The following is a 57,671-nucleotide window of genomic DNA, read 5'->3' as shown; positions in this document are numbered from 1 at the left end:
CTGCGCGTCACCGGCCTGCAGGTACGCGTCACGGGCCTCGGCGAGCTTGCCCTGGGCGAGCAGGGCCTCGGCGTCGGCGAAGGCGCGGGCTCCCTCGAGGGCCAGCAGCAGCTCCTCGTCGGGAGGGGCCGGAGGCGGCAGGCCCCCGGAGGAGAAGCGCAACCGCAGGCCCGCGCTGCTCACCTCGGCGGAGGACAAGCGCGCGGTGTCCAGCACGGGCATCTTGAAGCCCCGGCTGACGGCGGCCTTCTGGCAGAGCGCGGGCAGCACGCGCGTGGAGAAGCCGGTGGCGCCGCGCACCTCCACCTCGGGCAGCAGGCCCAGCTCGGTGACGGTGGCGGCGATCAGGCCGGGCACCTGCACCGACGGCGTGGACGCGAAGCCGTACAGGCGCACGTCATAGAGGTAGAGGGCGAGCCGCTCGCCATCCGCGTCGAAGGCCACCTTGAAGGTGAGCGGGGTGCGCTCCGGGGCCTGGAGGAAGGCCTGGCCCTCGAGGTAGCCGGGGCGGAAGTGCAGCTTGAGGCCCTCGAGGCCGGCCACGCGTCCGGCCAGCTCCGTCACCTTGCGCGCCACCAGCTCCGCGTCGACGTGCAGCTCCAGGAAGCCGAAGAGGAGCTTCTTGCGCTGGTAGCGCGAGGGGCCCGCGCTGACGTTGAAGGGGAAGGTGACGTCGGGAATCTGCAGCGCGAAGTCCGCGATGGACAGGCCGGGCGCCAGCTCCAGGGGCGGAAACCCCACGAAGGCGCGCCTGTCCAACAGGCGCAGCTCGGGGGCGGCGGCTTGCGCTTCGGACGCGGGCTTGGGGGAGTCGCTCTCGGTGGCCATCGGGGGGGCTGCTGTCGAGCACGGGAAGGTACCACGTGGTCCAACCCCCCGGAATTTTTGCTGTTCCCCCGGCCGGAGGGCAGGCGGCGGGCCCTCACGTCCGCTCGCGAGCTGTGCCAGAGTCCGGCCTCCTCTGGAGGTCGTTCCATGGAGTCGCTGTCCCCCGCCCCACCGCCCGAAGCCACCGAGGCGCGCTGCCCCGCCCATCCCCAGAAGCCCGTGCTCGGCGCCTGTGCCCGCTGCGGCACCTTCTTCTGCGAGTACGACCGGGAGACCGTCGACGGCAAGGACTACTGCGACACCTGCGCCGAGCACCCCGACGTGGACTACCTGGAGGCCTTCCGCCTCAAGTACTGGGGCAAGCGCGACGCGTGGGCGTGGCTGGTGGGCTTCGGCGCCCTCTTCAACTTCTTCGCCGGGGCCATCATCCTGGCCAATGAGGTGGTGAACAAGGACACGGGCAACGCCGGGTTGCTGCTCGGGTTGCTCGCCCTCGTGGGCGGCTGCGTGGGCGCGTGCTTCTGGATGGGAATGCCGTTCGCCCGTCTGGCGCTGTGCTTCGTGCCCATCGCCTCCCTGTTCGTCTCGGGCTTCACCGCGGGGGCGGAGGCCGTGGGCCGTGGCATCTGGCCCGTCATCATCACCCTCGTCATGTACAACAACACGCGCAACAAGCTCTTCTTCAAGGAGGAGGTGTCGCGCGAGGCGCTCCAGAAGGCGTGGCACCTCTACTCCAACAACACGGTGGCGCGCGCCGGCTTCATGCTCAGCTTCATCGGGCTGCTCTTCGCCCCGTTGGCGCTCATCTCCCTGCTGTGCTCCATCATCGGCCTGCGGAACGTGAACCCCGCGGCGACCCCGCCCGTCGGGCGCAAGGGGCAGGCCATCGCGGGCATCGTGCTCAGCGCGGTGAGCATCGTGGGGTGGGGCATCTTCTGGACGTTCAAGTTCGCCCACCTCGCGAAGTAACCCTCACCCCCCAGGAGTCTCCGCACCGATGAGCTCGACGATCGCGACGTTCCTGATGTTCGAAGGCAAGAAGGCCGAGGAGGCGATGACGTTCTACGTGTCGCTCTTCAAGGACGCGAGCATCACCCACATCCAGCGCTACGGCCCGGGCGAGCCCGGCACCGAGGGCTCGGTGATGCAGGCGTCCTTCACGCTCAACGGCCAGCGCTTCATGTGCATCGACAGCAGCATGAAGCACGGGTTCACCTTCACGCCCGCCACGTCCATCTTCGTCACCACGGATTCGGAGGCGGAGCTCGACACGCTGGCCGCGAAGCTGGGCGAGGGCGGGCAGGTGATGATGCCGCTGGGCGAGTACCCCTTCAGCCGGAAGTTCACCTGGCTCGCCGACCGGTACGGCGTGTCCTGGCAGCTCAGCCTCAAGACGGCCTGAGCGTCTTCCCCCCATTCCAGGTTTCACACAAAGTCCCTGGAAAAATATGATATGGGTGATGCCGAGCCTCCGGTCCTCGCCGAGGCCCCCCATCCGCTTTCCCTGGAGCACCCCCATGCCGCGTCATCTCTCTTCACTCTGTGTGCTGCTGTCCGGTCTGCTGCTGACGGCCTGCGGCGGTGTCGTCGACCTCCCCGAGGAGGGGGAGCCACTGGGCACCGCCGAGCTGGCCATGTGCTCCAGCTCGGCCGTCACCCAGCTGACCATCAGCGGCGTCAGCACGTACCAGGGCGAGATGGCGGGCAGCGGAACCTGGACGGTGTCCTACCCGGCCAACGCGGTGCGTCTGGAGTTCCGCATCAACAACGTCCTGCAATCCACCTCCGAGCTCCCCGGCACCTCGGGCACCTGGTACTTCAGCAGCTCGGGCCTCTCCTGTGGCTCGTACCTCTTCAACGTGAAGGCCGTGCCCATGGTCATCGACAGCGGCGGCGGACGCACCACCTGCTGGGCCAACACCTCCAAGTCCGTCTCGCGCTACGCCGACGACCCCTGTCCGACCTTCTGCGGTGACGGCGATTGCTCGTTCGACGAGGACGCCTTCAGCTGCGCCATCGATTGCTGCCAGGGCCGTTGCAACAATGGCGCGTGCTGCTCCGCGTCCAACTACTGCACGGACGGCAGCTACTGCCTCCTCTATTGAGCGGCTCCACTTCACGGCCAGAGGATGTGGTTGAATAACCCACATTCCGCCGGGCCCGGTGGGCGGGCAGCCGAGCCGCCTCGCGTCATGAGAGGCCCCTGCCCGCGGCACCCGTTTCCGGCGAAGATGCGGCGCCCGTGATCGATACCGGTACCCTTGTCCTCGATGGCCGCTTCCGTGTGCTCCAGCTCCTCGGTGCAGGCGGCATGGGCGAGGTGTATCTCGGTGAGCAGGTGTCGCTGGGGCGCCGCGTGGCCATCAAGGTCCTGCACGCGGACCTGATGGTGCACCCGAGCATGATCGAGCGCTTCAAGCGCGAGGCGCGCCTGCTGTCCGCGGTGGAGCACCCCGCCGTGGTGCACGTCATCGACTACGGCCAGGCGGAAGTGGGCGCGTGCCTGGTGATGGAGTACGTGGAGGGCGAGAACCTCTATGACGTGCTGCAGCTGGGGGCCATGGCGCCGTCGCGCGCGCTGCCCCTGATGTACCAGCTCGCCGAGGGCCTGGCGGCCATCCACGACAAGGGCATCATCCACCGCGACCTCAAGCCGGAGAACGTGCTGCTCACCAAGGGGCTGCGCGGGGAGCAGGCGCGGCTGCTGGACTTCGGCATCGCCCGGCTGGTGGAGCCGGACGCCTCCAGCAGCAACCTCAGCCAGGTGGGGCTGGTGGTGGGCACGCCGGAGTACCTCTCGCCGGAGCAGGCCGTGGGCGCGCCGGTGGATCCGCGCAGCGACCTCTACTCCTTCGGGGTGCTCGCCTACCGCATGTTGTCGGGCCAGCTGCCCTTCCCCGGGCCCGGGCCCACGCAGTACGTCGCCCAGCACGCCGCCGCCCCGCCCATGCCCCTCATCGAGGCGGCGCCCACGCTCGCCGGCCACCCCGCGCTCGTCGCGCTGGTGATGCAGCTGCTGCAGAAGACGCCCGCCCACCGCATGCCGAGCGCCCATGCGCTGGTGGATGCGCTCGGCGCGCTGGCGGCCGCCGGAGCCCAGGCCGCGGTGGGCATGCCCCTGGCCATGGCCGCGGGCACGGCCTCGCCGAGCATCTCCGCCTTCCTCGTCCCCGACGCCCCCGCCCAGGGCAGCGGAACGGCCGCCTTCGCCTCGCCCCAGGCCGCGCCGTCCCCCGTGCCCCCGGAGAAGCCCGCCGGGTCCCCGGCCTCGGGCACCGCCGCCTTCGGCGCGCCCGTTCCGGTGGCGACTCCCGCGAGCAGCGGCCGCTCCCCCTCCCAGGCACCCACCCGCGCCGCTCGGAGCATGCCGCTGCCCGAGGGGGCCTCCTCGCCCTCGCGCGCGCCCACCCGTCCCTCCCAGTCCGCCCTGGCGGCCGTGGTGTACGAGAAGCACGTGGTGCGCGCCGGCACCGTCGTCCCCGCCCCGAAGCCCGCGGGCACGGTGGCCCCCATGGGCAGTGGGACGCTCTCGGGCGGCAAGCCGCAGAACCTCACGGTGATGCTCACCGACCTGGAGGGCTACACCGAGCGCACCTCGCGGCAGACGCACGAGCAGAACGCGCGGATGCTGGAGACGCACGACGGGCTGCTGCTGCCCCTGGTGCGCCAGTACGGCGGGCGCCTGGTGCAGAAGCGGGGTGACTCGCTGCTCGTCACCTTCGCCTCGCCCACCCACGCGGTGCTGTGCGGCATGGCCATGCAGGACCGGCTGTGGCGGCACAACCAGACGTGCGGCCCGGACGAGCACCTGCCCGTGCGCATCTGCCTCCACACGGGCGAGGTGCTCGTCACGCGCGACGCGGTGCTCGGCGAGCCGGTGGAGGTGGTGAAGGCCGTGGAGCAGGTGGCCCAGCCCGGCGAGGTCATCTTCACCGAGTCGGTGAACCTGGCGCGCAACCGCGTGGAGGGAGACGCCGAGCCCTGTGGCAGCGTCCCCATGCCCGGCAATGGCGAGCCGCTGCGCATCCACCGTTGCCGCCGCGCCCCCGAGGGCCTGCCCTTCGGTGGCCAGGACGAGGTGTCCCTCTCTCCGCCCATCGAGGAGCAGCTGGGCCCGGTGATGAAGCCGGTGCGGGCGGCGCTGGAGCTGGCGCGCACGGGTGCCGAGCGCGCGGTGGCCTTCGTGAAGGCGTGGCCGCGCCAGACGGCGGTGGTGGGCCTGGGGCTGGTGATGGGCATGAGCCTGGGCGCGTACGAGGTGTCGCGCCGCAATGACCCGGTGTACCAGGCCCGGGAGCTGATGGAGGCGGGCCAGCTGAAGGACGCGCTCGAGCGCCTGTCGGACCTGCCGGCGGAGGCGAAGAAGGACGCGGGCGTGCTCCAGCTGCGCGCGCGGGTGCTGCACGGCCTGGAGCGGCACGAGGAGGAGCACACGGTGCTCGCCGGGCTGGACGCTCCGGCGCGCGAGGCCCTCGAGACGCAGGTGCTGGACGGGCTGGCCGAGGACTTCGGCGAGGACGAGTCCGACAGGGGCCTGCGCAAGCTGATGGGCATGCTCTCCGAGGAGCAGGTGAAGAAGCACTTCGAGGAGCTGGCGGACGAGGAGCCCACCACGCCGAGGCAGTGGGGCGCGCTGCGCTACCTGGAGGCGGAGCACTCCACCGCCGAGTTGGACCTGGTGAAGCTGTACATGCGCGCGCTCGAGTCGAAGAACTGCGGCGTGCGCGCGCGCTCGGCGCGGCGGCTGGCGGGCCTGGGAGACCCGAAGGCCGTGCCCGCCCTGGAGCAGCTGAGCAAGCTGCCCAGGGACAAGACCACCCCCGGCTCGAAGAACTGCGGTCAGGACGAGGCGAAGGACGCCCTCGCGACGCTGTCGAAGAAGTGAGCGTCCCCCGTCCCGGCCTACAGCGTGGGGGAGGCGAAGCCGACGAAGAGCTCGCCGGTGAGCCAGGCGCGCTGGCCCTTGGCCGCGGCGCGCAGGAAGTCATTGAGGACGGGCCCGCTCTGGCCCGCGCGGTGGGTGCGCGGGAAGAGCAGGTTCATGCGCGAGCGGGCGATGCCCTTGCTGCCCCGGTGGATGAAGGTGATGGTGCCGTCCAGCTCGACGGTCTCCACGACGGCGATGTGGGTCATCCCATCGTTGCGCTTGCCGTCGCGGTTTCTGTCGTACGTCTCCTGGAAGAAGACGAGGTCCCCGGGACGGGGACGGTGCTGGTGGAGGGCGCCCCGGTCCTTCGCGCGGCGGTAGATGGCGGTGACGGCGTTCTCGCCGTTGAGGAAGCCATGGTTGACCAGGTCGATGCCGGCCCCGAGGTAGGCGAGCCGCACCAGGCCGGAGCAGTCATCCGGGACGCTGCGGTCCACGCGGCCGAGCTGCTTCACCCCCACGAGCCGTACCGCCCGCTCGACGATGAGGGCCGCGGCGCGCGAGGGCGCCCCCGGGAACCCCAGGTGCGAGGCACGCAGGCTGGAGGCCCCGGACACACGCCGCGCGACCTCCACCGTGGTGCTCAGCGCCCGCGCCACCTCGTCCGCCGGCGCGGCCCCGGACTCCTCCACTTCGGCCCGGGGAACCTGCTCGGAGACCGCCGGAGCGGCCGGAGCCGGAGCCGATTCCGGAACCGGGGCGGCCGGACGGAGCGCGGACACGGAGCCGGCGCAGGCGACGAGGAGACACACCGGAACGAGGAGCACACAGCGCATACGCAGTTCCCTGGCTGACGAAGGGGGGGCGACATTATCCACCTCCGCCCCCGCCTGCACCCTCTCCGTCCAGGCATGTGTGTCTGATCGGCCGGCCCTCAGCCCGCCTGGAGCCGCGAAGGCAGCCGGAAGGTGAAGGCACTTCCCTTCCCCAGCTCGCTCTCCACGGAGAGATCGCCTCCGGCCTCCTGGAGGATGGTGCGCACCACCGGCAGGCCCAGGCCCGTCCCCCGGCCCGGGGGCTTGGTGGTGAACCACGGCTCGAAGATGGCGGAGAGCTTCTCCTGGGGGATGCCCACCCCGGTGTCCTCCACCCGGCAGCAGATGAAGCCCGACGCACGGTCCTCGAAGAGCCGCACCCGCACCTCCGCGGGCCGGTCACGCACCACCTCCACCGCGTCGGCCGCGTTGCTCACCAGGTTGAGCAGCACCTGCTCCACCCGCGTCCGGCTCGCGTCGATCCACAGGGGGGACTCGGGCACCGAGGCCGACACCTTCACGTGCTTGATGATGCCCGCCGTGCGCAACATGGCCAGCGCGCCCGCCACCAGCTCCCGCAGGTCCATCCGCTCCACCGTCGAGCGCCCCGGACGGCCCAGGTCCATCAGGTGCCGGCCATGCGTGGCCACGTGCTCGCACGCCCAGCCCAGCTCCTCGAGCTCCTCGGCGTCGGGCGGCACGCCCCGCTCGGCACAGTCGCGGAAGGAGCTCCTCAGGCTGTTGAGCACGGTGGAGATGTTGCGCAGCTCGTGCCCCACTCCAGCCGCCAGCGTGCCCAGCGTCGCCAGCCGCTCCACCTGCAGCAACTGGTTGCGCGTGCGCTCCAGCTCCGCCTCCAGCATCTCGTGGTAGCGCACGCGCTCGGTGACATCCAACGCGAGCCCGGTGATGCCCGTGAGCGTGCCGGCCCCGTCGAACATCGGCGTGTAGCGCGTCTCGTAGTGGATGCCCTCGAACGTGATGTAGCCGGTGAAGGACTCACCGGCCAGCGCCCGCCGGGCCTGCGCGAGGATGTCCGGATGGCCGGCGTAGATGTCGAAGATGGAGTGGCCCACCACCCACCCCGGCTCGAGGCCCAACGATGCCAGCGCGCCCCCATCCGCGAAGGTGAAGAGGCCCCGCGCATCCAACCCCCAGAGCGTCATCTGCGCGCCGCGCACGGCCGTGCGCAGCCGCATCTCGCTGAGCGCCAGGGCCCGCTGCATGAGCTCGCGCTCGGCCACCTGCGCCTTCAGCATGCGATTGGCCGCCTCGCCCGCGGTGAGCGCCACCCGGAGCCGCTCCTGCGTCTCGCGCATCTCGGTGACGTCCACGAGGATGCCGAGCACCCCGAAGACGAAGCCCCGCTCATCCCTCAGGGGCACCTTGCTCGTCTGCGTCCAGCGCTGCACACCATCACTGCCCAGCACGGGCTCCTCGCACTCGGGCAGCGGCTGTCCCGACTCCATCACCTGTTGATCACAGGCGCGGTAGAAGTCCGCGTCCTCCTTGGGCCAGGGCAGCTCGTAGTCGGAGAGCCCCACCACCGCGTCGGGGCCCTCGCGGCCGGCGATCCTCGCGAACGCGGCGTTGCACCCGAGGAAGCGCAGGTCCCGCCCCTTCCAGAAAATAGGATACGGCAGTGCGTCGAGGATGTGCCGGAACAGCTCGGCCTCCTGCCGCACGGGTGCCTGGACGATGGCTTCGAGCGCCCGCATGGGTCCTCCCCCCCTGTCCCATGAGAAGCAGGGTCTTCGCGAAGATACCGGCTCGCTGGAAAGCATCACGAGGACACGATCCAAGGTGTTCGCCGCTGGACGTCTGGGAGCGGAACCATCCACGAACCTTGGACGGGCCCGGCGGCCCGGCGGATGAATGCTTTTGGGAGGAAGACGTGTGAATCGCCTCGTCGTTGGCCTGCTCGCGGGTGCACTCGGAGGTGTGACGGGCGCCTGGCTCACCCGGCGGGCGCGGCGACGCAACGGGCCGGAGGGCCCGGCCCTCCTGCGCGCGGAGGTGGGGGCCGCGCTCGCCCACCCGGGCACGCTCCACGAGATGCCCGAGGAGCGGCTGCGCCAGAGCGAGGAGCGCTTCCGGCTGCTGCTCGACTCCACCGGCGAGGCCATCTACGGACTGGATCTGGAAGGCCGGTGCACCTTCGCCAACCGCACCTGCGCGCGGCTGCTGGGCTACCCGGACGCCTCGGCGCTCATCGGGCGGCACATGCACGACACCATCCATCACAGCCGCGCGGACGGCAGGCCCTACCCGCGCTCGGAGTGCCTCATCTACGAGGCCACCACGCGGGAAGGCATCCACGACGACCAGGAGTGGCTGTGGCGGGCGGACGGCACGGGCTTCCCGGCGGAGGTCTGGTCCTATCCCATCTGGCGGGGCGACGAGCGGCTGGGCGCGGTGGTCACCTTCGTGGACGTCACCCGGCGCCGCGAGGCGGAGGCGGAGCGGGCCCGGCTGCTGCGCGAGACGCAGGAGGCGGTGCGGGCCCGGGACGAGTTCCTCGCCATCGCCTCGCACGAGCTGCGCACGCCCCTCACGCCGCTGCGGCTGGGGTTGCAGAGCGCCCAGCGGATGCTCCAGGGCGGGCCGTGCGCCCCGGAGGAGTTGTTGTCCCGGCTGGCGGTGACGGATCGTCAGGTGGTGCGCCTCACGCGGCTGGTGGAGAGCATGCTGGACCTCTCCCGGCTGACGCGGGGCACGCTCCAGCTCGACACGGCCCCGTGTGACCTGGCGGTGCTGGTGCGCGAGGTGCTGGAGCGCTCGCGCGAGGTGCTCGCCCAGGCGGAGTGCCCGCTGGACGCGCAGGTGGAGGGGCCGCTCCCGGTGCTCGGCGACCGGCTGCGGCTGGAGCAGGTGCTGGAGAACCTGCTGTCCAACGCGATGAAGTATGGAGCGGGCAGTCCGGTGCACGTGCGCTGCCGGGCCGAGCGGGGCCGCGCGCTGCTGAGCGTGGAGGACGAGGGCATCGGCATCTCGCCGGAGGACCAGCGGCGCATCTTCGGGCGCTTCGAGCGCGCCGCCTCGGTACGGCACTATGGGGGCTTCGGGCTCGGGCTCTACATCCTGAGGGAGATCGTCGAGGCGCACGGCGGGAACGTGTCGGTGCGGAGCGAGCCCGGCCAGGGGGCCTGCTTCACCGTGACGCTGCCGCTGCTGGACACCCCGGGGTGAGGCTCACGGGGCCTGCTGGGGTTGCACGCCCCGGGCGCGCAGCACGCGCACCACCTCATCGGCCATGACGCGATGGCCGGCCACGCTCGGATGGATGCCGTCCACGGCCAGCCCGTCGAGGAAGTGGTGCACGTTGTCCGGGGCGCGCGTCACCGCCTCGAAGTCGATGACGTCCGGCTGCTGGTGCTCGCGAATCCAGGTGTTCATCACCAGGCGGCTCGACTTCACCTGCTCGTACTTGCCGTTGTGGGCGTGCTCCTTGGGCAGCAGGGTACCGGTCCAGGTGCGGCAGAAGGGCTTCAGCCGCTCCGTGAGCTGGACCATGTCCGCCAGCAGCTTGCTGTCCGGGACGCCACTCAGGTCATTGGTGCCCAGCAGGACGATGCAGTCGGTGATGCCCGACAGGACGAGCGCCTCCCCGTCCAGCAGCCGCGACCCATCGTAGAAGCCCTGGCCGGAGACCCCGGCGTTGACGATGGGCACGCCGAGTCGCGCGCCCGCCTGGAAGGCCCAGGTGTCACGGATGTCGTCGTGGCCGTCGATGTAGCCCTCGGTGATGCTGTCTCCCAGGGCGACGAAGGCGCGCGCGGGAGGGCCCTCGACCTCCACGGTGGCCAGCCCCACCGGGACGGACCAGGGCGCACCGCCCAGCGGACCTGGCGTGGTGGCCCAGGCGCCCGGGCGCACGGCGCTGCCGGGGAGCAGCTCGATGGCACTGGCCGCCAGCGTGCCCTCCACCTCGAAGGACACGGCCAGCTCGTCACCGAAGTGGATGGGAAGGGACACGGGGTCGGACACCCCGCGCGTCCGCGTCGCCACGGAGAGACCGGGCGCGCCGGAGAACGTCACGGGCACCGGCGCGGAGGCCAGTGCGCCCTCGTCGCCCGCGTGGGCAACGGTGACCCGCCGCAACACGAGGGGCCCGTCTCCCGAGCGGAAGGCGAGCCGCACCCGCTGCCCCTCCCGGTTCACCGGCACGCGCAGCCGGAACGTGGTGAGACGGCCCACGGAATGGGACCAGCGCAGGGCCAGGTGGAAGCCCGGTTGGAACATGGGGGGCAGGGGCCGGGGCTGGCCCGGGTCGTGCCCGCCGCGCACCGGAGCCACCTCGAGCCCTCCCGATGGCGGCGCCTCGGAGGAGACCGGTGCGGAGTCCTCCGGTGGGAAGAAGGTTTCCTCCTCGTAGCCAGAGGATCCACACCGGAGCATCAGCAGTGCTCCCAGACATACCCGCAGTGCCACGCGCCTCCGACTCCCCATCACACCTCCCCCTCGTGGGGGAGGTATTGCACCTGTCAGGCCAGCTTGAGGGGGCATGGCCAGGGTTTTCTTTCTTCCGAGCCGCGCGACCGTTCACGCCTTCCGCCTGGAAGCCGGCTGGACCATCAAACGGAACAGCCCCCGCTCCTCCAGCGCTCTCTGCGTTCGCCAGGCGAGCGCCACGTGCTCCGGATTGCTGGGGGTGAGCCGCTCCGGGGTGAGTGTCACCAGCGTTCCCTTGTCACCCACGGGCTCAACGCGTACGGGCGCGGGGAGGACAGGCACCTCGCCCCGATCCCGCGAGAAGTACGTCATCCAGCCCACGAAGCATCCCAGCTGGCTGCCACCGGAGAGCTCCTTCCACAGTCCGTCCGCCGTAGCGACCGCCCATTCTGGCTCCCAGGCCACCGCAATGGCACGCATGGCGCCGGCGACAACAGGCTCCGTGACCAGGCGCTCGTGCCCCAGGGCCTCCCTCGGAAGGGAGAGCCAGAGGTAGTTCGGCGCGAACTCCGCCTTCGACCCACAACCGAGCATGACCGAGCCGCCCCGGCCCTGCTCCACGTGCCCTGTCCAGGCGCCGAACGCAAATCCGTCATCCAGAATCTGGTACTTCTCGCGGCCGAAGAAACTGATGAAGGTTTCGCGGGTGGGCTCAAAGCCGAGTTGCAGCGCCTTTCGAGCGGAGTTGCTTTTCTCGTACCACCGCGCGAATTCCGGATGGCACTCCCCAAGGAGGCGGAAGAACGTCTCCGCCCGCCGTGCGCACTCATCGGCCGGCTCTGGACGGTGCCCCCAATACGCTTTGATTTCGTAGCGTTCGCTCATGCTCGGTGGCCTCACTTCACCGGTGGTGTGTAAACCACCTCTATGGACTGAAGGCCCCGCTCATCAAAATACTTCCGAAGCACGGCCGCCATCCGAGGCTCGGCGACGTGCCAGCGGATTGGCAGCCCGCCTGCCATCTGGAGCTGACGTCGCGCTTGATTGAGCAGGTCCCCCAAGCCCTCGTAAAAGTCGAGCTTGGGCTTGAGGTCCTGGTCGAACCACTGAGCGTACCCGCGCGCCTTGCCTTCGAGTAGCACGCCCTCCGTCGGCTCGAAGCCGTCGTACTCGACACACTTCCCATTGCGGCACACCTTGTAGCACCAGCCTTTGGGGGCGCCAGTCACCTGGGCCTGATAGGCCCGTGCCTGCTCCGACATGCTCGAGGTGTCCTCCACCCACTGCCCAGGCCCCCCAACTGGAGGCCACCCACCTCCGCCTCCCGCGCCCTGGGCGCCAGTGTTGGCCATGTGCAGCACGTAGGTGGCGCTCAGCGTCGGCGCGGCCGCGGTGGCAACACTCCCCACGGGCACCGCCACCAATCGCACCGCCAGGAGCCCATCGCCCGTGAGCGACAGCAGCGGCACCGTGAGGCTCTGCAGCTTGCCACCCCAGGCCGCAACCTTCGCCGTGCCCGCACCGGCCGTGCCTACCGTCAGCACCGCGCCCGTGGCAAGCCGCGACACGGTGCGCACCTTCTCGGCGTAGGGCTTGTGACGAAACTCCTCCCACAACTGCGGCGAGTTCTCGTAGAGCTGCCTCACCGCGCCCGGCAGCTGCGCCAGACCCTCCAGCGTCTCGCCCGTGTAGAAGACCAGCCGGTAGAGGCCTTCCACCATGTCCATCACAGCGAGCACCGCCCCCTCGCCCACCGCAAGCGCCGGGTTGTCGTCGGGCGTGTAGAGGCCCGCGGGGCGCGCTCCTTTTGGAACCTCGAGCCTCGGGTCCACCAGGAAGAGGCGCTCGCCCTCGATGGCGTAGAAAGGGCCCACCTCGAAGCGGCCGGCCCGGAGCGCGCCATCCTCGGCGAGCACGACCTGACCGGCCTTCTGGACCGCGATTCCCGTCGTGGCCCTCACCAGGTATCCGTCCGGCCGTAGCACCAGCAGCCGCGAGAAGCGGCGCATGCGCGCGTGAAGCTCGTCTCTCGTCACCACCTCGCCACCCGCGGCCACCTCCAAGAGCAGGTGTGCCGCCATACGGCGCAGCCCGAAGTTGCCCAGTGTCAAAGGCGTGGAGAGCAGATGCGGCACCAACTCCATCGCCTGCTGAGGCGACAGCGTCCGCCCGTCCTTCGGCAACGCCGTACTGGGGACACCGGCCTGCGCGAGGAAGCCCTGGAAGTAGTCGAGCGTCATGGGCACCTCGAAGGGCCGTCCGTCGCCCACTCCATCCAGCCATCCAACGCCCTTCCCCTCCAGGACCGCCTCGTCGTCCCCCTCGCTCATGCGCCGCGCACGTTGGCGGGCCCACTCCGCCGCCCCAGCGACAGGGCCCGTGCCCGCCTCCACCGGCACACCGGCCTCGCGCTCCTCGGCTTGCGCGTCAGTGCCCTCCAGGCCCGCGACAGCCTCCCCGGTCATCGTTGCGGACACCGCCTGGGCCTGTCCCGCCATCTCCTGTGGCCTGGGACTCTCACGCTGTACCCGCCACCGATGGCGAGCGCCGCCAGCCACCATCCCCCCCATGGGGTAGCCCGTCGCGCACGCCGCCTGCAGCCCGAGGAGCAACAGCACCACCACGCACGACGGCCGCCACGGCCGGCCCAGCGCGCTCCGCCTGCCGTCGAGCTGCGTACCGCCGCCATCTCCCGTCCCAGGATTTCGGTACTTCTTCGCCATGATGCGGCCCTTTCCCCCAGGGGAAACGGCCCTGGAGGATATGGCCTTGTGCTCCTCAATGAACCTTGGAAGTCAGGGCAGCGCCGAGCGGCACCGCGTCCCACCCGCTACGGGATGATGACGCGGATGGCGTGGTTGAACGAGTCGCTCACGTAGATGTTCCCGTTCACATCGGTGGCGAGCCCCGTGGGCGCGACGATGTCCGCCACGTCTCCGGAGCCGAGGTTCGTCCCGAGCTTCCCCGAGCCCGCCACGGTGACGACCCGCGAGGACGTGGCATCGGCGCCGGGCAGCACCTTGCGGATGCGGAAGTTGCCCGTGTCGGCGATGATCAACCTGCCATCCACGGCCACCGACATGCCCATCTGGCCGCGGAACCGGGCCGCGGGTCCGTCTCCATCCGCGAAGCCAAACACATACCCGTCCCGCCGGCCCGCGACGGTCTCCACCTTGTACGGCGCCGAGAGCGAGACGCGGCGCACGAGCTGGTTGCCGGCCTCGAACACATACAACGCCCCGTCCTGGCCCATCACGAGCGCGGTGGGGTTGTTGAAACTGGCCTTGGTGCCGTTCTCGTCCACCCGGCCGCCCGCGCCACTGCCGGCGATCGTCACGACCTCGGACCGGTCCGCGCGCAGCATGCGGATGCGATTGCCCACCTGGTCGGCGACATAGAGATTGCCGGCGGAGTCCACGGCGAGCGACATTTGCCGCCGAAGTAGACTAGGCTCGTCTTCCCATCGGGGCGCTGGAGCAGCGCGTCCAGCTGGTCGCGCTCCTGCTCCGGCCAGTACTCGTCCTGCGCCGCGCTGACGAAGGCGCCAATGCCCTCCACGAAGTCGGAGAAGCGCACGAAGTCCAGCTGCGTGCCGTAGGTGACGTCGTAGCCATGCTTCTCCATCAGCTGGATGAAGTTGATGTCGAGGAAGAACGTCTTCCCGGCCCCGTTGGAGTCCTTGTACGGACGGTTGAAGGACACCTCACGCGCGCGGCCGAACGGCGTCGTCCACGCGGCGTCGAAGTAGAGGCTCGTGCCACCCCAGGTGTTGTAGGCCTGATAGGTGGTGAAGTTGGGCGTGTAGAGGATGTCCGCCGCGCGCCGGTCCCGGATGACGAAGGGGACGAAGCGCATCGTCCCATCGGCCCGGGTGAGCTTCACCACGTACAGCCCCGAGCGCCACGCGGAATCGATGGTGATGGAGAAGGTATCGGTCCAGTCGCACTCGATGCGCGCCGTCGTCACGTGGCGCTCGCACGTGGCCTGCTCGCTCGTGCGCCAGGGGCCGCCGCTCCACACCTTGCGGGCCCCCGTTCCACCGTAATAGCCCATCCGTAATAGCCCATCCGGAACAGCTCGGCGGTGACGGTGGTCTCCGTGCGGGTGGATACCTTCACCCCCACGTGCTCGCCCGCCTCGGCGGACTCGGTGGAGGTATAGGCCTCGAGCTGCCCCTCGGGAGCCGCCGCGCCGCCACGCCAGCGGGGATCTCCCGGCAGCCGGTTCTCCTCGGGAATGGGATTGGGCGCCGGCTCTCGCTGGATGAGCACGGGGCCAGAAGGCTCGCAGTCGGAAGTGCACCCGCCGCCGTTGTCACCACCGCCGTTGTGGCCGGACTGGGGGTCCTCGATCGAATCCAGGGAGGTGTCATGGCATCCGCCCCAGAGCACCCCCGCCAACACCAGGGTGCCCACCCACAAGCCCCATCCACGCCCTGCGCGCATGACCCGCTCCCACCACGGCATCCAACGGTCCACTCCGGCCCACGGTGAACCCATGCAAGGGAAGTTCCGTGCACCGGGAAGACCCCTGCCGTCGCGGGAGGTGAAGGTGGCGCGTGAAAGACAGACACCCGCCCCCCCAGGATGGGGAAGCGGGCGCCTCACACAGGGAAAGAAGTGACCCCTATGGGGAAGAAGCAGTCGCGGTGCACCCGGACTCGATGGCGCCGATGTCCGGAGCGGCCCCGCAGAACGAGAGGCCCACGTTCTCGCCGCGGTCGATGGCGGCCGCCGCAGGCACCAGGGTGGTGCTGTCGAGCAGCGAACTGGACTCGAGGGAGTTGGCGTCGAAGCCCTTGGCCTTCCACTGCGACAGGGTCGAGCCGTTGAAGGTGGCCCCGGGCCGGTAGAGGTTGCTGCCCATCTTCAGCCCCGGCGCCTGGGTGCCCAGCTTCAGGGCGTAGGAGGCGTCGATGATGTTGTTCTTCACCACCAGGTTCTCGGTGGGCCCGCCGTCACCGGTGCCCACGATGAGCGCCGGGCCCTGCAGGCGGGTGAAGGTGTTGTTGTACACCTTCGTCCCCGTGGAGACCGCCAGTTGCAGGCCTCCACCCGTCATGCCGTCCAGGGTGATCATGTCCCGGATGCGATTGCGGCGGATGACGATGCCCGAGGGGTACGGGCCCACGCGGTTGCCGCCCACGCCGATGGCCAGGCCCGCGTCGTAGAAGTCATTGTCCTCGATGAGGACGTTCTTCGCCGACATGTGCACCACCATGGCGCCATTGCCGCCCAGGGCCGGGTGGCGCCGGGCGAGGTGCATCTTGTTGCGGCGGACGGTGACGTTGTAGCAGGTCTTGATGTCCAACGACTGCTCGATGTTGCCGTACAGGTCGTTGCCCTCGATGAGGACACCATCGGCCGGGGCGTCGGAGCTGGAGCCATCCTCGCTGTAGCACTGGATGGAGTCTCCCGAGTTGTCGTGGATGACATTGCCGCGCAGGGTGATGTTGCGCGCCGTGGGCTGGATGATGACCCCGTGCGCGTCCTGCCCGCTGAGGAAGATGTGGTGGATGTGATTGTTCTCGAGCGTGGCCCCGGTGGCGCTGTAGTGGAAGCTCACGCCGGCGCCGTACTGGCCGTGGTGGATCTCCGAGTGGGAGAGCTTCGTCCCCAGCACGTTGCCGGTGAAGGCCACACCCAGGGCCTTGCGGTTCTGGATGTCGATGTTGAAGCCACTGATGAGCCAGTACGGCTTCTCCACCACCAGGAGGGCCCCGTTCACCGAGCCCAGGATGATGCGCGGATTGCCCTCGCCCTGGAGCGTGATGGGCGCGTCGACGGTGCCACCGCGCACGGAGCCGGAGATGAGCACGCGCTCGGTATAGGTGCCGGAGCGCACGCGGATGAGCTCGCCCGGGCCGGCCAGGGTGATGGCACGGCTGATGGTCCGCAGCGGCGCCGTCTCCGAGCCGCTCGCCGTGTCACTGCCCGACGTGCTCACCACCCACACCTTCTTGTACGTGGGCGTGGTGACCGGCGACTCCGCAGTGGTGGAGCCACCCGGCTGCTGGGCCGGAGCGGGAGGCCCCGTGTCCTCGTCCGAGGCGGGAGTGCCCGGCACCTCCGTGGCGGTGCCCGGAATCTCGGGAGCGGGAGTCACCACCACCGGCGGCGTTTGAGGCCCGCTCTCCTGGGCTCCACCCCTCTGGCCAGGGGATCCACAGGCAGTCACCAGACAGGCCAACAGGGAGGAAGAAAATGCGGTCCGCTTGTTGAAGGTTCTCACCGTGAACACCCTCCTGTGTTTGGGGTGTTCTCGACAGGGGTGGGCCCTTCCCTATTCCTACCCGACGCCTGCCTGCTCTCCCGGCGCCTGCTCGCCCGGCGGCTGCACCAGGAGGCGTGAGGGCTCGGGAGTCCGAGAGACATACCCGGTGGCTTCCTCGCACCAGTCCACGTGGCGCCGCACGGTGTGGGAGAGCTCGAAGGACTCGCAGGCCCGGTGGCGCGCCGCCTCGCCGAGCTGCCGCCTCAATACCGGGTCGTCCAGCAGGCGCCCGAGCGCGGCGGCGAAACCGGCCTCGTCTCCGGGCTCCACCAGCAGCCCGGTCCGGCCGTGCTGGATGAGCTCGGGGATGCCGCCCACGCGCGAGGCCACCACGGCGCAGCCACACGCCATGGCTTCCGCGACGGTGAGCCCGAAGGCCTCCGCCAGCGCGGGCTGGATGCAGATGTCCGAGGTGCCGAGCAACTCGTGCACGTCGTTGCGCAGGCCCAGGAACTCCGTCTGGTGCTCCAGGCCGAGCTGCACCGCGAGCGCGCGCAGGGACTGCTGTGCCGGACCATCTCCGACGACGCGCAGGCGCACCCGGGGCGAGCGCAGCCGCCCGAGCGCCCCCAGCAGGTGGTGCACGCCCTTGTTCTCCACGAGGTTGGCCACGGTGATGAACTCCACCGGCCCCCCGGACTGCGCGCGCGGGTGCGGATGGAAGCGCCGGGTGTCCACGCCATTGAAGATGGTGCGCGAGCGGTGGGGATGGAGCCCGAAGCGCCGGCCCTCCTTGACGCGCACGTGCTCGGAGACACCCGCGAGGCTGTGCACGCGGACCATGGTGGCCTGGTTCACCACCCAACGCAGGCTCCGGCGCACCAGGTCCTCGTCCTCGTCGATGTGGTCCGAGTGGGCCGTGTACAGCACCTGGGTGGGCCACGTCGCGTAGGCCGCCATCGCGATGCGGCTGCGCGGGGCCAGGAAGTTGAGGTGGATGACGTCATGGCCGGCCAGCCGCCGGGCCATGGCGACCGGCCCCGAGCGCTCGAACTCCGCCAGGTCCTCCACCCGCGCGCCCGTGGCCTTCAGCTCCGTGACGATGGACGGGAGCATGGGCTCGCGCAGCCAGGCATCCACCTGGTGACCGCGCCGCGCGGCCTCCCGGCAGAACGCGAGTATCCAATCCTCCAACGAGCCCTGCTTGCGTGGAGCCAGGCTCATCAGCAGAGCGATGCGAAGCCCCTTCGTCCCGAACAACCCACTCCCCATTCCCTTGTGATGAGGTCAGAGCGGGCGCTTCGCAAGGCCTCCTGACAAAAGACGTGCACTGACAGCCGGACTCCACCGCACCGATGTCCGGTCCCGCACCACGAGACGTTGCGCGCCGAGACGTTGCGCGCCGTGGGTTGGATGAGCACCCCATACGAGTCCCAGGGGAGTGACGAGAGGCCGTCAACCGGCATGCCTTGCGTCGTGAATGAAAGGTGCCGGAGGAGGAATCGCCTTTCGGACGGGAAGAGCCGGAGGTGATGGTGTCCACCGCGCGGAGTGCACAACGTGGGCGCGCGGTGTCAGCGAGTTGGCGAGGGAGAAGGTCCGGGGATGGGAATGGGAAGCAAGGCGGTGCAGAGCCAGGATCGCTGGGCCTTCGGCTTCCTGCTCGCGTTCCTGGCCGCCATCTACATCAGCCCCGGTGAGTGGATACCGGGACTCGCCCGGTTCCGCCCGGCCCTGCTGCTGTCGGCGCTGGCCACCGGCCTGATGCTGCTGGGGCGCGTGGGCCGCCGCGAGAAGCTGTGGGTGGACGGACAGCGCGGGGTGCTGCTGCTCACCTTCTGTGGCCTGGTGTTCGCCTCGCTGGGCTGGTCCCTGTACCCGGACGCCACGCAGTTCGCCGCGCTGGAGCTCCTCAAGTGGGTGCTCCTCTACCTGACGCTGGTGAACCTGGTGACGACGGAGCGGCGGCTGCTATGGGCCTGCCTCGCGCTCATCGTGGGCTCGCTCTTCACCTCGCGGGGCGTCATCGCCTGGCACCAGGCGGGGGTGGACATGGTGGAGGGCTACCGCGCGCGCTGGGTGGGCGTGTACGCGGACCCCAACCGCATGGCCATGAGCGTGGGCATCATCGTGCCCCTGGCGGTGGCCTTCCTCGTGCGCAAGCAGAGCGCCTGGCTGGTGCGGCTGACGTGCGGCCTCGCGGCGGTGCTGGCCATCACCGCCATGGTGCTGAGCTACTCGCGCGGAGGCTTCCTCGGGCTGGTGGCCGCCGCGGCCACGTGGGTGCTGCTGGAGCGCAACCTCACCCGCACGCTGGTGGTGGTGGCGGCGGCGGGGGCCATGCTGGTGCTCTCGCCCCAGAGCTTCTGGAACCGCACGCGCACGGTGGGCACCTATGAGGCGGATGCCTCGGCCATGAGCCGCGTGGAGGCCTGGACGGTGGCCTCGCGGGTGAGCGTGGAGCACCCGCTGCTGGGCGTGGGCGCGGGCACCTTCCCCTATGCGTGGCGGCTGTACGGGCCTCCGGGCGCGACGCGGGTGTACGCCGCGCACAACGTCTTCCTGCAGGTCATCTCGGACCTGGGCTTCGTGGGGCTGGCGCTCTTCCTGGCCTTCATCGGGGCGGCGCTCGGGCCGCTCTGGACGTTCGCACGGGACCGGGAGCGCGGCTGGCTGGTGCGGGCGCTCGCGGCGGCGGTGGTGGGCCACCTGGTGTCCTGCCTCTTCGCGGGCTTCCTGGTGGCCGTGCACTTCTACGTGCTGTTCGGGCTCGCGGCCTGCGCGGACCGCCTGGCCCGCGCCGCGCAACGGGTGCCCGTGGAGGGGGCGTCCGGACTGGCCCCGATACCGCCGTCCGCCGACATGCCTTCGGGCTGGACGCCCGGTGCGGAAACAGCGTCCGGCAGGATCTCCGGCCATCACCGGTGACGTCTGGCATCCTCTCTCTGGTTGGTCCACCAGGAGGAGAGCGCCCGATGATCGCCACCCCACCCGGGACACACATGGCGGAGCTGCCCGGCCCGCGCACGACGCCCCTGCTCGGAGTCACCGGCAACTACATCCGCTTCGTCGCGGATCAGCTGACCTGGCTGGAGAAGCTGAGCAGCTACGGCCCGCTGGTGGCGCTGTCGCGGGGCAGCACCCAGCACCTCTTCCTCTTCCACCCCGACTACAACATGCAGGTGCTGAGCAACCCGGCGCTCTTCCGCTCGCTGGAGCTCTGGCGCACGGGGCCCGAGGGCTCGTCGCTGCGCAGGCTGTGGACGGGGCTCGTCTCCATCAACGGCGAGGTGCACCGGCAGCACCGCCGCATGATGATGCCCTCCTTCCACAAGAAGAAGGTGGAGAGCTACCGCGACGCCATGGTGGCGCGCATCGGCCAGATGCTGAGCCGCTGGAAGCCGGGCGAGGTGCGCGACGTCTTCCTGGAGATGCGGCAGATGACGCTGCTCATCGTCACCCAGGTGCTCTTCGGGTTGGAGGATGACCAGGAGACGCTGCGGATGGGAATGCTGATGGCGCAGTGGCTGGAGCGCTACGCCTCGCCGGCCGTCCACCTCATGCCCTGGGACAAACCCGGGCTGCCCTTCCGCCGCCTGCTGCGGATCTCCGAGCGGGGCGAGGCCGCCATCCGGGGACTCATCGACCGGAAGCGCGCCCAGGGGGCGGACGGGGATGACGTGCTCTCCATGCTGCTGCACGCGCGCGACGAGGAGGGGGGCTCCATGTCCGACGCGGAGCTGGTCGGCCAGACGAACATCCTCTTCGTCGCCGGCCACGAGACGACCACCAACGCCCTCACCTGGACGCTCTTCCTGTTGGACCAGCATCCGGAGGTACACGCGGCGCTGGTGGAGGAGCTGGAGGGAGAGCTGAAGGGCGCGCCCCCCACCCTCGAGCAGCTCGAGCGGCTGCCCCTGCTGGACCGGGTGCTGAAGGAGAGCCTGCGCCTCCTGCCGCCCGTGCCGGCGGCCTTCCGCGCCAGCACCGCGCCCTTCGAGATGGGCGGCCACCGCTTCGAGGCGGAGACACATCTGTACTACAGCCCGTACATCACCCACCGGCTGCCGGACCTCTACCCCGAGCCGAAGCGGTTCCTCCCGGATCGCTGGTTGAAGACCGAGCCCACGGTGTACGGCTACATCCCCTTCAGCAACGGGCCACGCCGGTGCATCGGCGCCACCCTGGCGCTGCTGGAGATGAAGCTGCTGCTCTCCATGCTGCTGCCGCGCTTCCGGCTCTCGCTTCCGCCGGGCACACGCGTGGACCCGTTGGTGCGGGCCACGATGCGCCCGAAGGGAGGCCTGCCCATGCGCATCCACACGCAGGACAAGCACTTCGAGCGCCCGGAGGTGCGAGGCCGCATTCGCGACCTCGTGGCCCTGTCGTAAGGACCGCGCCCTACCCCTCCCAGGTGTCCATCATCGTGCGCACCCGCTCGTAGCGCTCCAGCAACTCGGCGCGCCTGGCGGTGAAGAGCACCATGAAGCCCACCACGCCCACGCCGAGCAGCGAGAGGAAGGCGGCGCCCATGCGGTGGTCCCGGATGCCGAAGCGCGCCAGGTTGGCGAGCACGCACGTCACCAGGAAGGCGCTGCCCAGGTACACGTAAGAGCGGATGCGCAACGCCATGCCGGCCGCCACACCCACCAGGCACAGCAGGACGCACAGCAGCATGGCCCGGCCGTCCTGGAACATGAGCGGCTTCCACGCTCCGGCCACGTAGACGAGCGTGATGGCCAGGGCGCGCAGCTTCGCCCGCGTGTCCGGCTCCAGCACCTCGTGGAAGACGCGCAGCAGCACCAGCAGCGAGAGGCCCGCGGGGATGACGTAGTACTGCGGCTCGCCGGCGCCGGTGCCCAGCCACACGAGGAAGAGCGCGGCGTTGAAGGCGCCCACCGAGACGAGCGAGGACATGCCCCGCTGCGACGGGTGCGCGGCGAGCGCGGCGAAGTGGGCGGCGTAGCCCACCAGCAGGGCCGCCACGTACAGCGGCTGGCCCCACGGCGCGGTGAGCAGGCCGGCCACGGGGAAGAGGTAGGCGGCCCACAGCGCCGGCCGGCGGAAGGCGGGCAGCCCCGAGCCCTCGCGCAGGGCGAAGACGTAGAGGCCGGAGAAGAGCGCCCCGCCCACCAGCGCCACGAGGCTGTCCGCCGTGCCCAGGCCCGAGGCCAGCGCGTGCAGACGCACCGACAGGTAGCCGAGCACCACCGTCCACACAGCGAGGAAGGCGGACGTCTCGTCCTCCTCGCGCACGGCGCGGCGCACCAGCGCGAAGAAGAGCACCGCCAGGCACGCGCAGTCGACGAGCGCCGCCACCACGACTCCGGCCGCCCCGGGCACCAGCACCAGGCCGCCGAGCACCTCCACCAGGGCCAGCACCGCGAAGGAGTGCCCCACGCTCCGGCGGATGTGGTCGCTCGCGAGGAACAAGGCCGCCGTGGCCAGCAGCGCGGTGAGCGCCCCGAAGAACGGGAGGATGAACTCCGCGCCCCGGCCGGTGGAGAACAGCGCGCCCACGTGTGCGAGCAGCGCGTGCAGCCCCACCAGCGAGGCCACCCAGCCCACCACCGCGCGCTCGGGGCGCCGGTACACCACCGCCCAGGCCGTGGTGATGCCGGAGAGCAGGCACACCGCCGTGCCCGGGTGCTTCAGGTCCCGGAGGCCGAGGACGGACAGCAGCGACAGCACCCAACCCGCGTGGTGCAGCGCGGCGCCCACGGCCACGTCCCGCTCGTCCAGCCAGGTGCCCGCCATGCACAGCAGGAGCCCCGTGACGCTCACCACCGCGGGCGCCCAGAGGGGAGGCACCGCCGCGACGAGCACGCCCGCCAGCAGCCCGGTGGCCACGTTGGCCATCTCCCGCTCGCGCGACACCATCAGCACCAGCGAGGCGAGCCCGGCCAGCAGCGCCACCGGAAGCGGCAGCGCGCCCGGCCCCTGGGCCAGCAGGTGCACCCCCACGGGCACCGCCGTGGTGAGGGCACCGGCCATCCACAACGGCTCGCTCCACGTGTCGGGGAGCCCCGGAGACAGACGCTCGGCCATCCGCGTCAGCGCGCGCTGGACACCTCCCACCTGACACAGGGCGGACAGCAGGGCCGCGCCGAGCGCCACCGTGGCGAAGGCCAGCGCCGCCTCCGGACGCCACTCGAGGAAGGCGTGCTCCGCCGTCCTACCCAGCGAGGCCCCGGCGAGCACGAGCACCGAGGCCGTCAGCATCCAGCGCCGCGAGAGGAGGAAGGTCCCCACCAGCAGCACCCCGGCCAGCAGGGCGATGGCCGCCGGCGTGGCCGCGTCCAGCAGCAGGCGCCACCCGCAGAGGGCGAGCGCCCCCAGCACGGTGACGGGCCGCAGCGAGGTGTCCGGCGGCGAGCGGAAGAAGGCCCACAGCGCGCCGGGGGTGTGGTGCGTGAGGAAGCCGAGCGCCAGCAGCAGGACGATGAGGCCCAGGTGGAGCGGGAAGCAGAAGAGCAGCAGGCCCACGCCGAGGCCCACGCGCACCGAGGGCCTCGGCCCGGGCAGCAGCACGAGGGAGGCCGCGAGCGGCGCGAGCACCCAGGGCTCGGCATGGGTGTGGGGCACCAGCACCACGCCCACCAGCGTCAGCGCGCCCTGCATCCAGAGGGACAGCTCGCGCACCGGCTTCTCCTCGGACGTGCCGAGCAGGAGGTGACGGGCGGCCGGCAGGTGCTCCGCGGCGCGCACCACCGCGAGCGCGAGCAGCGGCAGCGCGGCGGCCCAGGGCATGGACAGGCCCGTTTCGAGGACGAGGAAGAGCGAGAGCAGCGGCGCGAGCCCCGCGAAGAAGGGCTGGCGGTTGGCGCGTGTCCACACCAGGGGCAGCAGCACCGTACCCGCGAGCACCGCCAGGGACGCGCCCCTGCGAGCATCCCAGCAGGCGAGGATCAGGAAGCCCAGGGCACAGAGCGTCGCCGCGAGCGAGAAGCGGCGCTCCCCGGCCAGCAGGCGGAAGGCCGCGCGGTGCGACTCGAGCAGGGCCAGGAGGCTCAGCAGCGTGGCCAGCACCAGCGAATGCCAGGCCTGGGTGGACAGGAAGACGAAGGCGGCGGCCCACAGGGAAGCGGTGACGACACTGACGGACGGGTGCAGCGCGCGCGCGGTGAGGAGGGCCACGAGCGCGGCGCCGAGTGTGAGCGGGTACGGCTGCGCCCCGCGGGCCGCCGCCACCACCACCACGGGGTAGAGGAGCGCGACGAGTCCCGCGGTGACGGTGCTGGCACTGCGCCCCCAGCGCGCGGTGGCCACCGAGGCCCCGAGGGACCAGGGGACGAAGAGGGCCACGGACAGGGCCGGCGTCATCCACGGCCAGACGGAGAGGGCGCCCACCTGGGGCAGCAACGCGAAGCCGGCGAGGATGACGGCGAAGGGACGGACCTCGGGCAGGGTGCGCGAGGCCACGGCGACGGCGGCGGCGGCCAGGAGCACGGTGACGCCGAACCAGGGCACCTGGATGGAGATACCCCAGAGGAACGCCATGAGGGCATAGGCGACGCCGGGCCAGCCGAGCAGCCGCGCACGGCCGCCGAGCCCCCCCAGGACGGCGAGCCCCAGCGCCGAGACGGCGAGGGCCGGGGGTACCCACGACGGGCCGGCGAAGCTGGCGAGCTTGGGCACCACGGCGGCGGCACCGAAGGCCGCGACGGCGAGCAGGACGGGGTTGGCGAGGTTCCACGCCACGAGGAGCGCGGCGGAGCCACAGAGCACCATGCCCGTCAACGCGGAGGCACGGGCGTCCACGCCGAGGCTGAACACGAAGCCGATGGCGGAGAGCCAAGCCACCGCGGTGCTGAAGGCGAGGCACGTGCGGCGGGTGCAGACGAGCGACAGCGCGGCGAACACGAGCGCCACGGCACCGCACACGAGCGAGCCTCCCGCGGCGCCGAAGAGGGCGTAGGCGGAGAGCGGGAGGAAGAAGGTGAGCGCGGCGCCGGTGATGGACAGGTAGAGGCGCTCGAGGAGCAGACCGGTGGCCACGCAGACGCAGCTGAGTCCGAGCACGGTCCAGAAGGCCGGGCGCAGATCCGAGCCCATGTGGCCGAGGAGGACGAAGAGCGAGCTGGCGACGGCGGTGGCGCGCAGGAGGACCTCGGAGCACTCCGCGTCACGGGCGGAGGAGGTGCGCTCGGCCCGGGAGCGCAACCACGCGGCGAGGACGACGCCCGCGAGGACGTACGGCACGGCCGAGAGCGCTCCGTAGTGGAACGGGAGCTTGCCGGCCACGGGGTAGCCGAGCGAGGCCTTGAGCGAGTCGATCAGGGCCTTCACGGCGCCGGGGACGAGCTGGCCGGCGGAGGCATACGAGAAGTAGGCGCCGGCATAGGCGAGGTACACCCAGCGGACGCGGGGCAGCTCGCCGCGGGAGAGGCCGAAGACGGTCCAGGTGAAGACGGCGGCGGTGAGGAAGAAGGCGGGAGGAGAGCCCGTGGCGGCGAGCGCGAGGCAGCCCACCTGGAGCGAGGCGATGCCCACCGAGAGCGAGTCCGCGGCCTCCTGGGGAGGCAGGCGGCGGAAGCCGAGGCAGGTGGCGAACAAGAAGGCGAGGAACGGAGCGTAGCTGCCGAAGGAGGGGGCCACACCCGCGGCGGCGAGGGCCAGGTGCAGGCGGATGGCGTAGAGCAGCAGCAGGTAGAAGGGCGCGGCGAGGACGAAGGCGAGGGCCTTGTTGCTCCGGGGCTCGGGGACGGGCCTGCGCGAGAGGGCGAAGAAGAAGGCGCAGGGCAGCACATCCAACCAGAACGCGAGAGTGCCCCGGGCGAAGAGGGGGGCGAGCCCCATCATCAACGTGGTGCAGAGCAGCGCGAGCTGGATGAGCGGCCGCGAGGGAGCATCGAAGGACTCAGCGGGCTTGCGGACGAGAGCGGCGGCACCGACGGACCAGCCGAGGAGCAACGGCAGGAGGAGCGCGAGCGGCACACCATCGAGGTGGAGACCGCCGAGAGGCCCGAGGGCGACACCGGCGAGGGGAGCGACGGCGGCGCCGATGAGGCCGAGAATGCGGCCGGCGCCGGAGAGGGCCTCACGGCGGGCGAGGAGGGAGCCGCAGATGGAGAAGGCGGCGGAGTAGCCCGCGGTCATGCCGAAGACGACGAGCGAGCGGGAGAAGGAGGTGAGACCGGCCCAGCTATCGAAGGCGAGGTAGAGAGAACCCGCGACGATGAGGAAGGCGCCGATGAACCAGCCGATGCTCTCGTAGAGGAAGGGACGCCAGACGGTGTCCCAGGACGAGGCCTCCTCGACGATGCGAGCGGTGACGGTGCGAACGGGAGGAGGGTCGAAGAGAGGCTCGGTGACAACGGGAGGAAGCCGCGCCTCCACTCCCTCGCCCCCGTGCCCCTCCTCTCCCTCGCCCTCCGGGAGAGGGTCGGGGTGAGGGTGCCGGGCCTCCCGGGTTGCGTCCGCGTCAACTCCCTCTCCCTCTGGGAGAGGGTTGGGGTGAGGGTCTACCCGAGCCTTGTCCCAGGCCACCTCGATAACGGAGGAGGAAGGAACCGGCTCCGGCGCGGGCAGGACATGCACGACCTCCGGAGCCGCCACCACCTCCGGGACCGCCACCACCTCCGGGGCCGCCGCCACCGCTGGAGCCCCCGCGCGCTCACCCACAGGCTGCGCGGAAGCCATCTCCACGCGGGAAGCAGCGGGAGCATCGGCGAGGACGGAGAGGAGGATCCGCACCTGACGCTCATAGCGCTGGGTGAGGTAGCTCCGAGCGCCCTTGGGGACATAGGTGGAGTCCCAGAGCTGCAACTCCGCGAGGAGGAACTGGACGTGGGCGAGCTCCTGCTCCAGGGCCTGGCGAGGGCGCGGAGACATGGAGTTGCCGCACGCGGCGCAGCGCAGACCGCCGAGGCGTTCCTGGCGGCAGGACGAGCAGTACATGGTGGGTGGACCCCTCTACAACGACCATGCCGGGCGGGAAGCCCAGGGAAATGAGGAACTTGAAGCGTGGGGTGCCACCTGCCTGACGCAGTGCGCCCGAGCCCATGTGCAGCCTACTGCACAAGGTGACGGGAGCGCACGGGGCCGTGCGACAGGCTCGGACCTGGAGGTGTACCGCACGCGCGGGCTGGGTCCAGTCGATCTCCCGGTATGCGTCCTCGAAGAGACCCGCGTAGCTGCCCTGGTCGGAGGACTGGGACTCTCCGGGCTCGCCCCACGCGACACGGCCGAGGACATCGGGAAGCAGCCCACCGGCCAGTGCCATGACCTTCTGGAGGATGGCCTCCACGGTGTCCTCATCGTAGAGGGGCCTGCGGCCCTGGGCGAGCACGGGCCCGGTGTCGAAGTCCGCCTCCATGCGGTGGAAGGTCAGACCCACTTCCGGCTCATGACCGCGCAGCGTCCAGCCGAGGGGGTTGGGACCGCGATGGCGAGGCAGCAACGAGGGGTGGACATTCACGGTGCCCAGAGGGGGCACGGAGAAGGCCTCGGGAGGGATGCTGCGTCAGGAGTTCGTGCCGCATCCCTCCAAGGCCAAACCTATTTCCCGGGTCACCCGCTGCGACATGACCGCAACCGTCGAGCAATCCTTGCCCGGGGCTGGCTGGGTCCTCTAGCGTGCCGCCTCCTTTTGGAGGCTTCGTGCATCCTCGTTCCTGGCTCATCCTGTTCTGGGCCCTCATCGTCTTCACGACAGCGACGAGGGCGCATGCATCCACGCGGGAGTTGCGGCGGGGTACCCTCCTCATCGAGGGAGGGCCGGAGGCACCTGCCCTGCTGTACGTGGCCGCGGGCACGGTGACGCGGGTGCGCTTCGTGGATTTCCTGGAACCACATGCGCGCCCAGGGGCCGAGCTCCAGGGGCGCGTCGAGGTAGCCCCGCTGGGAGAAGGCTCCCTGGTCATCTCTCCCGTGAAGGACCTGGCTCAGGGGGAGCGCCTCCTGCTGCCAGTGACGGGACGCACGAAGACCGGAGAGCCGCTCACCCTGACACTGGCACTCGTCAACCGCGAGGACACGGTGGACGCCGAAGCGTGGGTATCCAGGGCGCGGATGCAGCCCCTGCGGACGGATGCGGCGAACACGGATGAGTCGGGCGCGATCGCCAGAGGACTACTCGTGAGCCACGAGCCAGGAACGGTCCGTCCCAGGCTGGCCCTCGCTCTTCCGGACAGCGAGCAGGTCACCACGTACGCCAAGGGCATCCGGGCCTCGGCGGGCTCCATCCTCCAGATGGACGGGCGTCTCTTCGTGACGGTACTCATCCGAGCCTGGCGCGTCCCCACGCCCTGGAGGCTCATCCGGGCCCGGCTGGAGGCGGGGTGCCGCCGGGATTCAGGAAAAAGGCCCGGGGACGAGAGCCTGCCCACGCGTGTGACCTCGGGTGAGTCCGGGCAATATCAATTCCACACCTTCACCGTCCCCCTACCGGAGGGGACCGGCTGCCTCTCATTGACCCTGGAGGAAGACGGTCACCGGACGCTGCGGCTCAAGGAACTGAAGGTGTCACCATGACGAGTCCATTGCATCCGGACCTGCTCCAGCCAGGAGATGCCGTGAGGCACTACCGGGTGGTGCGCCGTCTGGGAGCTGGAGGCTTCTCCACCGTCCTGCTCGTGGAGCATGAGGGCCGTGAATACTCCATGAAGGTGGCTACGCGGCCAGCGAACAGGGAGGACGAGACGCGCACGGATGAGCGGGCCTTCCGGGAGGCCGTCGCGCTGGGACATTTCCGCCACCCCCACCTGCCCGAAGTGCGTGAGCTGGGACGCTGGCCGGACCTGGAATCGGGCTTCTTCTTCGTCGTCACCGATCATGTCCCCGGCTGTCCCTTCAACACCTGGCGTTGGAAGACGCAGGCCTCGCTGTACCGCTTCGTGGGCGAGCTGGCCGAGGTGGCCCGGGTCCTGGCGGAGTTACACGAGCGAGGCCTGGTGCACCGGGACCTCAAGGCCGACAACATCCTCATCAGGGACGGCGACGAGAGGCCCTTCCTCATCGACTTCGGCTCAGCGTACCTGCCGGGTGCATACACGCTGACAGAGGTGTTGCCCCCCAGCACGTTCCACAACCTGCCTCCCGAGTGCGCGGCCTTCCTGCTTGGTGGCGCGTGGGAGACCGGAGCACGCCTCCCCGCCACTCCAGCCATGGATCTCTACGCCTTCGGAGCCCTGCTCTACGAGGCCCTCACGGACTGCCACCCCTTCAATCCCCGGCTGCCCCGGGCGGAACTCGCACTCGCCATCGAGCTGCTCCCCCCCGCCCCGCCCCTCCGGCTCGACCCCCGGGTGCCTCCGGACCTGAACGAGCTGACGCTGCGGCTGCTGGCGAAGAAGCCGGAACAGCGTCCGCCGAGCGCCCGGGCTGTCCACGAGGAGCTGATGAGGATGTTGGAGGCGGAGGGGAACACGGAAGCATGGAGGATTCCGTATACCTTCGAGGTGGCGCGGCCCGAGGCGGCCCTGGGCGCGGGAGGAGAACCGGCTCAGCAGTCAGAGGAACCCACGGAACCCACACCTCGACCCGATGAGAGTCCCGCGCCCCTTCGCGAGGAGACAAAGGCGCAGGCACCTTCACCGGCCGGACAGACGACGGACGCGAGAAAGTCCCCGGGATGGTGGACGTATGGCGGGCTGGCGATTCTGGCGCTCTCTCTCGCATGGGTGCTGCTTGGAATAGGGGGAAAGGCCGTTCGCGCCGGGTGCGTATCCGCGGTGGAGATGGTGTGCTCCAGCGCGGTTACTCCCGAGAAAGGACTCCACCCCATGTCTCCCTCCAGTCGTGCAGATGACACCTCCGTCCAGCCCATGCCATCCCGGCCTCTCAGCGGCCTGTGCGCGCTGCTGTGCACCTGCGCCGCCTCGGCGCACCTCGCGGCCTGCGCGACCACGCCAGTACGCCCCGACATGGGCCTCATCCTCGAGCAGTGTCCTCCCGAAGCTCGCGCTACGGCCAGGCGCCTGGGTCTCCATCCCGTCATGGAGGTCGAGCTGGAGACCATCACCTGTGCGGGCTCGGAGGATTCGTTGCAGGAGTGCGCCAATGCCATCAACATCAGGACAGGGCCCGTGGTGGGACTGATGCCCCTGAACGATAAAGAGTCCTTGAAGGTGACCGGCGAGGCGAAGGTCTTCCCGGATCGGGTCTACATCTCCTTCGATCGGGTGTACCCCACGCCCGAGGGCCCGCCTGTCCCCTTCTGTGGCGTGGCCCTGAATGACAACAGGGACCGCTTCGGCGTGACGACGCACGCGGCCCTGCCACCGACCCTGGGGCTCGACATCGATCCAGCCAAGGTGGACCGGAGCCCCGACGCCGCCGTCCTCCGCTGGCCCATCGTGTATACCTACGTCCAGAGTCCCGAGGGCTCGTTCCAGCCTCGGCGCTGAAGCGGTGGCATGAAGCCGAGCCTACCCGACGCGCCCGCAGCGTGTCGGAGTGCCGGTGGTGAATGGTGTCGAGCGGGCACTCCGTGCCATACGCTCGCCGGAGCCAGGGGCAGGTGATAGAAGCCAGGGCCATGTCACGCCGCGACCTCTGGCGAGAACTCTACGAGCGATTCGACCCGGAGTCGCCCGCCACCATGAAATGGCGGGCACCCCGTCCGCACAGCCCGGCGAAGAAGATAGTTGAGACGTTGGACCGCCCCTTCGGCACACCACGCATCCTGCTGATGGGAACGGTGGGCACGGGGAAGACAACGGAGTTGCTACGCATCGCCGAGGAGCGGGAACAGCGCGAGCTGGTCGTCTTCCTCGACCTCGAGCGGCACTTCACCCATGTGGTGAAGGACCCGAACGCGCTGTATCGGATTCAGGCCTGGGAGGTGTGCTTCCTGGCGGGCCTGGCGCTGGTGTTCCGCCTCAAGGAGCGGTTGGGAATCGAGCTCGACCCCGGCATGGTGAAGCAACTCGGCGAGGACTGGCAGCGGCTGGCCGAGGCCACCAGGACTCCGAATCCCCAACTCGATCTCGGCAGCTTCGCGAAGGAGGCCCTGGATCTGGGCGCCACCCTCGCCACCACGGGGGCGTTGGGTCTGGAGACCTCGGGCGCGTTCAAGGGCGCCAGGTCCGCCGCGGCCGCCATACGCTCCTGGAACCTGCCCTTGGGACGCAGTGAGAAGCCGCTGCCCGACCAAGACCGGCAGGTGCAGGACCTGCTGGGCGCCGTCAACCTGCTGCTGGGAGAGGTGCAGCAGAAGTACCGCAAGGTCCTGCTCGTCATCGATGGCTTGGATCGGATCCGGGATCTCCCTCGTGCCAGGGAACTCTTCGTCGAGTCTCAGCTCATCTCTCACCTCGGCTGTCCCTTGATAGTGAGTGGCCCCCTGGCACTCCGACACGATGCGGCCATGGTAGGAGTGCGCGGCTTCAGAGTCGACACCTTGGTGAACGAGCCCGTGCTGGACCATGACGACCCGAGCCGCCCCGGGCCTGGAGTGAGCTTCTTCCACGAGCTGTATGCGCAGCGGGTGAAGGAACTCGGGAACGAAGCCTTCGGCTTGGTGAGCCCAAGCCTGCTCGGTGAACTGGCCTATCGTTCGGGTGGACGAGCGAGGGACTTCGTCCGTTTCATCCGCTCTCTCGCCGAACTGGCATGGGATCAAGATGCCTCCGCTGCAACGCCGGAACTGGTGAAGGAGGTACTGGATGAATGGCGCAGGAGATTCGAGACAGGCATATCTTCCGGGCACATCCAACTCCTCATGATGGTGATGAGGGACCCGGAGCACCGGCTACCGCTCAACGAGCTGGCGCATGAGCTGCTCGACTACCAGCAGCTGTTGCCCTACCCCAATGACTCGGAGTGGTATTACCCACACCCGCTGTTGACAATTCGGCTGTTGACCGGGCGGACTCCTGTATTCGATCCGACAGCCACCAAACCCGCGGCCAGGAAACTGGACGTCTACATCTCGCACATCGAAATCGAGGACATCCGCTCGCTCCAATCCCTACAGTGGGACATGCCATCGGCGCCAGGGTGGAACGTCCTCATCGGAGACAACGGGGCTGGAAAGAGTTCCGCGTTGAGGGCCATGGCGGCAGCACTGCTCGGTGATGGGCGCCGGTCCGAGAATGGTTCGACTACCGCGGAGGTGTCTTCAGATAGTGCCCTGGCGCTACGCATCGACTTCAGCACCTGGCTCCAACCCAAGAGGAGCAATGGAACCGTGGCACTCATTGCACTCGGTGCCGAAAAGGACGGCAAGCAGGTGCGCCAGGAGTATCGCCTCCAGATAGGAGCCCAGGGCCCACTCTGGACCCATTCCCCGCATTCCGGCGAGTTGTTCAGCGCTGGCTTTGGCCCATTCCGACGATTTTCGGGCGGTGACGCCGATTACGAGCGGCAGTTCTCGTCATTGCCACGGGTGACCCGGTACCTCTCGCTTTTCGACGAGCGCGTCTCTCTCACCGAGGCACTCCGCTGGTTGAAGGATCTCCAGTTCATGGCGCTGGTGAATAGCTTCAGAGCGGAGTTCCTCGAACGAGTCAGGACCTTCATCAATCAGGACGGATTCCTGCCTAACGGAGTCAAGCTCCGCGACATCACACCCGAGGCCGTACGCTTCGAGGATGCCACTGGCTCCACCACCTCCATCGAAGAGCTGAGTGACGGATACCGCTCCATCTTGAGCCTGACGCTGGAGCTCATCCGACAGCTTTCCACCCATTACGGCTCCGATCTGATCTTCGACAAGAACGCCTGGGCCGTGGACGCTCCCGGTGTCGTATTGATCGACGAAGCTGACGCCCATCTCCACCCGACGTGGCAGCGGGAAATCGGCCTGCGGCTCAAGAAGCTCTTCCCGCGGATCCAGTTCATCGTCACCACCCACAGTCCACTCGTGTGCCAGGCCGCCGACTCCGTCTTCCGCCTGCCGCGTCCCGGAACAGAGGAACAAGGCAGGATACTGGAGGGAATCGAGCTGGAGCGGTTGAAATACGGCAACGTTCTCGATGCATATGGGACGGGTGTATTCGGGCGAATCACCCGCTCCGAGGAAGGCAAACAACTGCTGGAGCGGCTGACGGAACTCAATCGCAAGGAACTGGAGCAGGGACTTTCCGAGAAGGAGGAACAGGAACAGGAGCGGCTCCGAGCCATCTTCCCCACGGGAAAGGCTGATCGGGAGTCGCTGGCATGATCCGCATGCAGTCCCGCGAACTGCCAGCAGAGACTCTCGCTGAGCTTGCAGATCTCCAACAAGAGATCGACAATCATCCCACGTATCTGGAACGGGTCAGGGCAGCCCTGGAGCTGTGGCCCTCCAGGCGTCGGAGAAAAGTCTTCGACCGCGTAGAAAAGGAACTGGGTGACATGTGCCCGGGCCTGAAACGTTGCATGTTCTGCGAAGACAACGGCGCCTACCAGATCGAACACTTCCGCCCCAAGGCGCTCTACCCGAAGCTGGTATACGCATGGGCGAACTATCTCTTCGCCTGTGGTCAATGCAACGGTCCGAAGAGTGACCGCTTCGCCATCTTCTCCGCTAACGGAAAGGTTCTCGAGCTCGTCCGAACCGACAGTGATCCAGAGAGCGAACCGTCTGTATTGCTCGATCCCCGACGTGACGAGCCCATGGATTACCTATGGCTGGATTTACGCGGCACCTTTCGATTCAAGCCGATCCACCCAGAAGGGACACCTGAATATGACCGAGCCGATCTAACGCTCGACTGGCTGGGACTGAACGAGCGCGATGAACTCGTGGAGGCACGCCGCAACGCCTATGACGATTACCTCGTTCGATTCGAGAAGTACGTCGCCAAGAAACGCGCGAATTGTGACGCAGAGACACTCAAGCGGCTACGCCGCTCGATTGAGCGTTCTACCCACATCACCGTCTGGCGAGAGATGCAGAGACAGCGCCAGACAGTTGACGAGCTCCGTGCACTTTTCGAGGAAGCTCCAGAGGCACTCGAGTGGCCGTAGGCCATGAAAACACCCCCGCGCCCCGGTGCATCCTCCGCACACGGGGCACGGGCGCGCCCCTCCACTATCCGCGCAGGAACGCGGTGCCCTGGCTGCCGGCCTTCTCGGCCTCGCGCAGCACGGCGTCGTTGGGCGAGATGCCCACGATGTGGATGGCCTCGATGCCCTCCTCCAGCATCTCCAGGCTCTCCTCCACCTTGGGAATCATGCCGCCCTGAATCACGCCCGAGGCAATCTTCGCGCGGGCCTCGGCGGGAGTCAGCGTGGGCAGCCGGGTGGACGGATCGTCCTTGTTGGCGAGCACGCCGGGCACGTTGGACACGAGGAACAGCTTCGCCGCCCCGAGCTTCGCGGCCACTCGGGTGGCCACCGTGTCCGCGTTGACGTTGAACACATTGCCCTGCGCATCACCCGACAGCGAGCCGAGCACCGGCACGAAGCCCGCGTCCGAGATGCGCTGGAAGGCCTCGGTGTTCACGCCCGTGACATCGCCCACGAGTCCCAGGTCCACCGGATCCGGGCCCGCGCCGCTCATCACCTTGGGAGGCCGGCGCTTCGCGTCGATGAGCCCGGCGGACATGCCCGTGGTGCACAGCGCGGGCACGCCCGCGATGCGGAAGGCCGAGGCCACGTCCACGGACACCTGGCCCGCGAGCGTCATCTTCATCACCTCGAGGGTGGCCTCGTCCGTGTAGCGCCGGCCCGCCACCATCTTCGGCTGCAGACCGAGCCGCTTCTGCATCTCCGTGGCCTGGGGCCCACCACCGTGGATGACGGCCACGCGGACGCCCGCGTCGAGGAAGGCGCGCACGGCGGCGCCCACGCTCGCGGCGAGCTTCGGCTTGTCCATGGCCAGCTCGCCGCCAATCTTCACGACGAACCAGCGCCCGCGGAAGCCGGAGAGCCCGCTCACGGCCACAGCCCCGGCTCGGCGAGCGTGAGGCGCTCGTCCCAGCCCATCATGAGGTTGAAGCTCTGGATGGCCTGGCCCGCGCCGCCCTTCACCAGGTTGTCGAGCGCCGAGAAGCACACCACGCGCCGGGTGTTGCCCGTCACGGGGCCGAGCGTGAAGCCCACCTCCACGTAGTTGCTGCCGGACACGCCCACCACCTCGGGCTGACGGCCACCGCCGACAATCCGGATGAAGGGCTCGTTGCCATACGCCGTCTTCCACGCGGCGGTGAGCTGCTCCTGCGTGACGGAGGCGGGCACCTCGGCGAACGAGGTGGAGAAGATGCCGCGCGGCAGCGGAGCCGACACGGGCACGAACTCCAGCGACATGTCCTCCTTGCCGCCCGCGATGCGCAGCGTCTGCAGAATCTCCGGGATGTGCTGGTGCTCGAGCGGCTTGTACGTACGCAGATTCGCCGCGCGCAGCGGATGGTGCGTCGTAATCTGCGGGTTGGCGCCGCTGCCCGAGGAGCCGGTGGCCGCCACGGTGTGGATGGGGCCGGTGAGCAGGCCGGCCTTGGCGAGCGGCAGCAGGCCGAGCGCGATGGTGGTGGCGAAGCAACCGGGGCTGGCGATGTAGCGCGCCTTGCGGATGGCCTCGCGGTTGAGCTCGGGCATGCCGTAGGTGAAGGAGCCGTCGGTGAGCATCTGCGGCGCCGGGTGGTCCACGCCGTAGTACTTCGCGTAGGCGGCCGCGTCGCGCAGGCGGAAGTCGCCCGACAGGTCCACGATGCGCACGCCCGTGTCGAGGATGTCCAGCACCACCTTGGCGGTGGTCTTGTGGGGCATGGCCAGGAAGGCCACGTCCGCGCCGGCCACGGCCTGGGCGGGGGGCATCTCCTGGAAGCTGAGGTCGGTGAGCCCGGCGAGGTTGAAGTGGACGTCGCCCACCTTCTTGCCGATGTTGTCCACCGCCGTGACGCGGACCACGTCCACGTTGGGGTTGAAAAGGAGCCGGCGGAGGATCTCGGCTCCGCCGTAACCGGTACCGCCGATGAGGACTGCCTTGACCTTGTTGGCCATGTGCACTGTCTCCGGGAGGGACTTCCCGGGCGGGTGTATAGGGGCGCCCCGGGTGGGAAATCCACCTCACCGAACCGCTGACGCGGCGGGCCATGCGCAGCTGTCATCTCCCCTACTCCGCCCCGCGGGCGCACACACCCGGGGTATGAGCCGCCAGAGTGCCTCTGGGCGCTGGCCTCGGGGCGGAGGCTGTGGAACGTTGGGACTCCCATGAGCACGGAACTGAAGCTGCGCCCCATCGAGCCGCGAGACGACGCGGCGGTGGCGGCGATCATCCGCCAGGTCATGCCCGAGTTCGGCGCGAGCGGCCCGGGTTTCGCCATCCACGACCCCGAGGTGAACGGCATGAGCGCGGCCTACGCGCGCCCGGGGAGCGCCTACTGGGTGGTGGAGGACGAGGCCGGCCGCGTGCTGGGCGGAGGCGGCATCGCGCCCCTGGACGGCGGCGAGCCCGGCGTCTGCGAGCTGCGGAAGATGTACTTCCTGCCCGAGGTGCGCGGACGTGGCGTGGGCGAGCGGCTGCTGCGCCAGTGCCTCGCGTTCGCGAAGGAGGCGGGCTACCGCACGTGCTACCTGGAGACGCTCGAGGGGATGAAGCAGGCGCAGAAGCTCTACCAGCGCCTGGGCTTCCAGCCGCTCCGCGCGCCCATGGGCGCCACGGGCCACTTCGGCTGCGATCGCTGGTACGCGCTCGAGCTGCGCTGAGCCGCCCTACCCCCGCGTCGCCGCGGCCCCCCGGATGCGGCGGCAGAGCGCCGAGGCCGCCAGGAAGCCTTGGCTGAAGCCCTTGCGGAAGACGTTCTCGTAGAACCGGCCCACGCCGGGCACGGCGGCGATCATGTCGCCCAGGCTCCACATCTCCTCGTGCGTGTGGACCACGGGCTTCAGCTCCTCCACCGTGGAGCCCACGAGGGAGAAGTCGTAGACGAGGATCGTCCGCAGCGGGTACGTGTACAGCCAGCTGAACTGCCTCAGGTTCATGATCCCATCGACGATGGCCCGGCCTCCCCGGAGGCCCTCCTCCAGCTGCACGTTGAGCTGGAAGATGTCGAAGTCGAAGGAGAACATGCAGTGGAAGCCGGCCGCGCCGCGCCGGTAGATCTCCCGGCCGGTCCCCTGCTGCCAGGGATCCTTGAAGGTGATGTCCTCCCCGATGAAGGGCATGACCTCGTCATCCAGCACCTGGGGAGGAACGCTCGTGTCGTAGAGCGTCTCGGTCATCCGCCGGAAGCGCGCCTCCAGCCGTCGAATGAGCTCCCGCTCCGCGTTCCCCTCCGGGTTTCCCATGGGGTCGCCTGCCCGCTCCCTGTCATTCACGCCATCAAGCACGCACACAGGGTAGGCATCGTGGCAACCCCGGGGAAGCCGGGCCCGGATTCCAGGCGCTCGCCCTCTCAGAGGAACTGCCGCGACAGCTCGTCGATGCGGCGCAGCTCGTCCGGCGAGAGGGTGAATTCCCCTGCCCCGACGTTCTCCTCGGCGTGGCGCCGCTTCGTCGCCCCCGGGATGACCACCACCGACTCCCCGTGGAAGTGGATCAACCAGTTGAGGGCCACCTGCGAGGGTGTCACGCCATGGGCCGTGGCGATCTTCCGCAGCTCCTCGATGAGCGGGCGGCTGCGCTCGAGCCCCTTGGCGCGGAAGTTCGGCAGGAACTTGCGCGGGCCCACGCGGTTCTTGATGAGCGTCGGGTCCTCGTGGAACTTGCCCGACAGCAGGCCCTGGGCGAGCGGCGAGTACGCGATGAGGGTGATGCCGAGCTCCTTCGCCGCGGCGAGCACTCCGTTCGACTCGATGCGCCGGTCCAGCAGGCTGTACTGCATCTGATTGGACACGAGCGGAACGCCCCGGCGCGCCAGCACCTCGTGGAACGCGCGCATCCGCTTCGCGGAGAAGTTGCTCACCCCCACGGTGCGGATCTTCCCCGCCTGCACCAGGTCCGCCATCGCGTTGGCCTGGGCCGCGACCGAGGCGAGCGTGTAGGGCTGGTGGATCTGATGCAGGTCGATGCCGAAGGGGCTCAGGTGCGTGAGCCGGTCGCCAATCGTGTTCACGATGCTGGAGGCACCGCGGAACGGATACGGAAACCACTTCGTGGCGACGACGACGTCACCGGGCTTCTTCCCCAGCCGCGTGAGGGCGTTGGCGAGCGCCCGTTCCGAGCGGCCATCCCCGTAGGCCTCGGCGGTGTCGAACCAGTTGATGCCTCCGCGCAGGGACGCGTCGACGATCTCCTCCACCGTCTGCGTGGGCAGGGCCTCCCAGAAACCACCCGCCAGGCCAGAGCCCTCGGAGAACTGCCAGCACCCCAATCCAATGGCGGAGATCTCGATGTCCGACCGCCCCAGTCTTCGCTGTATCACCGTTGTTTCCTCCTGGTGTCCGCACTCTTGCAACGCGAAGAAGGCACCCATGTGACGTCCCTGCAACAGCCGTTCTCCGAATTGCACTCTCCCGTCCAATTCGGTACCGAGCCCGTCACAACCGCCTGGGAGCGCTTCCGCTCCCGCAGGCACGGAAGCATTCAAGCCCCCATGTCTTCTTCCTACCGCCCCGTCTTCCAGGCCCTGCTGTCGGGCGCCACCCTGCTGCTGTCTCCCCTGTCGCTGGCCCAGCAGGAGCAGGCCTCCCCGCCTCCCGCCGCCGAGCCCGCGCCCGAGGCCACGCCCACGCCGGCTCCCGAAGCCGCTCTGCCTCCCGAGGCCAAGAAGGAGAAGGAGAAGGAGACGCCCTGGTACGAGCGGTTGAAGATCCGGGGCTACACGCAGTTCCGCTACAACCGGCTCCCGAGCTTCCAGCGCAACGACGACCTCATCAACGAGCAGGGCGACCGCTTCCTCGGGAAGAACCAGGGCTTCGGCATCCGGCGGGCGCGGCTCATCATCTTCGGTGACGTCCACGAGCGCGTCTCCGTCTACCTGCAGCCCGACTTCGCCTCGGTCATCGGCGAGCAGCTCCACGTGGCCATCCTGCGGGACTGGTACGCCGACATCTTCCTCGACGCGAAGAAGGAGTTCCGGCTGCGCGTGGGCCAGTCCAAGGTGCCGTACGGCTTCGAGAACCTCCAGTCGAGCTCGAACCGCGCCCCCTTCGACCGCAACGACGCCATCAACAGCGCGTTCCGGGACGAGCGCGAGCTGGGCCTGTTCTTCTACTGGGCGCCCGAGGAGATCCGCCAGCGCTTCGCCGACCTGGCCAACAGCAAGCTCAAGGGCTCGGGCGACTATGGCGTGGTGGGCTTCGGCGTCTTCAACGGCCAGGGCGCCAACCGCCCCGAGCGCAACGACAACCTGCACGCCGTGGCCCGCTTCACCTGGCCCTTCCTGTTCGGCAAGCAGTACGTCGAGGCCGGCGTGCAGGGCTACTACGGCCGCTTCAACGTCGCCACGGGCACCGGGTACTCCATCCGGGGTGGAAACGACATGGTGGATGCCCGCGCGGCCGCCACCCTCGTCATCTACCCGCAGCCCATCGGCTTCGTCGCCGAGTACAACGTGGGCCGCGGCCCGTCCCTCGGCGAGGGCGCCGAGAACACCGTCGTCTCCAGCCGCCCGCTGCACGGTGGCTACGCGCAGCTCATGTACCGGCTGGACAACGTGCTCGGCGTCTCGATCCTCCCCTACGTGCGAGGCACCCTCTTCCAGGGCGGCAAGAAGGCCGAGACGAACGCCCCCCGCTACGACGTGCGCGAGCTGGAGCTGGGCGTGGAGTGGCAGATCCTCAAGGCCCTGGAGGTCACGGGCGCCTACGTCCTCGCGGACCGCACCTCCTCGCGCGCGCCCTACGAGCAGGAGCAGGGGCACGTGACGCGCATCCAGGTCCAGGTGAACTACTGACGGGACGCTCGCCGGGCCGCTCGCCCGGCGGAGCGGCAGTACGCGGCGGCCAGCCCCACGGGGCATCCCCATGTTCACCGGGAACAGGAGGTGCCCGGATGGCACAGGACCAGGACAAGGGAAAGCTGCAGGCCAGCGAGGACCAGGAGAAGCGGAACCCGAAGGTGGACTCGGGTGACGTCTCGGGTCAGGGCCGCGAGCGCCGGGATGACGAGGAGTACCCCAAGCACCGCAACGCGGGCGAGTTCGGCACCCACGGCGGCCCCAACAAGCCGGGTAAGGAAGACACCCGGAAGATCCATGCCCCCGGCAGCTCGAAAGCGGGCTCCCCGTAGTCTCCGGGCCCCGGCGAGCCGCAGCGGACGGACGGCCCGCGCAGCCCCGGAGGCTCCTTCCCGAGCGGACAAGGAGCCTTTCGACCTCGGTGTGGTGCTCGCGCGGGTGCGCGAGTCCATCCGGGGTTTCGCGGACGCCGCCATGTTCGAGCTGGCGGAGCGCGGCCATGCGAGCCTCTTCGAGCAGCTCGTGGGCTGCCTCCTGTCCATCCGCACGCGCGCGCTGAGGCCGCCGGCCTCACGGAGCCTCAACGGTCCACGGCGAGCAGCTGCGTCACCCGCCGTGCGAAGCGCCGCCATGGGTTGGTGCGCCCACCGCTCGCGAGCGTCACCTCCTTCGAGTGCGCCAGGTCCCGCGCCCAGCACCGCGCCAGCTTCGCGGCGAGCCTCCGGTCGGCCACCACCAGCGAGCCCTCGCGCATGCGGTGCAGCGACAGCGCGTCCAGGTTGGTGGAGCCCACCACGGTCAGCCAGTCGTCCACGAGCACCGTCTTGGAGTGCATCATGGAGGGCTGGTACTCCCACATGCGCACGCCGCCCTTCAGCATCCGCTCGTAGGTGGCGCGCTGCGAGGCGCGGACGATGCGCCAGTCGTGCACGGGCCCGGCCGCGAGCACCCGCACGTCCACGCCCTGCTTCCGCTTCTCCAGCAGCTGCTCGAGGATGGCCTTGGGCGGGGTGAAGTACGCGTTGGCGATCCACAGCCGCTCGCGCGCCTCGGCGAACACCATGCGCAGCATGCGCTCGGCCTCGGAGATGCCGGAGGCGCCGATGCTCTCCACGAAGCCCGCGCAGGTATCGCCCTCGCCCTCGCCGGACGGCTCGGGGAAGCAGCGCTCCGGGAGCAGCGCGCCGCCACACTCCTGCCACGAGCGCGCGAAGGCGATCTGCATGTCGCGCACCGCGGGGCCCTCCACGCGCACGTTGGTGTCGCGCCACTCCTCGGGACTGTCTCCCTGGCCCTGCCAGGACTTCCAGATGCCGAAGCCCCCGGTGAAGCCCACCTTCCCGTCGATGAGGACGAGCTTGTGGTGCGTCCGCCCGAAGAGCCGGCCGAGCCACCGCCCCGAGAGCGGCCGGAAGTAGTGGACCTCGACGCCGCCCTCGCGCAGCCGCCACTCCACCATGGGATCGAAGTCGTGCTCGCCGCGGACCTCCTCGCTGCCCACGGGGTCCACGATGACGCGGCAGGCGACTCCGGCACGCGCGCGCTCACACAGCGCCTCCACGATGCGATTGGACGGCTCGCTGGGCCGCCAGATGAACACGAGGATGTGGACCGACTCGGTGGCCTGGCGGATGGCCTCGACGATTTCGTCGAAGATGGCGCCGTTCTCCACCAGCTCCACGCGGTGGCCCGGCTCGAGCCGCACGCGGGTGGACTGATAGAGCGCATGATTGAAAGCCCCCAGGCCGGGCGGCAGCGCCATGGGACCACGCATCTCATGCTGGCGGTTGCGGTGGTCAGGAGTCTCCCAGCCCTCTGCTTCCATCGGTGGCGATTCCATGACCGTGGGAAGGTAGGGACGACGCCGGGCCGGGGAAGCCCTCGCGAAGCGCCGTGCCCGCCTGCCTGCCTGCGCCCCTCGTGAGGACTACTGGACGGAGGACGGAGCGCGGAACACCTGGCCGTCCTGTCCCTCGAGCACCAGGCTCGCGTCGTCCTTGGGAGACACGCGCAGCGAGGCGCGGGGCTGGCCCTTGCGGTCCACGAGCAGCAGCCCGGGAGCACCGTGCTCGTCGGCCCCGAGAATGGCCCGCGGGCGCCCGTCCTCGTCCGCGAGCTCCAGGCGCGAGGAGCCATCGGGCATCAGGCCCACGGAGAAGAACTCGGAGCCACCGTTATTGCCGAGCACGAGGCGCGGGGCCTCGTCCGAGTACACGGTGAGCTCGGCGAGCATGGAGCCCTCGGCGGTGGCGAAGCGCAGCCGGGGCGAGCCGCTGGCGTCCACGCCGAGCAGGGCACGGGGATGGCCCTGGGTGTCGTGCAGCACCAGCCCGCCCTCACCGCCCTCCTGGGCCGAGAGCGTGGCGCGGGTGCGGCCCTGGCTGTCCATGAGGGTGAGGCGCGAGGCCACCAGCTCCCCGCCCGTCGAGGCCCCCACGGGGCGCAGCACGGCCACGCCCACACCGAGCGCCCCGAGCGCGAGCGCGGCCAGGGTGACGGATTGCAGGCGGCGGCAGCGGCGCTCCAGCAGCTCCAGGCGTGACTCCAGGCTCTCCATCCGTCGGGACCTCCTGTCCGGGCCTGGCGGCGGGCGCCGGATGACCAGAGGCTAACCGAGCCGGGCCCTCCGATGCGCGCCTCTGTCCACCATCCACCTCCCGCCGCGGGTGGGACTGGTGGGCGCCGGACGCCAGACGTATCCGCCCTGGAACATGTCCCGACGACTTCTCTTCCCGTGTCTGTTGCTCGCCCTGGCCGCGTGTGTGCGCAACCCCGTCACCGGCAAACGGCAGTTGTCCCTCGTGTCCACGCAGGACGAAATCGAGATTGGCAAACAAGGGGCCCAGGACGCGCGGCAGTCCATCGGGCTGCTGCCGGACCCCGCGGCGCAGGAGTACGTGGCCCGGGTGGGCAGGAGCCTCGCGGCGAAGTCGGAGCGGCCGCAGCTGCCCTGGAGCTTCCAGGTGCTGGACGATCCCACGGTGAACGCCTTCGCCCTGCCGGGCGGCCCCATCTTCGTGACGCGCGGCATCCTCACCCACCTCAACTCCGAGGCGGAGCTGGCGGCGGTGCTGGGACACGAGATCGGCCACGTCACGGCGCGGCACTCGGCCTCGCAGATAACGCGGGCGCAGCTCTCGCAGCTGGGCCTGGGGCTGGGCACGGTGCTGGTGCCGGACCTGGCCCGGTACGGCGGGCTCGCCTCGGCCGGTCTGCAGCTGATGCTGCTCAAGTACGGGCGGGACGCGGAGACCCAGGCCGACGAGCTGGGCCTGCGCTACATGCTGGAGGAGCGCTACGACCCACGCGAGATGGTGGGCCTCTTCCAGATGCTCTCGCGCGTGAGCGGCGCCGAGGGCAGCCGGCTCCCCACGTGGCTGGCCACGCACCCCAACCCGGAGGACCGTCTGAAGGAGACGCGGCGGCGCCTGGCCACGCTGAACCTGGACACCGCCACGCTCCGGGTGGAGCGCGAGCCCTTCCTGCGCCTGCTCCAGGGCATGCCCTACGGAGAGAACCCGCGGCAGGGCTTCTTCCAGGGGTCGCGCTTCCTCCACCCGGAGCTGCGCTTCCAGCTGGACTTCCCCCCGGGCTGGCGGATGTCCAACCAGACGCAGGCGGTGCTCGCCGTCAGCCCGCAGCAGGACGCCCTCGTGGGGCTCGCCGTGGTGGGCAACGTCCCTCCCGAGCAGGCCCTGCAACAGTTCTTCGCGAACCAGGCCGTGCAGCCGCTCCCCGTGGCCCCCGTGGGCCTGCCCCCGCTCTCGCGCTACTTCGAGGCCCGCACGGAGCAGGGCGTCCTCCAGGGGGTGACGGCCTTCGTCTCCCATGGCGGCAGCACCTGGCAGCTCATCGGCTACACGGCGGCCGGCCAGCTCGCCACCCATGAGCCGGCCTTCCGCGCCACCCTCTCCAGCTTCCGCGAGCTGAATGACCCGGCGGTGCTCGGCGTGCAGCCGGCGCGCATCGAGCTGGTGACGCCCGGCGAGCCGATGACCCTGGAGCAGTTCAACGCCCGCCACCCCTCCACCCTCCCCTTGGAGGAGCTGGCCACCGTCAATGGACTCAACCCGGGTGACACGATCCCCGCGGGGCGGACGGTGAAGCGCGTCGTGGGGGGCGTGCTCCCCCGCTGAATTCCAGAAGAGCTGGCAAAATCCAGATATGCTTGACAGCCAGAACCTACTTGATGTTCAATGAACTCATGAGTCACTGAGAAGTCGGCTCAGTCCTGTTTTCCTGTTTCAAGTCCGGGATACCCCCCTCGGAACGGAGGATGCGATGTCGCTCGAAGCATTCACGAAGGTGACCGAGGCCTCGAAGCTGCTGGTGGAGCACGGATTCTCTGGCCAGGCGGTGATGTCGGCCATCGAGATGGTGGGCAAGGCCATCGGGGTGGACCGGGCGGTGGTGTACGAGAACAGCACGGCGACGATGCCGGGCAAGCGCCTGGCGCCGCTGCGGCACGCGTGGGGCTCGGCGCCGATGACGCCGCTCATCCAGACGTTCCCGCTGAAGGATCAGATGTCGGGTTGGGTGGAGGTGCTCTCGCGCGGGCAGCCGGTCTGGGACCTGGTGCGCAACATCCAGGGGCCGCTGCAGGTGAACCTGGAGGCGCAGGGGGTGCAGTCGGTGCTGCTGAGCCCCATCAACGTGGGCAACATCAACGGCCAGTGGTGGGGTTTCCTGCGGCTGGACGACTGCCAGAAGGAGCGGCGGTGGTCGTCGGATGAGCTGACCATCGTCCGGACGCTGTCGCGCTCGCTGTCGAACGCGCTGCGCCAGGACATGCGGCGCGAGCAGCTGGCGCAGACGCGGCAGGACCTCGAGAGCATGATGCAGCGCTGCGCGGCGACGGGCACGCGCTAACCCCCGCCCAGCACCACAAGAACCCTCCCGCGAAACCCCTATCGCGAGAACCCTCCCTCTCCCCTCGGGAGAGGGTCGGGGTGAGGGTATCGAGGCCTCGGGTTCCCCCCCATCTCAGCGCCTCACGAGCCCGGCCTGGAACCGCTGTTCCTCAGCGGTCCAGGCCGCTTCTTTTTGCACGAACACATGGTGTACACATAACACCATCCCCACCCGGAACCTGACAAGCCCCGGAGGGCGAGGCGCGCGGGCTATCGCCGGTCGCGCTGCAGGTCGGCGAGGACGCGGCGGAGGTACCAGGCCTCGGACTTGCCGGGGTGCTTCTCCTGGAGACGTGCCAGGTGGCGCGCGAGGGACTCCTCGGCCTGGGCCCGCGGGAGGTGGACGCTGCGGAAGTACGCGTCCTTCAGGCGGCTGGCCTCGTTGCCAGTGAGGAGCCAGTAGAGGACCCCGAGCGCCAGCACCGCGCCCACCACCAGGATGACGATGTCCGTATCGACGACTTCTTGATTCACGCGCGGGACCCTACCGCGAGTCCCGGCTCAGAACAGCTTCCACCACTTCTTCTTCGGCGGCTCGGTGGGCTTCTGCCCGCTGTCCGGGGTGGCCGGAGCCGGGGGAGCCGCCGCCGGAGTCTCGGGAGCCTGGGCCGGAGCCGTAGAGGACGCGGGCGCGGAGCTCCCGGCCTGTGCCGCCCCCTTCGTCCCCTTCCCACGCGGCGGCGGCAAGGGACGGCGCCCGTAGCGGGCCTCCAGGGCGCGGGCCTTCTGCTGCAACGCCTTGCCCTTCACGGGGTCCACCATGGCCACGTAGTTGGCGTAGCCCACGGCGGAGGCGATGACATCCCCGCCGTTGCCCCAGCGCTTGCCCTCGGGCCCGCTCTTCTCGAGCTGGTGCAGCAAGGCGCGGAAGCGCTTGAGCGTCTCGCGGTCCACGCCGGGCTTGTCGTTGACGACGACGCCCGTCACCTCCTGCTGCCGGCCGCGGCGCAGCACGCGCGTCTTGTCGGGGTGCGGGGTGAAGTCCTCCTCGCGCACCAGCCAGCGGACGAAGCGCAGCAGCTCGCCGGCATCGTGCGGCCCGGGCCCGGGGGCGGAGAAGGTGAGGTCATCCGCGTAGCGCGTGTAGACGAAGCCCAGCTTGCGCGCCGCGCCGGAGAGCCTGCGATCCAACCGCCGGCACAGGATGTTCGTCAGCGCGGGCGACGTCGGCGCGCCCTGGGGCAACCGCCGTCCGCCCTGCGAGACGAAGAAGCGCTGCCCGTCCAGCTCCACCTCTTCCACGTCCGGCTCGGTGCACAGCAGGGCCAGCACCGTGGCGGTGGCCTCGCTGTAGCCGAGCTTCGCGAAGACGCCCTTCACCCGCGGGTACAGCACCGAGGGGAAGAAGTCCTTCAGGTCCAGGTTCACCACCACGCCCGCGCCCACGTGGGGCCGGGCATTGGTGACGATGGAGCGTCCCGCGCGGAAGCCGTGGGCGGCGTCGTGCACGGGCACCTTCTCGAGGATGTTCTCCAGCACCCAGGCCTGCGCCGCCTTGAGGCGCGGCAGGGGCGCGGAGATGAGCCGGGTGCCGCCCGTCTTCTTGGGCAGCTGGAAGCGCACGTAGTGGCTGGTGGTGGACGCGGTGCGCGTGAAGCACAGCGCGCGGAGCTTCCCCACGCTCGACCCGAGCGCCTGCGCCAGTACCTCCGGCGTGGCCAGCACGGGCAGCCCCAGGCGCGTGAGCTTCGCTTCGTCCGGAGTGCGCTCGCTCAGGCCGCCGGACACGCCCCGGCCCAGGAAGAGCAGCTCCTTGCCCTTGCGCTCCTTCCAGGCCGCGGCCCGCGCCAGCCGCTCGCGCTCGCGCCGCTCCTTCGTCTCCCGCTGCTTGCGCCGGCTCTCCTCCAGCCGCCGCTTGCGCAGCTCGCGCTTCATCGCCTCCAGGTTGCCCAGGCGGCTCTGCTCGGTGGTGAGCGCGCGCAGCTCCGCCTGCAGCTCGTTGCGGCGGCGCACCACGTCCACCGGGTCCCCGGGGCGCTCGCTGCGCGCCGGCCAGAAGCCCAGGCGAATCATCTCCTCCAGGACGACCTCGTCCTTGGAGCCGGCGCGGATGCGGTCGTACAGCTCCTGCCGGTTACGCGGAGGCTGGGAGGACATGGTGGGCCTGATGAGAAGGGGAGAGTCCGTCCACGCGGCGGTCAGAGAGCGCCTTCGTACTGCTCTCGGGACTGGACCGTCTCAACTCAAGCGGTACCCCCTCCCTGTGGCGCGCAGGACCAACGAGGTCGACAGCGCTGCCGCCACAGGGAGGGAGGTACCGCACAGTGAAGAGCGGGCCAGTGATGCATGACAGGCCAGGACGCATGGACGGCGAAACACCGTCCGGATTGCAAGGGACTGCCCCCTGACCGCCGCGTGCGCGAACCCTCCCCTTTCTCATGTGCGAGACACCCGTGAGTGCTGGAGCCGCAGCGCGAGCAGGTGCTCGCACGGCCCCCGGAACAACTTGTTCTGCTGGAAGAAGTTGCACGTGCACTCGCCGAAAACCATACGCTGGTCCGCGTCGAGCCGCAAAGAGGGACGAAGCACCTTCGCGCCCTCCTTCACCGTGCCGCTCAGCTCCAGCGAGCCATCCGCCCCGGGCCGGGCCTTCACGTCCACCGCCCGGGCGTCCAGGAAGCGCGTGGCGCGCTCCTCGCGCTCGTTGGAGAAGCGCAGCGTGTCCAGGGGCAGGGGCTCGCGGCTCAGCTCGCGTGCCCGGTACACGCCCTTGTTCAAATCCCAGATGGCCCGCCCCGCCTGCGTCCACGCCGACAGCGCGCCCAATACCGCCCCCCGCTCCAGCCCCAGCTTCGAGGCCAGCGCCTCGGGCTTCGCGGACCACGTCTCCTTGAGGGCGTCGAAGACGCGGCGGCGGGTGAACTCGTCCACCTGCCCGCGCGGCGCCAGCAAATCGAAGTTGCCCGAGGTGGACCAGTCATTGGCCGTCCAGCCGGACAGGCCCAGGGTGAAGGACAGGTCCCCCAGGTCCGCCACGTAGAAGGACGGAAGCCCCGTGCCCAGCAGGTGCACGGTGAAGCGCTTCGCCACGGGGATGAGCCGCTCCAGCACGCCCAGGCGGCGGCGGCCCCACACGCGGATGTCGTGCGTGCCCTCGCCCTCGTACACCGAGCGCCGGCACACCACCTCCGTGCCCCACGGCTCGAACACCACCTTCACCGGCTGCCCCGGCGCCAGCACGTAGCGCATGGAGCGCGGCCCCTTCTTCTCCTTGTGCCGCTCGAGGATGAAGAGGAAGTTGTGCACGTCCATGGGGTGCAGCGAGAAGCGCACCGCCGGCAGCGCCATCGCCGAGCTCACCTGCAGGAAGCCGCGCACCCACGAGTCCGGGAGGTCGATCTTCACCTCCTTGTACGCCGTGTCCGTGCCCGTCTGCGTGGTGAAGCCGCTCGGGTCCACCTCGAAGCGCGTGCGCTTGTAGGAGCGGATCTTCTGGAACTCGTCGTACAGCGGCGAGGAGTAGTCGATGTTGGTGGTGCCGCAGGAGAACTCGCCGACGTTCTGGAACACCTCGTAGCTGGCGCCGAGCCGGCCGTAGCTGGACTCGTCCTGGCTGAAGCACTCGAAGAAGCACTCGTCCGGGTGGACGGTGATGACGGGATCCAACACGAACCAGAAGTCGCGGTTCTTCTCGTAGAGATAGCGGAAGTAGCGCGCGCGGGCCTCGTAGAAGGGGGCCATGCGGCGCGAGCTGTCCTGCTCCAGCGCGGTGAGCTCCTCGCGCAGGGCCTTGAGGCGGCTGGCCACCGACTGGCGCTGCGCGGCGATGGCGGCCAGGTCCACCTGCTCCTGCTGCGCCGCCCACAGCTTGTAGGCCGTCTTGTCCTTGGGCTTGAAGCGCAGGTCCGACACCACCACGTCGTGGAGGGCGGAGATGGCCTCGCGGAAGGCCACGTTCTGGCGCAGCTCGCCGGAGAAGAAGGTGGGCGGCCGCTTCACGTCCGGCGAGAAGGACAGCGCGGTGCTGTCTCCCCGGTTCTGGACCGTGGTGCTGCCCGCGTAGGAGTACTCAAACTGCACGGCGGACCTCCACCGGGCGGATGACGAAGGGCATGGGGAGCGACGGCTGCGCCTTGGAGATGGAGAGCATGGCCTCCAGCGCCGCGGCACGATGCTCTATCGCGATGGTGGCTGACATCCGGTGCAGCACCTCCAGGGCCACGCGGCCACTGGCCTCGGAGCCACGGCCCTCGCGCATGAGGAAGCCCAGCACACGCTGGCGCGCGACGCGGCCCTTGTTCACCTGGCTCAACACGCGGATGAAGTACGGCGCCAGCTGCTCCACCAGGGCCGGCTTCCCGGTGGCGAAACGGTCCAGGTACGTGGTGGCGAAGAGCTGCACGGAAGGCGCGGGGTGCTCGGACAGGCGCAGGAGCAGCTCGGGCCCGTCCTCCTCGCGGAAGGAGCGCGTGAGCATCTCCCGCCCGAAGGCCCGCACGTCCTCGCGGATGCTGTCCGCCACGGAGACGAGCACCTCCAGGGAGAAGTCCTCCGGGGCGAAGCGCTCGCGGAAGTAGCGGAAGCCGAAGGCCCGGGCATCGTCCCAGCGCGAGTCCAGCAGGCCCACCGCCGTGGCCAGCTCCGCGCGCACCTCGGGGACATGGGACTCCAGCCAGCGCCACGCCCACTCGCGCACCGCCACCACGTCATGCCCGGCGAGCTTCACCGCGCGCGGCACGTCCACCGCCAGCACCGCGCCATGGCGGGCGAGCAGCGCAGCGCCCACCGTCTGCGCATCCCCGTCCTCGGAGTCGAGCAGCCGCCACGCCGTCTCCACCGGCAGCGCGGCGAGCGCGGGGGCGAGCTCTCCGGAGAGGAGCGCGGAGATGTGAGCCGGAATGCCCTCCGGCAGGCGGCGGCGCAGCAGCGCGGCCAGCAGGGTCTCCACGGCCCGGGCGCCCGCGGCGGGGCTCACGGCCACGAGCCTCCCGAGCAGCGGGCGCATCGCGACGCGCACGTCCAGCACGGGGCTGGTGGCCAGGCGGATGAGGAGCGTCTCCTGGGCGAGCAGCGTGGCCTCGGACTCGGAGAGGAGCGCGAGCAGCCGCAGCCCCAGGGCCCGGAGCGGCGCGTGCTCGGACTGCACCAGCAGGAGGAGCAGCTCGTCCGGAATGGGCTCGGTGCGCAGGTCGCGGCGCAGCAGCAGCTCGCCGCCCAGCTCCCGCACCTCGGGCACGGAATGGGCGAGCAGGTCGCGCACCACCTCCAGCCCCACCACGCGGGACGAGGGCCCCAGCGCGGCGAGCACCACGCGGGCCACGTCCGAGGCGATGGGGCCATCCTCCTGGGCCTTCAGGGACAGCAGCGCGGCCACCAGCCGGCCCACGAGCGTGCGCAGGGACGGCTCGGAGAGCACGGAGCCGCGCACGAGGTTGGCGGCATAGGCGCGGGTGTCCGCGTGCCGAGCGGTGGCCAGCCCGGCGACGAAGCCGGAGTCCTCGATGAGGACATGGCGCAGCTCGTCCATCCAACGGAAGGCCTGCTGGCGGGCGGGGGCGTACGAGGAGCGCGCCACCGCGAGCAGCAGGGCCCGGGGCTCGCGCCGCGCATCCAGCCGCTGCAACGCCAGGTCGAAGCCGAGGCGCGCGGTGGACTCGTAGGGGCGCTCCAGCAGCATGGCCACGGCATCCACGTCCAACCGGGCGAGGAAGTCCGGGCAGGCGCGCAGCGCGCGGGAAGCGAAGTCGTGCACCGGGGCGCACCGGCTCTCGTCCAGCAGGTGCAAGAGGCCCGCCGGGGTGCGCTCCCACAGCGTGGGGAAGGCCTCCTCGCGGACCTCGGGGGCCCGCGCTCCGGGGTAATGGGAGCCCTTGCAGCGGAAGAGGAGCGGGTTCTCCACGGGCTCGTAGCGCGGGCTGTGGCGGTACAGCAGGTGGTTGAAGGCCCAATAGGGCCACCAGGCGTCCCACTGCTGCAGGGAGCGGCCATGACCCGTGGTGCGGGGGCTGGCGGCGTCCGCGTCGCTGAAGGCGAGCAGCACACCCACCGCCATCTTCACGAAGTCCGGGCTCTCCAGCTCGCCCAGGCGGCGCAGCGTGCGCCACACCCGGCGCCGGAGGTACTTGCGCGTCTCCAGGGTGTAGGCGCGCGGCCGGCTGCTCCCGAGCGTGCGCTCCTTCTCGTAGCGCCAGGCGATGAGGCCGAAGACTTCCCCGTCGCGGCGGTACTCGGCGGCCTTGAAGAGGTGGCGCAGCACCTTCACGGATGGCACGGTGAAGGGCACGGTGCGCAGCACGCGCAGCAGGGCGGGCCGCACCGTCTCCGAGTCCACGAGGTACAGGGGCTCGAGGACATTCAACGCGTCCTGCGTCCCGGAGGCGAGGTGCGCGTCGAGCGCCTTGCCGAAGGCCTCGGCGTCTCCGGCGAGGGCCGGCTCGCGCAGTGTGAAGTTCAGCTTGTTCAGCACGTCCCGGCGGAAGTCGGCGCGGGTGGCCTCGTCGGAGAGCTGCAGCAGGGCCTCGGTGGCCATGCGGCGCACCATGTCCGGCGTGGCCCTGTCCCCATGGAGCTTCCCGAGCGCGGACACGGACTTCTCCGAGCCCAGGCGCCCCAGGGCGGCGGCGGCGGTGTAGGCCCGCAGGGGCGAGACTCCCTCCAGCAGGGGCAGCAGCAGGGGCTCGGCGGCGCGCAGCCGCAGCTCGCCTACGCGCCAGACGACGCGATCCAGGGGCCGGGACTGGGCCTGCACGTTGGCGCGGCGGAACCACTGCCGGGCATTGGCCTCCTGCTGCAACTGCGCCAGCAGGGCGCTCTCCCGGGGCGACAGGCCGGCCGGAGTCTCCACGCTCGGAGGCGGGGCGGCGGGAGCCCGAGGCGTGGGTGGCGACACGGGCGTGCCGGGGGCTCCAGCGCGCACGTAACCCGAGTCCAGCTTGGACTGGACGAGCTTGTCGAAGACGCGCCTGGCCTCGGCCTGGGGCACGGGCACGGGCGTCTTCGAGCCGTCCTTGAGCGCGGTGCCCCTCCGCCCGTAGCGGAAGTTGACCACGCACTGGCCGGGGGAGACCTCCAGGAGGTCCACCTCGTACACCTTGTCGCTCTTCCCTTCCTGGAAGAGCAGCGCCACCTGCTCGAGCAGTTTCACGTCAGCTCACCAGTCTGCGGATGTCGCCATAGGCGCGGTAGAAACCGCCGCGCGCGGACTCGCGGACCCCTTCTACGACGTAACGGCCGCCCGCCTCGCGGATGTCCTTGGGGAATTGCACGTGCCAGTCCGAGTGGTAGCCGGGGGACACCACGCGCACGCGCAGCTGCGGCCCGTCCTGGTAGCACTCCACGACGACGCCACGGCCCGCCTCGCGCGTCGTCTCGATGGTGCCGGTGGGGACGGCGGCCACGGGCTTGGGAGCCTGGATGCTGCGGGCCTGCGGCACCGAGCCGGACTGGGCGGCCTGGATGGCCTTCTCGCTCGCGTCGATGCAGGCGAGCACGCCGTCGGTGGTGACGAGGTAGAGCCGGTCCTGGAAGAACTGCATGGAGAAGGCCGAGCCGCACCCGGTGGACAGCTTCCAGAGCCGCTCGCCCTTGTCGTTGAAGCAGTAGACGCTGGACATGTTGTCGCCAGCGAAGACGTAGCGGCCGTCATCCACCGCGGCGCAGGAGAACACGGCCGCGTCGCACTTCATGACGTGGCCCACATCGCCCTTCTTGGTGAAGCGGTGCACGAAGCCCAGGTTGGTGCAGGCGTAGAGCGAGGACTCCTCCTGCCAGCCGAACATGACGTTGCCCTGGGTGGGGCGGTGCCAGATTTCGCGGCCGTCCTCCCAGTCGTACATGGTCACGCCGCGCCCGTGGCCGTGGTACATGCCCAGCTCGTCGCAGCGCACCATCCACCCGTGGGTGCCCACGCTCTGCTTCTCCCACTGGGACTCGTCCTCGTGGTTGATGGCGGTGAGCTTGCCGCCCGCGTCGGACACGCCGAGGACACCGTCCTTGATGTCCAGCCAGTAGATGTCCACGGACTCGGAGATGTTGTACGCGACGCGCGGCACCTTGCCGCCGAGGTCATAGACGCGGCCGTCGTCGCACCCGGCGTAGAGCCACCGGTCATCGGCGACGATGCACTTCACGCCATCGGCGAGGCGGAACTGGGAGAGCGTCTGGCCCTCGTGGTTCACCGAGTAGATGGAGCCGCTCTCGTTGCCTACCCAGCAGCGCGCGTCGTCCACGAAGATGCCGAAGGCGCGGTCTCCCGAGTTGAACTTCCACAGGAGCGGGGCCTGAGTCGCATTGGAGCGGCCGCTGGTGATTTCCCGGCGGGTGACGGAGCGCTTCTGGCGCTGGCCCATGACGGCGGGGGCGTAGCCCTTGCGGACCTTCTCGTTGATCTTCTTCCGGGCCTCGGCGAGCGCCTTGTCCGGAGAGGGGTACTCGGAGACCTGCGTCTGGCCCTTGTCGCCGATGCGGCCGTAGCGGACGGTGATGGAGTTGCCCTCCACCTTCAACTCGTAGAACTTGTGCGAGCCGCCACCCGCCTCCGACAGTTCCAGGTACGTCCAATCCTCGGCCATTCTCAGGTCCCCCTGCTGACGCAGTACGTGCAGAGTAGTCCGAGGCACTGACATCGTGGAAGCCTTGACTCCAAATCCGTCCGGACAAGATGATCGTTCCTCGAGAGGTATCGACGCTCAAGGAGGCGGAGTGCGCACCAAGTGTTGTTGGCTGCTCCTGCTACCACTGCTCGGAAGCGCCCCGGGCTGTGCCAGCAACAACCCCGATGTCCGGGTGCGACGCCTGCCAGACGGACGCCTTCAAGTGGATGGCCCTTTAGCGGGTCCCTTCAACACGTTGGAGGAGTTGGCCGAAAAATCCTGCGACATCATGACCCGCCAACCCGGTGCCTCCAATGGGCCGTATGGGTTCGAGTATTGCGCCCTGTACTACCACTCTCGGGAAGAGAACGCGTATTTCCTCAGCTATCTCTCCGACATCCGAGGCAGTTGGGATCCTCTCGTCAAAAGCTGCACCCTGCCCAACAGCCTCAATGATCCAACCCACTCCAATGCCATTCTCCTCGGGGGAATACATACCCATCCGAACAACCGGGAGTTCTCGGCACGGGACCTGAGTGCGGCTGCGCATTGGAAACCCGTGAGATTTTTCGACACGGGAACCGGAAAGGTATGGGACCGCCAACTCATGGTCTTCTTCAGGGAAAAGACAGGCGAATGCCGGGCCTATAGCTACAACAATTCCACCCGCATCGTTTCGGCCTTGCGCAAGGGGAGCTGGATGCCCATTGGCGAGGTTTACGATGATATGGGCTACATCCGCTTGTATGAGGGCAAGGACTGGCTCCCTTGAGCAATCCGCTATCAGCCATCGAGCTTCCTATTCCACTCGACATGGGATGACATGAAATACCTCCTCCCCTCCATACTCCTGTGCTCCTGGACTCTTTCGGGTTGCGTGCTGCTCGAACGACTCGGGTATCACAAATATCAAAAGGCGGAGATGGCTCCTCCCGAGGAGGCAGCCCAAATCCATTTTCCAAAAACATATGAAGGTGGCGTCCGCCTCAATGGAGCCATGACGAAGGCCCTGGCTGTTGCCATGAACGACTACCTGCCACCGCACATCAAGGCAGAAGACCAAGACGGTCCCGAGTTCCAATGTCTCGCGCGCTGGGACATATACCGAACGGTCGTCACACAGGCCAACGAGAATCTCTATTTCGTGCTGCTCTCCCCGGACCTGTCGAAGTGCGCTCCCGGATTCATCGTGCCCGACGCGGGCGCGGAGTACGCCATCGACGGGAAAGGGCGTATCCTCTCGAAGCGGTAACGGAATCAGACCCAGCCCGGGTGCACCAGCCCGGTGCCGCCATGTATGCTCCGCCGCCATCATGGCCACACCGCTGTACATCGGCATCGATCTCGGCACCACCAACTCCACCGCGGCGGCCTTCGATGGCGAGAAGCTCACGCTCATCCGCAACGCCCAGGGCGCCAACCTGACGCCCTCCGTGGTGCGCATCGACGCGCGCGGCGCCGTCACCGTCGGAGACCGCGCCCGCCGGCTCATCGACTCGGACCCCCAGAACACCCGCTCCGAGTTCAAGCGCCTCATGGGCACCTCCCAGGCCCTCGAGTTCGCCGCCGCGAAGCTCTCCAAGAGGCCCGAGGAGCTCGCCGCCGAGGTCCTCAAGTCCCTCCGCAAGGACGTGGAACAGCAACTCGGCGTGGCCCCCACTTGCGCCGTCATCTCCGTCCCCGCCCTCTTCGAGCTCCCCCAGAGCGCCGCCACCTCCGAGGCCGCACGCCTCGCAGGCTTCTCCCGCGTCGAGCTCATCCAGGAGCCCGTCGCCTCCGCGCTCGCCGCCGGCTGGAGCGCCGATTCCGACGAGGGCAGCTGGCTCGTCTATGACCTCGGCGGCGGCACCTTCGACGTCTCCCTCCTCGAGACCCGTGACGGGCTGCTCCGCGTCGTCGGCCACGACGGCGACAACTTCCTCGGCGGCCGAGACTTCGACCAGGCCATCGTCGACGAGGTGCTCGCCGAGCTGCTCCGCACCCAGGGCGTCGACATCCGCCGCGCCGACCCGCGTCACGCCACCTCCCTGCGCAAGCTGAAGCGCGCCGTGGAGGAGGCGAAGATCGAGCTGTCCCGCACCGACGAGCTGCCCCTCCTCGTGCCCGGCGCCTTCGAGACCGACAACGGCCCCGTGGACGTGGACGTGGTCCTCACCCGCGCCCGCGTGGAGGCCGCCTGTGCCCCCCTCGTCCAGCGCTCCATCAACGTCTGCCTGCGGCTGCTCGCCTCGCATGGCCTGGAGCCCTCGCAGCTCGGCAAGGTGGTGCTGGTGGGCGGCCCCACCGCCATGCCCTCCCTCCGTGCCCAGGTGCAGGCCGCGCTCGGTGCGCCCTTCGCCACCGACCTGGACCCCATGACGCTCGTGGCCCAGGGCGCCGCGCTCTACGCCGCCTCGTCCGGGCTCGATGGCCGCCCCACCGCCACCAGCGCCACGCCCCAGCCCTCCGGCCGCAAGGTGTGGCTCCAGTACCCCGCCATGAGCTCGGACCTGTCGCCGCACGTGGTGGGCCGTCTGGTCGAGGGTGACTCGGGCCCCAAGCCAGCCCTGGTCCGGCTCGTCCGGGCGGACGGTGGCTGGAGCAGCCCCGACTCCCCGCTCTCCGCCGAGGGCGCCTTCGTGCTCTCCGTGGAGCTCGTCCCGCGCAAGCCAAACACCTTCCGGCTGGAGGGCATCGGCGCCGATGGCAAGCCCGTCCCCCTGTCGCCCGCCTCGTTCACCATCGTCCAGGGCCTCACCCTGAGCGACCCGCCCCTGTCGCGCAGCATCGGCGTGGCGCTCGCCAACAACGCCGTGCGCGTCTACTTCGAGCGCGGCGCTCCCCTCCCCGCCCGCCGCACCTTCCGCCAGCGCACCGTCGAGGCCGTGGCCAAGGGCTCCACCGGCAACGTCCTGCGCATCCCCATCGTCCAGGGCGAGCTCGAGTGGGCCCACCTGTGCCGGCTCGTGGGCGCGCTGGAGATCCGGGGAGATCAGATCAAGGCCTCGCTGCCCGCCGATGCCGAGGTGGAGCTGACGCTGGAGCTGGACCGGGGCGGCCGGCTGTCGGCCCGCGCGCTGGTGCCCGCCCTGAGCCAGGTGTTCGAGCAGGTGGCCCAGCTCCAGGTGCCGGACGCCACCCCCGAGTCGCTCCAGGAGGGTCTCACCGCCGCCCGCGAGCGGCTGTCCCTGCTGCGCTCCTCGGCCTTCCGCCGGGGCGTCCCCGCGGTGGTGGCCAGTCTGGCCCAGGCGGACCAGGCGCTCGCGGAGATCGAACGGGACGTGGAAGCGGCGCGCGGCGGGGACGCGGACGCGGGGCAGAAGGCCCGGCGTGGGCTGCTGGACCTGGACGCCCAGCTGGAGCAGGCGGAGTCGGGCCTGCGCTGGCCGGAGCTGGAGGAGACGGTGCGCGAGGAGCTCGCCGTCGCGTCCTCGTGGGTGGCGCAGTTCGGCAGCCCCACGGAGCAGAAGCTGCTCGACGAGGCCATGAGGGCCTGTGAGCGGGCGCGCGCCGGACGCCAGGCGGTGGAGCTGCAACGGCACCTGCGCAGCGTGCGCAAGCTGGGCAACGCGGCCTTCTACCGTCACCCGTCCGCGTGGGAGTGGCAGTTCGACTCCGCCGCCAGCCGCGTGTCCGAGGCCTCCGACGTGGCCAAGGCCGAGGAGCTGGTGCAGCGAGGCCGGCGTGCCCTGGAGCAGCAGCGCCGCGAGGAGCTGCGCCAGGTGGTGGAGCAACTGTGGCGGCTGCTGCCGGAGGACGCGCAGGAGCGACGGCTGGCGCACGACTCGGGGGTCCGATGAGCCTCACGGACAGGGACGTCTTCTCCCGATTCAGGGAGAACGCCTTCCACGTGCTGGGCCTGCGCCCCTCGTGCACCCGCATGGAGGTGGAGCGCGAGGGCCAGAAGCTGCTCGCCATGCTGGAGCTGGGGCTCTCCGAGGCCGCCCACTACGACACGCCCGTGGGCCGCATGCCGCGCACCGCCGAGCTCGTCCGCTCCTCCATGGCCACCCTGAGAGATCCCGCCACCCGGCTCCAGCACGCGCTCTGGGCCCAGCTGCCTCCGGGGACTCCGGCGGCCCAGGCCCCCGCGAAGGAGGAGCCCGCCCCCTGGCCCGAGGCCCCGGTGCGGCTCGGGTGGCGGAGGCCGGAATGATTCCCTTCGGAGCCATCATCGGCGTCATCGTCGCGATCCGGCTGTTGAGCGGGAATCAGGGCGGGCAGCAGCAGACGTCTCCCTACGTGACGAACACGAGCTATCTCTTCCTCACCATCGTCCTCGTCTTCCCGGTCACGTTGTGCGCCTGGGTCGGGTGCGTCGTGGGGATGTGGTTCCTCGGGCCGGTCATCCCACTGGGAATCGCCATGTGCTTTCCCTGGACCGTCGCCCGCCACGTGTTCATCCCGCTGGGCTGGCCACGCTGGGC

45 protein-coding genes (2 of these 45 cut by a window edge) are annotated in these 57,671 nt (G+C 69.7%); 21 read left to right on the top strand and 24 right to left on the bottom strand.

The annotated features are described in order from the left end of the window. Positions 1-828, bottom strand: the beginning of a protein-coding gene (locus AC16DP_RS36225; RefSeq protein WP_329733769.1) for a flagellar hook-length control protein FliK. It extends 8,724 nt beyond the left edge of the window; the window shows 828 of its 9,552 coding nt (coding positions 1-828); the start codon lies at positions 826-828; its stop codon lies beyond the left edge, outside the window. A 147-nt stretch (positions 829-975) separates the two neighbouring features. Between AC16DP_RS36225 and AC16DP_RS36220 the strand changes: the two genes are divergently transcribed. The 4 genes from AC16DP_RS36220 to AC16DP_RS36205 all read left to right on the top strand — a co-directional run bounded on the left by AC16DP_RS36220 (position 976) and on the right by AC16DP_RS36205 (position 5,713). Next, positions 976-1,797 (top strand): hypothetical protein, encoded by an 822-nt coding sequence (locus tag AC16DP_RS36220; RefSeq protein ID WP_329733770.1) that lies wholly within the window; start codon positions 976-978, stop codon positions 1,795-1,797. Positions 1,798-1,825: 28 nt separating this feature from the next. After that, positions 1,826-2,230, top strand: coding sequence for a VOC family protein (locus AC16DP_RS36215; RefSeq protein WP_329733771.1), 405 nt, complete (start codon positions 1,826-1,828; stop codon positions 2,228-2,230). A 115-nt stretch (positions 2,231-2,345) separates the two neighbouring features. Then, positions 2,346-2,933, top strand: a complete 588-nt coding sequence (locus AC16DP_RS36210) for a hypothetical protein (protein ID WP_329733772.1) — start codon at positions 2,346-2,348, stop codon at positions 2,931-2,933. A 137-nt stretch (positions 2,934-3,070) separates the two neighbouring features. Then, complete coding sequence (locus AC16DP_RS36205) at positions 3,071-5,713, top strand: protein kinase domain-containing protein (RefSeq protein ID WP_329733773.1); 2,643 nt, start codon at positions 3,071-3,073, stop codon at positions 5,711-5,713. Between the two features lie 17 nt (positions 5,714-5,730). Here the strand turns inward: AC16DP_RS36205 and AC16DP_RS36200 are convergent, their stop codons facing one another. Together AC16DP_RS36200 and AC16DP_RS36195 are read right to left on the bottom strand one after the other, a co-directional pair. Next, positions 5,731-6,531: a CHAP domain-containing protein gene (locus tag AC16DP_RS36200; protein WP_329733774.1), complete on the bottom strand. Its 801-nt coding sequence runs from the start codon at positions 6,529-6,531 to the stop codon at positions 5,731-5,733. 98 nt (positions 6,532-6,629) lie between these two features. Further along, positions 6,630-8,228: a PAS domain-containing sensor histidine kinase gene (locus tag AC16DP_RS36195; RefSeq protein WP_329733775.1), complete on the bottom strand. Its 1,599-nt coding sequence runs from the start codon at positions 8,226-8,228 to the stop codon at positions 6,630-6,632. Positions 8,229-8,406: 178 nt separating this feature from the next. Between AC16DP_RS36195 and AC16DP_RS36190 the strand changes: the two genes are divergently transcribed. Further along, positions 8,407-9,699, top strand: a complete 1,293-nt coding sequence (locus tag AC16DP_RS36190; RefSeq protein ID WP_329733776.1) for a sensor histidine kinase — start codon at positions 8,407-8,409, stop codon at positions 9,697-9,699. Between the two features lie 3 nt (positions 9,700-9,702). Here AC16DP_RS36190 and AC16DP_RS36185 read toward each other — a convergent pair whose 3' ends face one another. The 8 genes from AC16DP_RS36185 to AC16DP_RS36150 form a co-directional block, all read right to left on the bottom strand. After that, positions 9,703-10,908, bottom strand: coding sequence for an SGNH/GDSL hydrolase family protein (locus AC16DP_RS36185; protein ID WP_329733777.1), 1,206 nt, complete (start codon positions 10,906-10,908; stop codon positions 9,703-9,705). A gap of 144 nt (positions 10,909-11,052) precedes the next feature. Further along, on the bottom strand, positions 11,053-11,787 hold the full coding sequence (locus tag AC16DP_RS36180) for an immunity 52 family protein (RefSeq protein WP_329733778.1): 735 nt from the start codon (positions 11,785-11,787) through the stop codon (positions 11,053-11,055). Positions 11,788-11,798: 11 nt separating this feature from the next. Continuing rightward, on the bottom strand, positions 11,799-13,625 hold the full coding sequence (locus AC16DP_RS36175) for a Tox-REase-5 domain-containing protein (protein ID WP_329733779.1): 1,827 nt from the start codon (positions 13,623-13,625) through the stop codon (positions 11,799-11,801). A 107-nt stretch (positions 13,626-13,732) separates the two neighbouring features. Further along, the gene (locus AC16DP_RS36170; protein WP_329733780.1) at positions 13,733-14,266 is read right to left on the bottom strand and encodes an NHL repeat-containing protein; all 534 of its coding nucleotides are present in this window, start codon (positions 14,264-14,266) and stop codon (positions 13,733-13,735) included. Next, complete coding sequence (locus AC16DP_RS36165) at positions 14,236-14,955, bottom strand: N,N-dimethylformamidase beta subunit family domain-containing protein (protein WP_329733781.1); 720 nt, start codon at positions 14,953-14,955, stop codon at positions 14,236-14,238. Before AC16DP_RS36165 ends, AC16DP_RS36170 begins: the two co-directional genes overlap by 31 nt. Next, positions 14,865-15,347 (bottom strand): hypothetical protein, encoded by a 483-nt coding sequence (locus AC16DP_RS36160; RefSeq protein WP_329733782.1) that lies wholly within the window; start codon positions 15,345-15,347, stop codon positions 14,865-14,867. Before AC16DP_RS36160 ends, AC16DP_RS36165 begins: the two co-directional genes overlap by 91 nt. Positions 15,348-15,528: 181 nt before the next feature. Continuing rightward, complete coding sequence (locus AC16DP_RS36155; protein WP_329733783.1) at positions 15,529-17,007, bottom strand: right-handed parallel beta-helix repeat-containing protein; 1,479 nt, start codon at positions 17,005-17,007, stop codon at positions 15,529-15,531. 183 nt (positions 17,008-17,190) lie between these two features. Continuing rightward, positions 17,191-18,375 carry a glycosyltransferase family 4 protein gene (locus AC16DP_RS36150; protein WP_329733784.1) on the bottom strand — a complete coding sequence of 395 codons (1,185 nt, stop codon included), beginning with the start codon at positions 18,373-18,375 and terminating at the stop codon, positions 17,191-17,193. A gap of 345 nt (positions 18,376-18,720) precedes the next feature. Between AC16DP_RS36150 and AC16DP_RS36145 the strand changes: the two genes are divergently transcribed. Both AC16DP_RS36145 and AC16DP_RS36140 read left to right on the top strand, forming a co-directional pair. Then, a complete protein-coding gene (locus AC16DP_RS36145) occupies positions 18,721-20,043 on the top strand; it encodes an O-antigen ligase family protein (protein ID WP_329733785.1) in 1,323 nt (440 codons plus the stop codon). A 47-nt stretch (positions 20,044-20,090) separates the two neighbouring features. Then, entirely contained in the window at positions 20,091-21,506 is a 1,416-nt protein-coding gene (locus AC16DP_RS36140; protein WP_329733786.1) for a cytochrome P450, read from the top strand. 10 nt (positions 21,507-21,516) lie between these two features. Here AC16DP_RS36140 and AC16DP_RS36135 read toward each other — a convergent pair whose 3' ends face one another. Continuing rightward, the gene (locus tag AC16DP_RS36135; RefSeq protein WP_414640801.1) at positions 21,517-26,757 is read right to left on the bottom strand and encodes a hypothetical protein; all 5,241 of its coding nucleotides are present in this window, start codon (positions 26,755-26,757) and stop codon (positions 21,517-21,519) included. A 61-nt stretch (positions 26,758-26,818) separates the two neighbouring features. Next, positions 26,819-27,574, bottom strand: coding sequence for a methionyl-tRNA formyltransferase (locus AC16DP_RS36130; RefSeq protein WP_414640802.1), 756 nt, complete (start codon positions 27,572-27,574; stop codon positions 26,819-26,821). 143 nt (positions 27,575-27,717) lie between these two features. Between AC16DP_RS36130 and AC16DP_RS36125 the strand changes: the two genes are divergently transcribed. From AC16DP_RS36125 to AC16DP_RS36110, 4 genes are all read left to right on the top strand, one after another. Next, complete coding sequence (locus tag AC16DP_RS36125) at positions 27,718-28,590, top strand: DUF2381 family protein (RefSeq protein WP_329733788.1); 873 nt, start codon at positions 27,718-27,720, stop codon at positions 28,588-28,590. Further along, entirely contained in the window at positions 28,587-30,464 is a 1,878-nt protein-coding gene (locus AC16DP_RS36120) for a serine/threonine protein kinase (RefSeq protein WP_329733789.1), read from the top strand. The genes AC16DP_RS36125 and AC16DP_RS36120 overlap by 4 nt, the downstream gene beginning before the upstream one ends. Before the next feature lie 131 nt (positions 30,465-30,595). Further along, positions 30,596-33,223 carry an AAA family ATPase gene (locus AC16DP_RS36115; protein ID WP_329733790.1) on the top strand — a complete coding sequence of 876 codons (2,628 nt, stop codon included), beginning with the start codon at positions 30,596-30,598 and terminating at the stop codon, positions 33,221-33,223. Next, entirely contained in the window at positions 33,220-34,011 is a 792-nt protein-coding gene (locus AC16DP_RS36110; RefSeq protein WP_329733791.1) for an HNH endonuclease family protein, read from the top strand. Before AC16DP_RS36115 ends, AC16DP_RS36110 begins: the two co-directional genes overlap by 4 nt. Positions 34,012-34,075: 64 nt before the next feature. Here the strand turns inward: AC16DP_RS36110 and argB are convergent, their stop codons facing one another. Further along, entirely contained in the window at positions 34,076-34,924 is an 849-nt protein-coding gene (gene argB / locus AC16DP_RS36105) for an acetylglutamate kinase (protein WP_329733792.1), read from the bottom strand. Beyond that, positions 34,921-35,985: an N-acetyl-gamma-glutamyl-phosphate reductase gene (gene argC, locus AC16DP_RS36100; protein ID WP_329733793.1), complete on the bottom strand. Its 1,065-nt coding sequence runs from the start codon at positions 35,983-35,985 to the stop codon at positions 34,921-34,923. Before argC ends, argB begins: the two co-directional genes overlap by 4 nt. 210 nt (positions 35,986-36,195) lie before the next feature. On the opposite strand from argC, the gene AC16DP_RS36095 reads away from it, so the two are divergent. Continuing rightward, complete coding sequence (locus tag AC16DP_RS36095; protein WP_329733794.1) at positions 36,196-36,690, top strand: GNAT family N-acetyltransferase; 495 nt, start codon at positions 36,196-36,198, stop codon at positions 36,688-36,690. 6 nt (positions 36,691-36,696) lie between these two features. Here the strand turns inward: AC16DP_RS36095 and AC16DP_RS36090 are convergent, their stop codons facing one another. Both AC16DP_RS36090 and AC16DP_RS36085 read right to left on the bottom strand, forming a co-directional pair. After that, the gene (locus AC16DP_RS36090) at positions 36,697-37,272 is read right to left on the bottom strand and encodes a hypothetical protein (RefSeq protein WP_329733795.1); all 576 of its coding nucleotides are present in this window, start codon (positions 37,270-37,272) and stop codon (positions 36,697-36,699) included. A gap of 107 nt (positions 37,273-37,379) precedes the next feature. Further along, entirely contained in the window at positions 37,380-38,348 is a 969-nt protein-coding gene (locus AC16DP_RS36085) for an aldo/keto reductase (protein ID WP_329733796.1), read from the bottom strand. Between the two features lie 171 nt (positions 38,349-38,519). On the opposite strand from AC16DP_RS36085, the gene AC16DP_RS36080 reads away from it, so the two are divergent. Beyond that, positions 38,520-39,821, top strand: a complete 1,302-nt coding sequence (locus AC16DP_RS36080; RefSeq protein ID WP_329733797.1) for a porin — start codon at positions 38,520-38,522, stop codon at positions 39,819-39,821. 98 nt (positions 39,822-39,919) lie between these two features. Next, positions 39,920-40,156: a hypothetical protein gene (locus AC16DP_RS36075; RefSeq protein ID WP_329733798.1), complete on the top strand. Its 237-nt coding sequence runs from the start codon at positions 39,920-39,922 to the stop codon at positions 40,154-40,156. A gap of 248 nt (positions 40,157-40,404) precedes the next feature. On the opposite strand, the gene AC16DP_RS36070 is transcribed toward AC16DP_RS36075, so the two are convergent. Both AC16DP_RS36070 and AC16DP_RS36065 read right to left on the bottom strand, forming a co-directional pair. Continuing rightward, positions 40,405-41,586, bottom strand: a complete 1,182-nt coding sequence (locus AC16DP_RS36070; RefSeq protein ID WP_329733799.1) for a phospholipase D-like domain-containing protein — start codon at positions 41,584-41,586, stop codon at positions 40,405-40,407. 165 nt (positions 41,587-41,751) lie between these two features. Next, complete coding sequence (locus AC16DP_RS36065; RefSeq protein ID WP_329733800.1) at positions 41,752-42,381, bottom strand: hypothetical protein; 630 nt, start codon at positions 42,379-42,381, stop codon at positions 41,752-41,754. A 154-nt stretch (positions 42,382-42,535) separates the two neighbouring features. Here AC16DP_RS36065 and AC16DP_RS36060 point away from each other — a divergent pair, with 154 nt between their 5' ends. Both AC16DP_RS36060 and AC16DP_RS36055 read left to right on the top strand, forming a co-directional pair. Then, positions 42,536-43,960, top strand: coding sequence for a M48 family metalloprotease (locus AC16DP_RS36060; RefSeq protein WP_329733801.1), 1,425 nt, complete (start codon positions 42,536-42,538; stop codon positions 43,958-43,960). 145 nt (positions 43,961-44,105) lie between these two features. Continuing rightward, positions 44,106-44,693, top strand: coding sequence for a GAF domain-containing protein (locus AC16DP_RS36055; RefSeq protein WP_329733802.1), 588 nt, complete (start codon positions 44,106-44,108; stop codon positions 44,691-44,693). Between the two features lie 251 nt (positions 44,694-44,944). On the opposite strand, the gene AC16DP_RS36050 is transcribed toward AC16DP_RS36055, so the two are convergent. The 5 genes from AC16DP_RS36050 to AC16DP_RS36030 all read right to left on the bottom strand — a co-directional run bounded on the left by AC16DP_RS36050 (position 44,945) and on the right by AC16DP_RS36030 (position 53,244). Beyond that, positions 44,945-45,208, bottom strand: a complete 264-nt coding sequence (locus AC16DP_RS36050; protein ID WP_329733803.1) for a hypothetical protein — start codon at positions 45,206-45,208, stop codon at positions 44,945-44,947. Between the two features lie 27 nt (positions 45,209-45,235). After that, positions 45,236-46,831, bottom strand: a complete 1,596-nt coding sequence (locus tag AC16DP_RS36045) for a reverse transcriptase family protein (protein ID WP_329733804.1) — start codon at positions 46,829-46,831, stop codon at positions 45,236-45,238. Positions 46,832-47,110: 279 nt separating this feature from the next. Next, positions 47,111-48,754: an SWIM zinc finger family protein gene (locus AC16DP_RS36040; RefSeq protein ID WP_329733805.1), complete on the bottom strand. Its 1,644-nt coding sequence runs from the start codon at positions 48,752-48,754 to the stop codon at positions 47,111-47,113. Beyond that, on the bottom strand, positions 48,744-51,818 hold the full coding sequence (locus AC16DP_RS36035) for a hypothetical protein (RefSeq protein ID WP_329733806.1): 3,075 nt from the start codon (positions 51,816-51,818) through the stop codon (positions 48,744-48,746). The genes AC16DP_RS36040 and AC16DP_RS36035 overlap by 11 nt, the downstream gene beginning before the upstream one ends. Position 51,819: 1 nt before the next feature. Then, positions 51,820-53,244: a WGR domain-containing protein gene (locus AC16DP_RS36030; protein ID WP_329733807.1), complete on the bottom strand. Its 1,425-nt coding sequence runs from the start codon at positions 53,242-53,244 to the stop codon at positions 51,820-51,822. Between the two features lie 130 nt (positions 53,245-53,374). Between AC16DP_RS36030 and AC16DP_RS36025 the strand changes: the two genes are divergently transcribed. The 5 genes from AC16DP_RS36025 to AC16DP_RS36005 all read left to right on the top strand — a co-directional run. Continuing rightward, positions 53,375-54,037 carry a hypothetical protein gene (locus AC16DP_RS36025; RefSeq protein WP_329733808.1) on the top strand — a complete coding sequence of 221 codons (663 nt, stop codon included), beginning with the start codon at positions 53,375-53,377 and terminating at the stop codon, positions 54,035-54,037. Positions 54,038-54,088: 51 nt separating this feature from the next. Next, complete coding sequence (locus AC16DP_RS36020; protein ID WP_329733809.1) at positions 54,089-54,517, top strand: hypothetical protein; 429 nt, start codon at positions 54,089-54,091, stop codon at positions 54,515-54,517. A 61-nt stretch (positions 54,518-54,578) separates the two neighbouring features. Continuing rightward, the gene (locus AC16DP_RS36015; RefSeq protein WP_329733810.1) at positions 54,579-57,044 is read left to right on the top strand and encodes an Hsp70 family protein; all 2,466 of its coding nucleotides are present in this window, start codon (positions 54,579-54,581) and stop codon (positions 57,042-57,044) included. Next, entirely contained in the window at positions 57,041-57,400 is a 360-nt protein-coding gene (locus tag AC16DP_RS36010) for a hypothetical protein (protein WP_329733811.1), read from the top strand. The genes AC16DP_RS36015 and AC16DP_RS36010 overlap by 4 nt, the downstream gene beginning before the upstream one ends. Further along, on the top strand, positions 57,397-57,671 hold the start of the coding sequence (locus tag AC16DP_RS36005) for a hypothetical protein (RefSeq protein ID WP_329733812.1). The gene runs 1,207 nt beyond the window's last position; only the first 275 of its 1,482 coding nucleotides appear in the window; it begins with the start codon at positions 57,397-57,399; its stop codon lies beyond the right edge, outside the window. The genes AC16DP_RS36010 and AC16DP_RS36005 overlap by 4 nt, the downstream gene beginning before the upstream one ends.

Source organism: Archangium sp. (assembly GCF_057119385.1).
The sequence above is the reverse complement of the archived record's forward strand: the minus strand, read 5'-3'. Positions and strand labels throughout refer to the sequence as shown.

What these genes read in the sequence shown, in the direction of transcription:
- AC16DP_RS36120 (WP_329733789.1), top strand. Translation starts at nt 28,587, where the DNA reads ATGACGAGTCCATTGCATCCGGACCTGCTCCAGCCAGGAGATGCCGTG.
- AC16DP_RS36180 (WP_329733778.1), bottom strand. Translation starts at nt 11,787, where the DNA reads ATGAGCGAACGCTACGAAATCAAAGCGTATTGGGGGCACCGTCCAGAG.
- AC16DP_RS36010 (WP_329733811.1), top strand. Translation starts at nt 57,041, where the DNA reads ATGAGCCTCACGGACAGGGACGTCTTCTCCCGATTCAGGGAGAACGCC.
- AC16DP_RS36020 (WP_329733809.1), top strand. Translation starts at nt 54,089, where the DNA reads ATGAAATACCTCCTCCCCTCCATACTCCTGTGCTCCTGGACTCTTTCG.
- AC16DP_RS36160 (WP_329733782.1), bottom strand. Translation starts at nt 15,347, where the DNA reads ATGCGCGCAGGGCGTGGATGGGGCTTGTGGGTGGGCACCCTGGTGTTG.
- AC16DP_RS36075 (WP_329733798.1), top strand. Translation starts at nt 39,920, where the DNA reads ATGGCACAGGACCAGGACAAGGGAAAGCTGCAGGCCAGCGAGGACCAG.
- AC16DP_RS36200 (WP_329733774.1), bottom strand. Translation starts at nt 6,531, where the DNA reads ATGCGCTGTGTGCTCCTCGTTCCGGTGTGTCTCCTCGTCGCCTGCGCC.
- AC16DP_RS36210 (WP_329733772.1), top strand. Translation starts at nt 2,346, where the DNA reads ATGCCGCGTCATCTCTCTTCACTCTGTGTGCTGCTGTCCGGTCTGCTG.
- AC16DP_RS36110 (WP_329733791.1), top strand. Translation starts at nt 33,220, where the DNA reads ATGATCCGCATGCAGTCCCGCGAACTGCCAGCAGAGACTCTCGCTGAG.
- AC16DP_RS36220 (WP_329733770.1), top strand. Translation starts at nt 976, where the DNA reads ATGGAGTCGCTGTCCCCCGCCCCACCGCCCGAAGCCACCGAGGCGCGC.
- AC16DP_RS36030 (WP_329733807.1), bottom strand. Translation starts at nt 53,244, where the DNA reads ATGGCCGAGGATTGGACGTACCTGGAACTGTCGGAGGCGGGTGGCGGC.
- AC16DP_RS36140 (WP_329733786.1), top strand. Translation starts at nt 20,091, where the DNA reads ATGATCGCCACCCCACCCGGGACACACATGGCGGAGCTGCCCGGCCCG.
- AC16DP_RS36215 (WP_329733771.1), top strand. Translation starts at nt 1,826, where the DNA reads ATGAGCTCGACGATCGCGACGTTCCTGATGTTCGAAGGCAAGAAGGCC.
- AC16DP_RS36070 (WP_329733799.1), bottom strand. Translation starts at nt 41,586, where the DNA reads ATGGCGCTGCCGCCCGGCCTGGGGGCTTTCAATCATGCGCTCTATCAG.
- AC16DP_RS36095 (WP_329733794.1), top strand. Translation starts at nt 36,196, where the DNA reads ATGAGCACGGAACTGAAGCTGCGCCCCATCGAGCCGCGAGACGACGCG.
- AC16DP_RS36015 (WP_329733810.1), top strand. Translation starts at nt 54,579, where the DNA reads ATGGCCACACCGCTGTACATCGGCATCGATCTCGGCACCACCAACTCC.
- AC16DP_RS36170 (WP_329733780.1), bottom strand. Translation starts at nt 14,266, where the DNA reads ATGCTGCGCGCGGACCGGTCCGAGGTCGTGACGATCGCCGGCAGTGGC.
- AC16DP_RS36055 (WP_329733802.1), top strand. Translation starts at nt 44,106, where the DNA reads ATGTCGCTCGAAGCATTCACGAAGGTGACCGAGGCCTCGAAGCTGCTG.
- AC16DP_RS36135 (WP_414640801.1), bottom strand. Translation starts at nt 26,757, where the DNA reads ATGGCTTCCGCGCAGCCTGTGGGTGAGCGCGCGGGGGCTCCAGCGGTG.
- AC16DP_RS36175 (WP_329733779.1), bottom strand. Translation starts at nt 13,625, where the DNA reads ATGGCGAAGAAGTACCGAAATCCTGGGACGGGAGATGGCGGCGGTACG.
- AC16DP_RS36195 (WP_329733775.1), bottom strand. Translation starts at nt 8,228, where the DNA reads ATGCGGGCGCTCGAAGCCATCGTCCAGGCACCCGTGCGGCAGGAGGCC.
- AC16DP_RS36080 (WP_329733797.1), top strand. Translation starts at nt 38,520, where the DNA reads ATGTCTTCTTCCTACCGCCCCGTCTTCCAGGCCCTGCTGTCGGGCGCC.
- AC16DP_RS36145 (WP_329733785.1), top strand. Translation starts at nt 18,721, where the DNA reads ATGGGAATGGGAAGCAAGGCGGTGCAGAGCCAGGATCGCTGGGCCTTC.
- AC16DP_RS36060 (WP_329733801.1), top strand. Translation starts at nt 42,536, where the DNA reads ATGTCCCGACGACTTCTCTTCCCGTGTCTGTTGCTCGCCCTGGCCGCG.
- AC16DP_RS36185 (WP_329733777.1), bottom strand. Translation starts at nt 10,908, where the DNA reads ATGCTCCGGTGTGGATCCTCTGGCTACGAGGAGGAAACCTTCTTCCCA.
- AC16DP_RS36165 (WP_329733781.1), bottom strand. Translation starts at nt 14,955, where the DNA reads ATGGGCTATTACGGTGGAACGGGGGCCCGCAAGGTGTGGAGCGGCGGC.
- AC16DP_RS36045 (WP_329733804.1), bottom strand. Translation starts at nt 46,831, where the DNA reads ATGTCCTCCCAGCCTCCGCGTAACCGGCAGGAGCTGTACGACCGCATC.
- AC16DP_RS36090 (WP_329733795.1), bottom strand. Translation starts at nt 37,272, where the DNA reads ATGGGAAACCCGGAGGGGAACGCGGAGCGGGAGCTCATTCGACGGCTG.
- AC16DP_RS36065 (WP_329733800.1), bottom strand. Translation starts at nt 42,381, where the DNA reads ATGGAGAGCCTGGAGTCACGCCTGGAGCTGCTGGAGCGCCGCTGCCGC.
- argC (WP_329733793.1), bottom strand. Translation starts at nt 35,985, where the DNA reads ATGGCCAACAAGGTCAAGGCAGTCCTCATCGGCGGTACCGGTTACGGC.
- AC16DP_RS36115 (WP_329733790.1), top strand. Translation starts at nt 30,596, where the DNA reads ATGTCACGCCGCGACCTCTGGCGAGAACTCTACGAGCGATTCGACCCG.